The following is a 55701-nucleotide window of genomic DNA, read 5'->3' as shown; positions in this document are numbered from 1 at the left end:
ATCGACCTGGTGGTGGCGCAGGGCGAGCAGTTGGCCGTGATCGGCCCGTCGGGCGCCGGCAAGACCACCTTGCTACACACCCTGGCCTGCGCCCACGCGCCGGCCGGCGGCGTGTTCGAAGCCTTCGGCCGCCAGCCCTGGACCTTGAGCGGCGCGGCGCGCCACGCCTTGCGCGCCGACCTGTTTTTGGCGCCGCAAACGCCGCCGCTGCCGCCGCGCCAGCGCGTGGTCAGCGCGGTGCTGGCGGCACGCCTGCCGCACTGGAGCCTGTTCCAGGCCCTGTCCTCCTTATTCAAACCGGTCGATCCGGATGCCGCCTACGATGCGCTGGCCCGTTTCGGCCTGGGCGGCAAACTGTATGCGCGGGTCGACCGCCTGTCGGGCGGCGAGCGCCAGCGCTGCGGCCTGGCGCGCCTGCTGCTGTCGTCGGCCAGGGTGTTCCTGGTCGACGAGCCGCTCTCCGCGCTCGACCCGGCCCTGTCGCAACTGACCCTGTCGGCCCTTCAGCAAGAAGCGGCCAGCCGCAACGCCACCCTGATCTGCAGCCTGCACCAGGTGGAGATGGCGCGTGCCAATTTTGCCCGCATCGTCGGCCTGCGCGACGGCCGCATCGTTTTCGATTGCGCGCGCGAGGACGTGACCGACGCCATGATCGCCGCCCTGTACCAGAACGAATCGGTCGCGCCGCATCCGGGCGTACCGCACGAGACGCCGGAACGCCTGGCCATCGGCGCCTGTTTCTAATTCCATGCCCGCTTCCCTCCAACGGCATCCGGACCCGGCATGGCGCGCGCGCGTGGCCATGCTTGCCATCGGCGCGGCGCTGCTGTGGCCCGCCCTGGTGTTGAGCGAATTCAAGCCGTGGATCCTGTTCGACCTGCAAAGCCTGAAGGCGGCCGGCGAATTCCTGGTCGGCTTCCTGACGCCGGCGCATTCGCCCGAATTCTTGTCGATGGTGCTGCGCGAAACCTGGCAAACGGTGGCCATCGCCACCGCCGGCCTGACCCTGGCGCTGATCGGCGCCATCCCCGCCACCCTGATCGTCACCGAGCGCCTGTCGGTCTCGCGCCTGGGCACCGGGCGCATGCACTGGGCCGCCAGAGCGCTGCGCCAGGTGGTGCGCTGGGTACTGGTGCTGCTGCGCAGCGTGCCCGAACTGGTCTGGGCGATCCTGTTCGTGCGCGTGGTGGGCCTGGGCCCGACCGCCGGCGTGCTGGCCATCGCCCTGACCTACTGCGGCATGCTGGGCAAGGTATACGCCGAAATCCTCGAATCGTCCGACGCCCACGCCACCGAAACGCTGCTGGCCAACGGCAGCTCGCGCCTGGCCGCGCTGCTGTATGGCGCCCTGCCCGAATCGGGCGCCGAGCTGGTCTCGTATACCGTCTACCGCTGGGAATGCGCCATCCGCGGTTCGGCGGTGATTGGATTCGTCGGCGCCGGCGGGCTCGGTCAGCGCATGGATGAATCGACCCGCATGATGGCCGGCGGCGAAGTGTGCACCATGCTGATCATGTTCGTGCTGCTGGTCGCGCTGGCCGACTGGGTATCGAAGCTGCTGCGCCGGAGGCTGGGATGAACTACCGCCTGCCTGCTCCGCCGCGCCGCCAGCTCTCGACTTGGCTGCTGGTGGCGGCCCTGGTGGCGCTGGTGCTGGCCAGCTTCGCCTCGCTGCCGCTGCAATGGTCGGCCTTTTTCTCGCCCGACGCGGCCACGGTGACGATGGAGTTTTTGACCGGCTTCGCCCCGCCCGAGACGGCGCCGGCCTTTTTGCGCAAGACCGCGCTGGCCGCGCTGGAGACGCTGTCGATGTCGGCCATCGGCACCCTGCTGGCCGTCGCTGGCGGCCTGGCGCTATCGATGCCGGCCGCCGGCCGCTTCGGGCGCGTACAGCGCGTCGTCGCGCGCGCCCTGCTCAACGTACTGCGCTCGATCCCGGAACTGGTGTGGGCTTCGCTGCTGCTGGTGGCCGCCGGCCTGGGACCGTTCGCCGGCACCCTGGCGCTGGCCGCGCACACCAGCGGCGTGCTCGGACGCCTGTTCGCCGACGCGCTCGAAAACACCGACCCGCACCCGGAACGCTCGCTCGTCACCAACGGCGCCTCGCCAACCGCGGCGTTCTGCTACGCCACCCTGCCGCAAACGCTGCCCCAGATGCTGTCTTACACCCTGTACCGCTGGGAAAACAATATCCGCGCCGCCGCCGTGCTGGGCGTGGTCGGCGCCGGCGGCCTTGGCCAGATGCTCAAATTTCACCTGTCGCTGTTCCAGATGCAAAGCGCGGCCACCGTCATCATCGCCATGCTGCTGCTGGTGGCGCTGGTCGACGCGGCCAGCTTCGCACTGCGCCGCGCCCTGACCCGCTAATCGTCATTTATCGTTTTTACCAGGCTACCCACCCATGCTCGAACTGCGCGATCTCGCCAAGAACTACAACGGCCGCCCTGTCCTGAACCGCCTCTCGCATCAATTCAAGGCCGGCGAATTCGTCGCCATCATGGGCGAGTCGGGGGTCGGCAAGTCGACCCTGCTGAACCTCATCGCCGGGCTGGACGCGCCCGACAGCGGCGACATCGTCATCGACGGCCAATCCATGACGGCCCTCGACGACAATGCCGCAACCAGCTTGCGGCGCACGCGCATGGGATTCATCTTCCAGGCCTTCCACGTGCTGCCGCACCTGACCCTGGAACAGAATGTGGCCCTGCCGCTGCTGCTCAACGGCCAAAGCCAGGAACGCGCCGGCGCCATGCTGGCCGCGGTCGGGTTGAAAGGACGCGGCGCCGATTTTCCGCGCCAGCTCTCGGGCGGCGAAATGCAGCGGGTGGCGATCGCGCGCGCGCTGGTGCACCGCCCGGCCCTGGTGCTGGCCGACGAACCAACCGGAAACCTCGATCCGGAAACTGCCGATAACATTCTGGCGCTGCTGCGCAACGAGATAAAAGCCAGCGGCGCGGCCGCCATCATGGTCACACATTCTCACGCCGCCGCCGCGCAAGCCGACAAAACCCTCGTTTTGACCCGCTCAGGATTGCAAATTGTGCAAGATGTGCGTTAAAAGCCGCATTTCCATCGTTTAATTTATCAACTTTGCTGCGAGTATATTCTTTCGGTAGTATCATCGAACCAAACCCGCGATGCATGAAATATATCCGAATGTAACAAACGGGTTGAAGTTGACCAACAGTCGATCAGTCCCCCATCAATGAAAAAATAATCTTTGGAGGAGTACGATGAACGTACGGCAAAAGAAATTGGAAATGATCGAGGCGATGAACCGCGCTCGAGCGCTCGAACCATCGAGCTTTGTGCCGAACAAGCTGCTCGACACCTTGATCGAAAAGATGAACCTCAAGAACGATGCGGAGTTGTGCCGCGTGCTGGAAGTGCAGCCGCCAATCATCAGCAAGATCCGTCATCGAAAACTGGCCGTGGGTGCGACGATTCTGCTGCGCATGCACGAAAAGTCGGATATGAGTATCCGCGACTTGAAGGACTTGTCCAACGCGTCAATGCACTAGGCAGTCAAGCATGCTGCCTGGCGCCGGCAGCGCATTGTCCGGCGCCCGTTGTAGCGGCACGTAGTAAAAGTAAGGCTTCATCTCTTCGCAGTCCTGCTGCATCCACACCGAACCCCCGTGCGGACGCCAGCTACTCCACTCCGTAATGCCTCGCGTAGCGGCTGTCCAGGTTCGCCAGCGGCAGCAGCAAGAACACATCCGCACTCTCGAAATCAGGATCCCAGGCCGGCTCGCCGCACAGCCACGCGCCCGATCGCACATAGCCCTTGATCAGCGCCGGCACCTGCGCCCTGGCCGCCGCTTCCAATGCGCGGATCGGAAACGGCAGATGCGGGGTGACCCGGTATTCGGCCGGCGCGGCGTGCTTGTAGATCAGCGACTGGTACACCGCCACCGCATTGTGGCCGCCGTCGGCCACGCTCATGCTGGCGCAACCGGCCAGGAAGTCGCAGCGCTCGCGCCGCATGTAGTCGGCCAGGCCAGCCCACAGCAGCATGATCACGCTGCCGCCACGGTATTTGGGATGAATGCAGGCGCGCCCCGCTTCGATAATGCGGCTGCGCAGGTGGTTCAGGCGCCCCAGATCGAATTCGTTTTCGGCGTACAGGCGGCCGACCACGCGCGCCTTGGCGGGACTGAGCACGCGGTAGGTACCCACCACCTTCAGGGTGGAGGCGTCGCGCACGATCAGGTGGTCGCAGTGTTCGTCGAATTCATCGCGGTCGAGCCGTTCGGGGTTGACCAGCGCGGCCAGGCCCAGCTTCTCGATGAAGACCTTGTAGCGCAGGCGCTGCACTTCGCGCACTTCGGCCGGGGTCGACGCCAGGCTCAGGATCAGCCGTGCGGGGTGCGATGTGGTCTCTGGAGCGCAATGGAGGTTTTGCATGCTTCGTCCTTTCAGTGGCGACGAAGCACAGACTAACCGGGTAATTTGTCATGCCGGTGACAGGCGCGTGTCACCTTGATGACACGCGGCGCAGGCTTACTCGCTTTTCGGGCGGCCGGTCTTGAGCTGCGGAAGGCTGGACAGCACTTTTTGCAGGGTCGCGATATCGAGGTCGCTGATCAGGGCCACGCCGATGCGCAGCAGTTCGCTCTTTTTGATCTCGAAGCCGGCTTTCAGGCAGGCTTTCTTGACCTGGCCGAGCACCGCGTACTCCTGCTCCGGCATGGTGAAGCTGTCGCGTACCAGCTTGGCCTTGCGCGCCTTGTCGCGCGCACCCACGTCGCCCTCGGCGGCCGTTGCAGGTGGCTTTGGAGCCTGCTTGGGCGCCGCCTTGGCCGGCGTGGCCGCGCCGCGTTTCGGGGCCACCGTGGCCGCGCCAGGCTTGACTGTCGCCGGCTTGTTCGCCACTTTCACCGTTGCCGCCTTCACCGTTACCGGCTTGACTGGGGCCGCCTTGGCCGCAATCGGCTTGGCCGCTGCCGGCTTGGCCGCCGCCTTGACCGGGGCCGCTTTGGCGACTGGCGTCTTGACGGCCGCTTTAACAGGCGCCCTGGTGCTGGCCTTGGCCGGCGCTTTTAGCGCGGCTTGCGCGGCCGGCTTGGCCGTCACCGCTTTCGTGGCCGCAGGCTTGGCGCCGGCTTTTTTCGGCGCCGCCCTGGTGGCGCGCGCCGCCGGTGCGACCTCTTTCAGGTCGGGGATGGTGTGGCCGTTGGTTTTTGCGCTTGCTGTCTTGGTCATTGAGTGACTCCGTTCAATATTGATTTAAACAGTATATATGATTTACTCAATTGCCGACGCGCAGCACATTTTTTGAGTTCATGCAACATTACGGCAACTCGCCGCAGAATGCCGCACGGCATGCCCCTCCCTGCCCTGAATATTGACATGGATCACATTCCACAAAGAAATATTTGCAGGATTGCGTCACTCTGTCGGTGATTCCGCCAACTCCGGATAGCGGCGCAGCAAGTCGCTGGCCTTGGCGTGCGCACCCCAGGCGCGCCAGGCCTGCATGGCGCGCCGCCCGTACGCGAGGGCGCCGGCCGGGTCGCCGCATTCGCGCAAGCAGGCCGCCGCCAGTTCGCAGGCCAGCGCCGCGTTCTGCACGAAGCCGCCGGCCGTGGCCGATGCGATCGCCGCCTCGTAACCCGCCATCGCGGAGGCCGGATTGCCGTCGATGCGCGCCAGTTCGGCGCCCACCAGCAGGTAGCGGTTGGCGAAATTGACCGGGCACGAAGCCGCCCACCGGGCCAGCAGCGCGTGCTTGTCGCACACTGCTTCGAGCAGGCGGCGCCGGCGCGCCGGCGAAGCCGCCCGGTACAGCGCCGTCATCGCCAGCGCATGGTAAAAGTGATGAGTGGTTTCGTTGAGCGAGGCCAGGAAAAAATGCAGGTTGGCCGCCGCCGCTTCGGCCGCCGCCAGCGCTTCCTCGTAGCGGCCGAAGGAGAACGCCGTCACCTGCTGCATCAGCAGATAACGCGCGCGCGCCGCGCCGAAACTGCCCTGGCCGAAGTCGGCGATGGCGCCGCCGGCATCGGCGCCGCCATCCTCGCCGATAAAGGTCGCGGCCAGCTGTTCGTAGCCGCGCAACAGGCGCAGCAGCGCGTGGTTGCCGTGGCGCCGCGCAAAGCCCTGGTAATGCAGCGCCATCTGGCAAATGGTGGCCAGCGGCAGGCCGGCCTCGAACGCATTCCAGGTCGCCACCTGGGCCGCGTAGCCGGCGTGCGGCAGGTCGCCGGCGCGCTCGCAGCTGGCAAAGGCATCCTGCAGCGGCTCGACGCTGGTGGCGATCGGATCGCGCCAGGAGTGGATGTAGGCCGCATGCACGAAGCGCAGGCGCCCGCTGCGCTTGGACGGCGGCGCGTTGAACTGCACCTGCTCGATGGCCAGCGCCGAAAACGCGAAGGCCTCCTCGATCGCGCCCAGCGACACCAGCAGGATCGCGTAGCGCGAATAGATCATGCAGGACGATTCGGTGCGCCCGTGCGTGAGCGTGTAGTTGAGCGCCTTGGCCGCCAGCAGGAAGTACAGCTCCGGGCGCGCGGAAAACACGGACGAGCCGACGTCCGACAACAGCTCGGCCACGATCGCCACTTCCGCATCGGTACTGGGCGGCAGCGCGCCCAGGCTGGCGATGCTGCGCCCGTCGATCCGCTGCGCAATCGCGGCGCGCTCTTCGCGCAGGGCCCAGTCGATTTCGGCGCGCACCGATGGAAAGCCCACGCCGAACAGGGCCAGCGCGTCGAGCGCCACCGCGACCGCCTGGTCGAAGCGTCCGCGCAACTGGTACACGGCCAGGCGCAGCAGCGCCACCCGGGCCAGGTCGATGCGCGAGCGCGCCTGCTCCACCAGCAGGTCGAACAGGCGTCCGGCGCGCTCCAGGTGGCCGCACAGGTATTCGCATTCGGCCAGCGCGGCGTACATGGCGTAGGTGCCGTCCAGGTCATCTTTCCAGGCGCGCGCGGGCGTCAGCCCGGCCGCCAGACTGAAGTAATTGCGCGCCGAATCGTAGGCGATCGCGTTGCGCGCCTTGACGCCGGCCAGGGCGTTCAGGCGCGCCAGTTCGCGCAGCTCGCGCGGCGCGCTCATGGCCGCGCGCGCCCGGTTCAGGTGATGCACGATGTCGAACACGTGCTGGTCGAGTGCTTCCGGCGCCACGTTCTCGCGCAGCAGGCGCCCGATGTGCAGGTGCCGCTCGGGCAGCGAGGACGGCGCGATCATCGAGTACGCGCCTTCGCGCACGCGGTCGTGGGCGAAGCGGTAGTTGCCCGGCTCGCGCACGATCAGTCCCAGGCGCGCCGCCGGCCACAGGGTTTCGTCGGTCTCGAGCAGCGACATGCCCGACACCAGCGCGATGGTATCGAGGCCCGCGTCGGGCCCGAGGCAGGCCAGCAGCTTGACCAGGTCCAGGGTGCAGCCGGGCAGCTGGCCCAGGCGCGCCACCATCAGGTCGATCACGTTGTCGGAAAACGAGCGCGCGCCAATCGCCTGCGCATCCCACTCCCAGCGCGCGCTCTCGTCGTTGAAGCGCAGCAGGCGGTTTTCACCCAGGCGGGTCAGGAACTGCAGGGTGAAGAAGGGATTGCCGGCCGTCTTGGGAAACACCAGCGCCGCCAGCGGGGCTGCCTCGGCGCTGTCGCAATCGAGCGCTGCGGCCACCAGTTCGCAGGCCTGGGCGCGGTCCAGCGCTTCGAGCACGATCTCGTTGACGTCGGCGCGCACCCCGGCGCCGGCGGCCAGCATGGCGTCGTGCGCCAGCGCCATCGGGTGCCCGCCGCCGCCCTCGCGCGTGCGCCATGCGCAGATCACCAGCACATGGTCCATGCCGGGATGAGTGAGCAGGTGCGAGAGCAGTTTCAGGCTGGCCTGGTCGATCCACTGCACGTCGTCGAGGCACAGCAGCAGTGCCGTACCGGGACGCCGGCAGGCTTGCAGGAAGCGCCGGAACACGCTGTCGAAGCGGCTCTGCGCTTCGGGCGGGGCCAGCGGCGGCGGGCCCGGATGGCCGCCGATCACCAGCGCCAGCTCGGGAATCAGGTCGAGCATCAGGCGCGCATTGGGGCCGAGCGCCGCTTGCAGCGCGCTGCGCCACGGCGCCAGCGCGGCCTCGCCCTCGTCCAGGCGCGCGCGCACCAGCGCCTGGAAGGCCTGGGCCAGGGTGGCGTACGGGATGTCGCGCTGGCGCTGGTCGAATTTGCCGGCAATGACAGTGGCCCCGAGCGCCGCCTCGGAATGGCGCAGGGCCGCCATCAGCGCCGACTTGCCGGTGCCGGCGCGGCCCGAGACCAGCACCAGTTGCGGCGCGGCGCCGGCCGCCGCGCGCCGGTGCGCCTCGCCCAGCAGGGCCAGTTGTTGGGCGCGCCCGACCAGCAGCGCCGGAATGCGCACCCGCAGCGCGCCGTCGTGGCAGCCCAGCACGAACGGCTCGACCCGGCCCTGCGCTTCGAGCATCGAGCGGCAGTGCTGCAGGTCGGCGTACAGCCCGGCCGCGCTCTGGTAGCGCTGGCCGGGGTCGAGAGCGAGCAGGCGCGCCACGATCGAGAAACAGATGCGGTCCACGCCCGGACGGTGCCGGGGCAGCTCCTGCTCCGGCGCGAGCGCCCCGCGCCCGCCCGTAGCGGCGGGCACGGGCTCGCCGCACAGGAGGTGATACAGCACCTGGCCGAGCCGCACCAGGTCGGCCTGCGGATCGTCGGGGCCGTCGAGCCGCGTGGCCCGACCGAAGCCGGTCAGGCGCACGCTCGCCGTGGCCGGATCGAACAGGATGCTCGATCCTTCCAGGTCGTGGTGGACCAGGCGGCTGTGGTGCGCATGCGACACCGCCAGCGTGATGGCGGCCGCCAGCGCCAGGAAATCGGGCAGGTCGAGGGGACTGGAAGGCAGATCGAGCGGCGCGCCGCCGCCATCGGCCAGCACCAGGGTGACGGATGCGCCACCGGTCCGGTGCAGCAGCGCCAGCGGGGTGGCGGCCCAGGCGCTGTCGAGCACTTCGCGCAGGGCGTACTCGTGTTCCATGCAGGCTGCATCAGGGTGCGCTGCGGCCCGCACCGCCAGCAGTACCGGCAGGCGGTCGGCGTCGCGCAGCGCGCGCAGCAGGACCGATTGCGGGTCCGCGCGCAGGGTGTCGATCACGGTGTATCCGTCCGGGGCCTGGGTCAAGGTCACCTCTTGTTTTTGTATTGCAAACGCCGTTCTCCGATCAGGCGTTGGCAATTATGCCACCACCGATGGGCGTTTCATACAAAAATCCCGGATAGCTAGTAGCTGCGTGGGACCTACGCCACGCTGCGCACGCTGAAATCGATGCCGACTTCATCCCACCATTCCTGCTCTTTTTCGATCCAGTACGATACGGTCGGATGGCTGCCCACCCACTCGCGCCGGATCTCGAGGTCGATGCGGTTCTTCATGCGCAGCTTGAGTTCCCCGGCGTCGGCGTCGATGCGGGCATGCATCAGCAGGATCGCCACGCGCAGCGCCAGCACCGCCTTGGCGAAGTCGGTATCGGCCAGCGCCTCGGCCACCTTGCGCAGGTTACCCTTCTGCGCCAGGATCAACTTGCTCATGATGCGCTGCTCGCGCGTGGTAAAGCCAGGCATGTCGGCGTTCTCGATCATGTAGGCCGCATGTTTATGGTAGCCGGTCTGCGACACCACCATGCCCATCTCGTGCAGCAGCGCGCTCCAGCGCAGCAGCTTGGCGCAGCCGTCGCCGGCCGGTTTGAGCTGCACGTACATCCCGCTGGCCAGCTGCGCCACCCGGCCCGCGCGTTCGCCGTCGACGTGGAATTTGAGCGCCAGCGCGGCCACCGATTCTTCGCGCCGGTCGCGCTGCATCGAGCGCAGGTACAGGTCCCACATCACGCCCAGGCGCAGGCCCGCTTCGACCGGCTGCATGACCTCGATGTCGAGCTCGCGCACCAGTGCGATCAGGATCGCCAGCCCGCCGATGATGGTGCCGGCGCGGTCCGGGCGCAGGCCCGGCATGTCGATCAGCGCCACCTGGCCGAAGGCGATGAAGCGCAGCTTGAGCGCATCGAGGCCGGCGGGCGACAGTTTGCCATCGCCCAGGTTGTTCTTGGCGATGATGTCGGCGATCGCCCGGATCGTGCCCGAGGAACCGTAAGCCTGCTTCCAGAACTGTGGATGGTAGGGTGGCGCGGCGTCTTCGAAATGGCTGCGCGCCGACAGGATGGCCGCCTCGAACGAGGCCGCGTCGACCCGGCCACCGACGAAAAACGACAGGCTTTGCTTGACCGTGCCGATGCTGAACGACTCGACCCGCTCGATGTCGGCGCCGCGCCCGAGAATGATTTCGGTCGAGCCGCCGCCGATGTCGATCACCAGGCGCCGCTCGGACGGATCAAGCAGCGCGCTGGCCACGCCCATGTAGATCAGGCGCCCTTCTTCCTCGCCCGAGATGATCTCGATCGGGTAGCCGATGGCCTCTTCGGCGGCCGGCAGGAAGGCCGGGCCGTTGCGCGCCACGCGCAAGGTGGAAGTGGCCACCACGCGCACGGCGTCGAGCCGATAGCCGGAGAGCACCGCCTGGAAATTGCGCAGGCAGGCCAGCGCCGACTGCATGGCCGCCTCGGTCAGGTTGCCCCTGGCGTCAAGACCGGCGGCAAGGCGGATCGGCTCGCGCACGCTCTTCAATACCCGGAACGCATCGCCGTCGTGCTTGCCGATATGCAGGCGAAAACTGTTGGAACCTAAATCTACGGCAGCGTACATCGAAGCCTCTTTCTGTATTATTGTCATCAAGGCTCTCCTGCTGCAAAACCAATCACAGTAGCAAAGATATATGACGCCGTCATGACCGGCGCTCTGGCGGTGTTGCGGGTCAGTGTTGCACGTCAGTGCCGCACGTTACGGCGGCGGCGCGACCGGCGCCGCCACCACCTTGTTGCGCCCGCCCTCCTTGGCCGCGCGCAGGGCTTCGTCGGCGCGCTTGAACAGGCTCACGGTGCTGTCGTCCGGACGGATCACGGTCACGCCGAAACTGGCCGTCATCGAAATCATGGCGCGCTCGGTCTTGACCGGGCTGGTTTCGACCGCCGCCCGGATCCGCTCGGCCACCAGCATGGCTTCCTCGATGCCGGTGCGCGGCAGCAGCAGCGCGAACTCCACCCCCACCAGGCGCCCCAGCTGGTCGCTGTCGCGCAACTGGCGCTTGCACACCTCGGCCACGCTGCGCAAGACCGTGTCGCCGGCCGGATGGCCATAACTGTCGTTGACGCGCTTGAACTGGTCGAAGTCGAGCATCACCAGTGAACTGGGCTGGCCGGGCCGGCGCGCCAGCGCCATCCACGGCGCCAGTTGCGCGAAAAAGCTGCGCCGGTTGGGCAGGTCGGTGAGCGGATCGACCAGCGCCAGGCGATCCAGTTCCACGCGCTGGTGTTCGCGCGCCAGCAGCAGGTAGCCGAAGCCGTTGAGCAGCATCAGCAGGTACAGCGCCGCCGACGTCAGCACCTGCAGCAAGCCCTTGCTCAGCCATCCCCAGCCTTCGGGCATGGTCAGCACCAGGATGCCGCGCGCGGCCACCAGCATGGCCAGCAAGGTGATCGAGATCACCAGGAAGCGGTGCAGCATGCTGCCGCCGCGCCAGCCGCGCGCCAGCGCCGCCGCGCCGGCCAGGTACAGGCCGCCGAGAATGAGCGCGCCGGCCACCACCCGCATGCCGGCTTCGTCGATCGCATAGCAGGCCAGGAACAGCGCCACCGACACCCCCATCACCGGATAGGCGATGCGGCGCCAGGCCAGGCGCCCGACCGACTCCCACAGCGCGCCCGCTTCCAGGCCCACGCCGACGAACAGCACGCCGTAGCCGACCGGGATCGAGACCGCGTCGGGTACCACGCCGCTGCCGTTAAAATACAACAGCAGCCAGGCCACGGCCTGGCATTGCTTGGCGATGGCCCAGGTCGACCAGCTCAGCGACTTGCCGCGCTCATACTCATAAAAGAACAGCGCCGCGGCCAGGCTCAGGTTGCCCAGCGCGAGCGCGAACAACATCGTTGTGATGTCCATGGCCGCGCCGTGCGAGCTCAGACTTCGTGTTCGACGTTGCTGCTGCCGTCACCGATCTTGCTGGACCAGGCCTGTGTGAAGAACTGCCTTTCCTGCTCGCTGGGGGCGTCGTTCCAGAACACGATCAGGCTGCCCTTGTGGTCGTGGATCTGGGTGAACTTCTCGATGAAGCCTTCGACGCCGGCAAGGTCGGCCAGCGCCACCACATAACCGTAGACCCGGGTCAGGCGCTCGATCCGGTCGGGCTCGGTAAAACTGTTGGTGGCGGTGATGGTGGGGTGGTCTAAAAACATAATCTCTCCGGGTTGGCCGCGCCGCTGGCGCACCGCTTGAAGCCGGCCACACACAGCCGGGGCAGGATCAGCTTATCAGAAACGGCTGGGGCGCAACAGGGGCGCGTGGGGCGCCAGCCGTTATACTGGCCGTACTCAGCCCGCCACCGCCCGTCACCCGCCACCACCGCCATGCCGCCACCGACCGAGCCCTCGCGCCCGCCCACGCCCTGCCCCGCCGCGCCGCTGGTGCGGACCCGGGGCGACCGCCGCACGCTCGAATTTTTGCCCGGCGACGTGCAGTCCGAAATGCGCCTCTCGCGCCCGCAGGCGCTGGTGCTGTCCTACTGCCGCGCCATCATGTGCTTCGCCCTGTTCGTGCCGCGCCCGCGCGCGATCGTCATGGTGGGGCTGGGCGGCGGCTCGCTGGCCAAATTCTGCTACCGCCATTTTCCGCAGGCGCGCATCACCGTGATCGAACTGCGCGCCGACGTCATCGCCCTGCGCGAGCAGTTCTGCGTGCCGCCCGACGACGAGCGCTTCACGGTGGTCCACGCCGACGCGGTCGACTGGCTGGCCGGCGCCGCCGCCTGCGCCGACGTGCTCGTGATCGACGGCTTCGACACGGCCGGCCTGCCCCCGGCGCTGGGCACGGCGCGCTTCTACGGCGACTGCCGCGCCGCCCTGCGCGACGGCGGCGTGCTGGTGGCGAATATCTTCAGCTACGATCCGCGCCATGCCGGCATGCTGGCGCGCCTGCGCCTGATGTTCAACGAGCGCGTGTGCTGGTTCGAGCGCATGGCCGGCAACAACCACATCCTGTTCGCGGTCAAGGCCCCGGCCCGGCTCGATCCGGCGCGGCCGCTGGCGCGCGCCCTGCGCGTGCAGCGCTGGGTGGCGCGGCGGCGCGGCCTGGGCAGCATCGCCCTGAACCGGCTGCTGGCGCGCGCCGTCGTGGCTTGGCTGCAACACCGCTTCAAACGTTCCAAATGACAACGCCTGCATGGCTTTTTAGTTGCTGCACATCAATTATCTTACCAATATTCATCATTTTGTGACAAACTGACGACGCATCAGGCGTTGCGCGCAGGCGCGCCACCCTGTTTCGCCCGCTTTTCGCCCTCTTATTTCTCGCGCTCTACTCTAGGAATCAGGAAATGTTGCGTCGTCGCCTGCCGTTGTCGCTCACCGTTGCGGCGGCGCTCACTCTCGGAGGTGGCCTGGCCGCCACCGTCCTGCTCGCCGTAGCCGTGGCCCGGCTCGAAGACGACAAACTCGCGCTCGCCTTCCAGCAGCGCGCCACCGTGCGCGTGGCCGCCATCCGCCAGGGGCTTGAGGAAGCGGTCGAAGTACTGACCGTCACCAACCAGCTGTTCGCCACCGTGCACCCGGTCACGCGCCGCCAGTTCCACGATTTCACCCAGCCGCTGCTGCGGCGCTACCCCTTCATCCAGGCCTTCAACTACCACCGGGTGGTCGGCGGCGACGAGCGCGCGGCGCTGGAAGCGGAGCTGCAGCAAGTGGTGCCGGGCACCCGCATCACCGAAATGGGCGCGCAGGGACGCCACCTGGCGCCGGCGCGCGCGCAGTACAGCGTGGTCGACTACCTCGAACCGATGAAGGGCAACGAAGCGGCCTTCGGCCTGAGCGTGGGCATCAACACCCAGGTCATGAACGCGCTCGAACAGGCCACCGTGAGCGGGCGCGCCGCCGCTACCGGCTTACTCTCCCTGGCGCAGGACCAGCGTCCGCAAGGCGGCTTCGAAGTCATCATGCCGGTGTACCGACCCGGCGCCGCGCTGGGCAGCGCCGACCAGCGGCGCGCCGCCCTCACCGGCGACACCGCCGCCATCATCCGCGCGCGCGAACTGGTCGAAAAAATCCTGCGCGGCTCCGACCTGCACCTCGACCATGGCATCCTGCTGGCGGTGTACGCCAGCGCCAGCGCGGAGCCGGCGAGCCTGGTCTACGCCAGCGCCGGGCTGGAAGCGGCGGCGCGCCAGCGCGCGGCCTTCGGCGTGCTGCGCCGATGGACCACATCGGGCCACCGCGAACGCCTCAGCGCTGCGCTCGACGTGGCCGGGCAGCGCTGGCACGTGGTGGTCAGCGCCACCCCGCGCCCGTTCCTGCACAACCATCCCGGCTCGGTCTCGACCCTGGCCGGCGGTTTTCTGTTTACGCTCCTGATCACCGCCTTCGTGCAAACCCTGGTGCAGCGCTCGCGCCGGGTGCAATTGCTGGTCGACGAACGCACGGCCGACCTGAAACTGAGCAACCAGCGCCTGGTCGACGACGTGCTGGCGCGGCGCCGCACCGAAGCGGCCCTGCAGGAAAGCGAACAGCGTTTCCGCCAGCTGGTAACCATGTCGTCCGACTGGTACTGGGAACAGGACGCCGACCTGCGCTTTGTCGACATCACCGGCGGCGTGGGCGAAAAAGGCGGCGTGTCGGCCACGCGCCTGATCGGGCGCACGCGCTGGGACACCGTGGCCGGCATGCGCGAGAGCGACTGGGGCAAGGCCCACATGGCGCAACTGGCCGCGCGCGCACCGTTCGCCGACCTCGAATATGAAACCGTGGACGAACAGGGCGAGACGCGCTGGTTCAGCATCAACGGCGAACCGGTGTTCGACGCCGACGGCGTGTTCCGCGGCTACCGCGGCACCGGCACCGACATCAGCGCCCGCAAACACACCGAGCAGCGCATCCACCACATCGCCCAGCACGACGTGCTCACCGGCCTGCCCAACCGCAGCCTGCTGCAGGACCGCCTGGGCCAGGCCGTGGCCTATTCACAGCGCTGCGCGCGGCCGGTGTGGGTGCTGCTGATCGACCTTGACCGCTTCAAGTTCGTCAACGACAGCATGGGCCACAAGGCCGGCGACGTGGTCTTGATGACGGTGGCGGCGCGCCTGCGCGCGGCCCTGCGCGAAACCGACACGGTGGCGCGCCTGTCGGGCGACGAATTCGTCGTCATCCTCACCGAGCACGCCGAAGAACGGCTGCAAGCCGACGTGGTGCAGCGCCTGATGGACGCGGTGGCGCAGCCGGTGCCGCTCGGGACCAAGGAGTTTTTTGTCACCTGCAGCATCGGCGTGGCGGTCTACCCTACCGACAACACCCCGGCCGACAGCCTGATCGAGCATGCCGACATCGCCATGTACCGCGCCAAGAAACTGGGCCGCAACAACTTCCAGTTCTACACCCCGGCCATGAACGACGAAGCGCAGGAACGGGTGCGCATCGAAAGCGCCCTGCGCAGCGCGCTCGAACGCGATGAATTCGTACTGCACTACCAGCCGCAGGTCAATCTCGCGACCGGCCAGGTGGTCGGCATGGAAGCGCTGATCCGCTGGCAGCATCCGGAACTGGGCGTGGTCGCGCCCGACCGCTTTATCTCGGTGGCCGAAGAGACCGGCCTGATCGTCCCGATCGGCGCCTGGGTCATGCGCACCGCCTGCGCCCAGAACAAAGCCTGGCAGGACGCCGGACTGGGCATGCTGCGCATTGCCGTGAACCTGTCGGCGCGCCAGTTCGGCGCCGCCAACCTGCTGGCCGACATCAGCGACGTGCTGGACCAGACTGGCCTGGCGCCCTCGCTGCTCGAGATTGAACTGACCGAAAGCCTGTTCATGAGCGACGTCACCCTGGCGGTCGAACTGCTGCACAGCATGAAGTCGCTCGGCGTGAACCTGTCGATCGACGACTTCGGCACGGGCTATTCGAGCCTGTCCTACCTGTCGCGTTTTCCGATCGACGTGCTCAAGATCGACCGTTCCTTCGTCTCCGACATCACGCGCGACGCCAACGACGCCGCGATCGTGGCCTCGATCATCGCCCTGGCGCACAACCTGAAATTGTCGGTGATTGCCGAAGGGGTCGAGACGGCCGAGCAGCTCGACTACCTGCGCCGCCACGGCTGCGACGAGATGCAGGGCTACTACTTCAGCCGGCCGCTGGCCGCCTCCGCCTTCGAAGAATTGCTACGCCAGCGCAAAAGCCTGCCGCTGGCGCTGACGGCGGCATAGGGGGCGAGTGGCAGCGGCACGCCTGTTTTAGTAGCCAAATCGACATCTTTGTTCAAAAATAGACTATCATCTTCGACTGACAGCCATTTTTTAGCCAAGCGACAGACATGAGTGAAGACTTCCAGCGCCAGCGCAGCGAGCCGCAAGATAGCGAAGCGGCCAGAGCGCGCACCGATTTCCGCACGCGCGACGTGGTGAACCAGGCCATTGCCGCGATCCCGAGCGTGGGCGTGCAGCAGGCGGCGGAATTTTTGGCCGCCATGAACGTCCCCTCCGAAATCGCGATCCGCACCCTGATCTACAAAGGCACGCGCCGCGACGAACTGTAGCGCCTGTTTCCCCATCAAGCCCCCTTCCCGCCTACCTTCCCGTTAAAACTTCCCACAACCGGGGTCAGAGCTCTGACTCGAAACATTGTTAATTCGTCGCTCGATTTAATTGCGCCCTGAGCAATTGTTTTTTAACCGGGGACAGACCCCGGTTAAAAAACAATTGCAGTCGGGCGAGAAGGAGAACAGCGCCGTCACGGCTGCTTGCCCTGAGTGGGGCGAAAAAAACAGCAAATGAAGGGCTTGGACGGGCTGGCGTTGCAAAACCGGGGTCTGTCCCCGGTTTTGCAAGAATGTTAAATGTTGCGAGTTAAAGCTCTGACCCCGGTTGGCGGGGCGGGAAACATGCAGGGGCTTATTTGTCCTGGGCGTCGATGTCGGCCAGCGATTCGCGGCCTTTGTCGGTGACGTTGTGGCCACCCGCTTCGAGCGCGACGATGTGGGATTTCTTGCCGAGGAAGACCAGCACGTCGGCGTCAACCAGCGCCGCCGGATCGGCCAGCAGGGCACGCAAGCCTGCGATGCAGCGGCGCAGGAACAGCACTTGCTGCCCTTTGTCCGTCAGCGCAAGCTTGCCGTCCTTGCTGTACTGGATCATTTTCAGGCCCGCCAGACGCTTGGCGTTGCGCCCGACGCAGGCGTTGAAGCGGTCATGCCGCGCCCCGCCCAAAATATGCCCGAGCGCGTCGTATTCGTCTGTGGTTAATTTTTCGTTCTTCATTACTGATTTCCATGTGGCCAATTTTCGGCCCCCATGGTAACCGCGCAGGCTGCCCGGGGCAACCTGCATTCGCTGACAACACTTACTTTAGCGTGCGGAACAGGAACCAGACCGCGCCAATGCTGAGCATCGCACACAGCAGCAGCGCCACTTGCACACCACGCGAACGCAGCACCGAGCCACGGCCAAGGTAGATCTTGTTGTGTAAGGAATTGCCCATCATGTTCTCCCGGAACAAAAAAATACTTGATGGATTAATTATAGGAAGCCGCTGCCCTGCGCGGTGTGATGACGAGCACAAAATATAACAAATGTAGATGGATAGCAACACATCGACCATGGTGGCGGCGCCATGCCTACTGCGCGCCAGCAAATCCCTTGCACTGTTAGCATCATTGCGAGAGCGCCGCGCCAGTGCGGCCCTCCACATATCAAGGAGAACCCCATGCACGCCACCTCATCCTTCCCGGATCCTGCCCAGGCCAAGTCCCTCGTCGACGAGGCCGACATCGGCAGCGGCGAAAAACCGCCATCCCAGCTTGAGACCGAGGAAATGATCCGCCAGATCCCGCCCCTGCCGCCGTCGGACCAGAACGAGGCCGACAACGACAGCGACAGTGACAACGAGAATGACACCTCGGCCGCCGGACAATTCGACGGCGGCGAGAACCGCGACAAGCGCGAACACGATGCTTCGCTCGAACGCGACGAGCCGAGCGAACAGCTCGACCAGCTCGATCCGGTCCCGCCCAAGGGCCAGTAATCGCTCAGTAAGCGTTCAATCGGCGTTCAGTCATCCCTCAGCCGGCGCTACGCTCGCGCGCGCCGGCGGCGTCGTCAAGCCTTGATCGGCGGCACCGGCATCATCGGTTCTTCCACCGGCGCATTGACCGGCGGCGGCACGTCGTCCGGTACCGGGCTCGGCTTCGGATCGCTTGGCGGCGCGTCGTCCGGGTCGGGTGTGGAATGGGCGCGCTGCGGCGCTGTGCTCGAATAGTCGTTGTGGGACATGGATTGTCTTTCCTCAGGTGTTATCAAACTGGTGGGCCGTCCTGCGCACCGCTGCCGCGCGCGTGCGGCGTGCGGGCCTTTTACGGTATCGTTGATCCTTCCGGGCGCCTCGCCCGGCCTCATGACAACGCGTAAAAGGTGACCACGCATGTGCGGACGTCTCGATCAAAACCATACTGCCATTGAATACGTTGCGGCGATGCATTGGCGCGGCGCCGCGCCCCGCGTCGATACCCGGGCCGCGCCCAGCTACAACGCGCCTCCCGGCACCTGGCGCCCCCTGATGCGCGTGGTCGACGACCAGCTCGTCGTCGAGGATGCCTTCTGGGGCTACCGCGCCTCCTGGGCCGCCGCCAAGCTGCCGGTGTCGATCAATGCGCGTCTCGAAAAAATCACCAACAACTACTGGGCGCGCCTGCTCAAGAGCGGCCGCGCCATCGTCCCGGCCGACGGCTGGTACGAATGGACCGGCGAAAAGGGCAAGAAGCAGCCCTGGCACATCCACCTGAAAACCCGCGAACCCTTGTTCATCGCCGCCATCGGCGCCTGCGGCAAGGAACGCGAGCAGCCGGCCGAGTCGGGCTTCGTGATCGTCACCGCCGATGCCGAGGGCGGCATGGTCGATGTGCACGACCGCCGTCCGATCGTCTTCAGCGCCGAAGATGCCGCCCTGTGGCTCGATCCGGATCTGTCCGCGCAGCAAGCCGAACAACTGGCCCGCTCGGTCGCGCTGGGACCGGATGCCTTCGACTGGCACCCGGTCGCCAGGGATGTCGGCCGCGCCAGCAGCGAAGGCGCTCACCTGGCCGCCCAGCTCGATCTGCTGGGCTGAGCCGGGGCCGCGCCCCCCGCCAGGAAGTACGGGATCAGCCGACCGGCGTCTGCGCCAGCGCCAGCAGATTGTCGACTTCGGTGCGCGCGACCTGCACGCCGGCCAGGCAGGCTACTTCCTCTGTTGCATGACCACCCGCGGTCTGGCTGCGCGTGATGGCCGGCGCCGGATCGGTATCCTGCCCGCCCTGCCCGGTCTTGCTGATGCGGTATTCGAAGTCCCACAGGTCGCCGCAATCCTTCATCGGCGTGACCACGATGGTGAAACCCTTGTATTCTTCCGTTGTATTTTGCATATCATCCTCACTGTTGTTCGCAGCCTAGCATGGAAGCGCCGAATCCTGCCCGGGCCGCCCCAATCGTGCGCGCCAGCGCAATTTACCCGGTGCGCGCGGCCACTTCGGTATAGTGGCAATTCCCTTCGCTCCCACCTGCCCGCTATGAAGACTGCCCTGCCCGCTTTCCTGGTCCCCGCCCTGCTGGTGCCGGCCCTGCTCGCCGCCAATGGCGCCGTGGCCGCGCCGATGACCCTGGCCGATTACCTGGCCCTGTCGGGGCCCGCGCCGAGCGCAAAAATCGCCTACGGCAGCGCGCCCTCGCAGTATGCCGAACTGTTCCGCCCGGCCGGCCCCGGCCCATTCCCGGTGGTGGTGCTGGTGCACGGTGGCTGCTGGACGGTGGAGTACGGCGGCATCAGCCAGATGCGCAGCGTGGCCGGGGCCCTGGCCGCGCGCGGCATCGCGGTGTGGAACGTGGAGTACCGCCGCGTCGACGAGGAAGGCGGCGGCTATCCCGGCACCTACCTCGACATGAACGCCGCGCTCGATAAACTGGCCGCCGAAGCCCCGGCGCACCAGCTCGACACCAGCCGCCTGCTGGCGATGGGCCATTCGGCCGGCGGCCAGCTGGTGCAGTGGATCGCCGGGCGCAGCCGGATTCCCGCCAGCAGCCCGCTGTTCCAGCCCAAGCCGCTGGCGGTGCGCACCGTGATCAGCCTGGGCGGGCTGGCCGACCTGCGCCGCGAACAGGCGCTGATCAAGTCCAGTTGCGAGCGCGACATGGTGCAGCTGGCCGGCACGCCCAGCGCGGCCCGCCCCGACATCTACGCCGACACCAACGCCGCCGACCTGATGCCCAACGGCAGCCGCACGGTCCTGGTCACGGGCGAACTCGACACCATTTCGCCGCCGCGCGTGGCGCACGACTACGCGGCGCGGGCCATGGCCGCCGGCGACCACGCCGAAGTGCTGATCCTGCCCGGCGCCAGCCACTACGATGAAATCGCGGCCAGCTCGCCATCGTGGAAACTGATCCTGCCGGTGATCGAAAACGCCCTCGGCATGGCCCGATAAACAACAGACAAGAGAACGGACGTTGCTCACCAACAACGTCCCGAACGAAACAAACAGAAAAACCTCCACACCGCACAATACAGGCGGCCAATCACGCCAGCCTGGCGTAGCGTGTACACACGGTAGCCCCATCCGCTGTCCCACTGCATCACGCATGCCGCCCGCCGCGGCGCGGCTGCGTGCCACGCCCCTGCGCGTCAGTCCGCCCACCCCCTTTCGTCTTTCGGAGACTTGTATGCTTGATAACATGAAGGTAGGCACGCGCCTGCTTGGCGCTTTTATCATCGTTGCCCTACTGGGCAGCATCGTGGCCGCCATCGGCATCTGGAACATGGCAAACATGAACGACCAGGCCGAGCTGGCCTACGACAGGGAATTGCTGGGCCTGTCGTATACCAAGCAAGCCAATATCGATCTGATCGGCCTCGGGCGCGCCGCGCGCGGCGGGCTGTTGGCGACCTCGCCCGAGCAAGCGCGCCTGGCCGCCGCCCAGCTCGAACAATCGCGCCGCCAGTTGCATGACAATCTGGCCCTGGCGCGTCCGCGCTTCGTCACTGCGGCCGGCATACAAGCCGTTGCCACTGTCGAGAGCCACGTCGCCCGCTACGAAACCATGCTGGCGCGTTTGTCGACCCTGTCGCAAGACACTAGCCCGGAAGGAAAGCGCGCTGCAGCCGAGTTTGCCATCGGCCCGGTCGCGGCGCAGGCCAATGTCACTGACGGCCACCTTGCCACCCTGGCCAAGCGCAAGGAAACCACGTCGGCCGAGGCGGCCACGGTGTCACGCACGCGCTACCAGCGCGGCCGCGCCCTGATGCTGGGGCTGACCATCGGTAGCCTGGCGCTCGGACTCGCCCTGGGCTGGCTCATCACGCGGCGCCTGACACGCCAGCTGGGCGGGGAACCGGCCTACGCGGCGCGCATGGCCGGCGCCATCGCCGCCGGCGAACTGGCGGGCGCGATCGCCATCCGCCCGGGCGACACCAGCAGCCTGCTGCACGCCATGGAAACCATGCGCGCCGCGCTGGCCGGCATCGTGATCGAGGTGCGCAGCGGCACCGACACCATCGCCACCGCCTCGGCCCAGATCGCGGCCGGCAACCTGGACCTGTCGTCGCGCACCGAGGAACAGGCCAGTTCACTGGAAGAGACGGCCTCGTCAATGGAACAGCTCACCAGCACCGTCAAGCAAAACGCCGACAACGCACGCGATGCCAATCAGTTGGCGCTGTCCGCGTCGCATGTCGCCGGGCGCGGCGGCGTGGTGGTCGGCGAGGTGGTGCGGACGATGGCATCGATCAACGATTCCTCGCGCAAGATCGTCGATATTATCGGCGTCATCGACGGCATCGCTTTCCAGACCAATATCCTGGCGCTGAACGCGGCCGTGGAAGCGGCGCGCGCCGGCGAACAGGGGCGCGGCTTTGCCGTCGTTGCCAGCGAAGTGCGCAACTTGGCGCAGCGCTCGGCGGCGGCCGCCAAAGAAATCAAGACCCTCATCAACGACTCGGTCGACAAGGTCGATGCCGGTGCCAGGCTGGTCGATCAGGCCGGCGTCACCATGGCCGAGATCGTGGAATCGATCACGCGGGTGACCGGCATCATGTCCGGCATCGCCTCGGCCAGCATGGAACAGACCGCCGGCATCGAGCAGGTGAACATGGCGATCAGCCAGATGGACGAGGTGACCCAGCAAAACGCGGCGCTGGTGGAACAAGCGGCAGCGGCGGCCGCTGCGATGCAGGAGCAGGCCGCCACCCTGGCGCAGGTGGTCGGCGTCTTCAGGCTGGGCAACGAACATGCGACGCGCGCAGCGGCGCCGGGGCGGCGCGCAACGGCACGCACTCCGCCACGGATGGCGCTGGCCGCCGCCGCAGCGCAGGAGTAGGAAGCCTCCTGAGCCGCGCACGATCGCGGCCATGCGCCGGCGCCGCAAAAACGACGCTCAAGCGTCCGCCCGCCACGCTGACGGCGCCAGCAGCACCACATCCGAGCGCGCCAGCGCCACGCACGGCAGCGTATCGCCGGCGCGCTTTTCATCCAGGCTCAGGCCCGGCCAATCGATCAGGTAGCCCACCTCCCCTTGCACCACCCGGCACAGGCAGGTGCGGCAGGTCCCGTTGCGGCATGAACTGGGCAGGATCACGCCGGCCGCTTCGGCCGCCGCCAGCAAGCTTTGTCCCGCTCCCACCTCGCAGCGCCAGCCACCCGGCTGCACGATCATCAGAAAACTGTCCATGCGCGCATTTTACCCGGCGCCGGCTTCTCGCCATGAGTACGCTGCCGCACAGACGTTATATCCGACCGGAACTATTCTTCACTATCCATTACCAAGGGGCTTGAATTGAAACCAACTTCGCTTTGCCTGATCGCCGCCCTGTTCGCCGGCGCGGCCACCATTCCTGCCGCCATGGCCGCCAGCGCGCCGTCCGCCCTGACGGCCGAGGCGGTCAATAATGCGGGCAAGTCGCCCGAGCCGCTCGCTGCCGGCGCCAAACCAGGCAAGGGGGCCAAAGCCGCCAAGCTGTCGGCCGCCACCCTGCTGCGCGCCCAGGTCCTGCTCGACCGCGCGCACTTCTCGGCCGGCGAGATCGACGCCGCCTCCGGTTCGAACATGCGCCTGGCGCTGTCCGGCTTCCAGAAAAAAGCCGGCCTGGAACCGTCCGGTACGCTCGATGAAGCGACCTGGGCGGCCCTGAACGCCGATAGCGCCGACGCTCTGGTCCAATACACCCTGCTCGACGCCGATGTGGCCGGCCCGTTCGCGCCGATCCCCGAGGGCATGGCCGAGAAAGCAAAGCTGAGCACGCTCGGCTACAGCAGCGTGGCCGAAGCATTGGGCGAAAAATTCCACGTCAGCCCGGCCCTGCTGGCGCGCCTGAACCCCGGCAAGGACCTGAGCCGCGCCGGCGAAGCGATCCTGGTGCCGAACGTGCTCGATACCGAGCCGCTGCCCAAGGCCGCCAGGATCGTGGTGGACCGCTCCGACCGCTCGCTGACCCTGCTCGACGCCGCCGGCGCCATCCTGGCCCAGTTCCCCTCGTCCACCGGCAGCTCGCACGATCCGCTGCCGATCGGCAGCTGGAAAGTCAACGGCATCGCGCGCAACCCGGTCTACCACTACAACCCGAAACTGTTCTGGGATGCCAGCCCCGGCGACAAGAAAGCCAAGCTGCCGTCCGGCCCCAACAATCCGGTGGGCGTGGCCTGGGTCGACCTGTCGAAGGACCATTACGGCATCCACGGCACCCCGGTGCCGGCCTCGATCGGCAAGACCCAGTCGCACGGCTGCATCCGCCTGACCAACTGGGACGTGGCGACCCTCACCGGTTCGGTCGGCTACGGTACCGAAGTGCTGCTGCAGGAATAATCAAGAACCACCCTCACAAACGAAAAAGGATCATTTTATGAAATGGCTTATGACTTTCCTGGCCGGCCTGGTGCTCGGCGCAGGCTCCCTGTTCGTCTACCTGCGCACGGTACCCAAGCCGGCTGACGTGGTGGTGGTGGCGCCTGCGGCGACGGTCGTCGCCGGCAGCGCCGCACCGGCCGCGACCGGCGTGGCGCTGCCGAGCGCCGACCTGCCGGGCGCCCCGGTGGTGAGCACCGACCTGACCGAACTCGACCTGCCGCTGCGTCCGAGCATGAGCGAAGTGGCCCTGCCGGCCGTGAATGGCGCGGTCGCCAGCGCCAGCGCGGCGCCGTCCGGCAAGCTGCTGCTGCCGGTGGAAGGCATCAAGCTGGCCGACCTGCGCGACAATTTCGACCAGCCGCGCGGCGCCGACCGCCACCACGAAGCGCTCGACATCATGGCGCCCAAGGGCACCAAGGTGCTGGCGGTCGCCGATGGCAAGCTGGTCAAGCTGTTCAACAGCAAACCGGGCGGCCTGACGGTGTATCAGTTCGATCCGAGCGAAAAGTACGCGTATTACTACGCGCACCTGGACCGCTACGCCGATGGCGTGAAAGAAGGCATGGACCTCAAGCGCGGCGACCTGGTCGGCTACGTTGGCGTGACCGGCAATTCGGACCCGAACGCACCCCACCTGCACTTTGCCGTGGTTGAACTGACTGCCGAAAAGAAATGGTGGAAAGGCACGCCAATCAACCCATTCCCCTTGATCGGCGAATAATACTTTTTGATCAGGTGCGGACGATGGCGCCCCGGCGGCGTCCGCGCCGCGCGACCAGCACGATCAAGCCGCCGCCGAGCAGCATCATGGCCGGGGTTCCTGGCTCCGGCACCGCACTCGTGCTGTCCAGGGTCAGCAGGAAGCCGCTGCACGCACCCAGGCTGTTGCAGCCGTGCGCGGTGATCTGGCCCAGGTCGTTGATGTCGGCCGCGTAGTTCAGCGTCCAGCCGAAGCCGGGGCCGACCAGCGCATTGAGGTCGAACATCTGGCCATCCGCATACAAGAACGCGTGCAGCGAATTGCCGCCGGAAATTTCGGAGCTTCCCACCGCCTGCCCGGCATTATTGATGCCAAAGCCGTAGCTGTTGACGCCGCCCAAGGTGCTCAGGTCGTTCATCATCCCATTATCGAAGACAAACGCATGCACGCTGGCGTCGCCCGCCATGTAGGAAAACCCCGTCACCGCGCCGCTGTCGTTGATCCGGTTGGCCTCGCTGTAATTGCCGCCCAGGGTGCCCAGGTCGGTCATCCCCTTGCCATCATCGAGGAAGGCATGATAGCCGTTGACCAGGTCGGCCCGTCCCACCACCACGCCGCTGGCGTTGATGTCGGTGCCCATGCTGCCGTGGCCGCCCAGGCTGCCGAGATCCTGCATGCGCCCGTCCGGGGTGAAGCGGAAAGCGACCTGGGTCCCGTCGGCGCGCTCGGCACTGCCACTCACCTGGCCGGCATTGTTGATGCCGGTGGCCACGCTGTTGCGTCCGCCGAGTCCGCCAAGCGAGGTGATCTTGCCGCCGTCGAAGGTGACCGCGCGCGTATCGCCGCCGGCATTGACCACCTGCCCCGCCGCCACGCCGGCATCGTTGATACCGCTGGCATAGCTGCGCGTTACGCGGTCGGGACTGAGGTTTTGCATGGTTCCGCCGCGCGACAGGTAGGCGCTGCTGATATTGTCGCTGTTGAGCGAGTAACCCACCACCGAACCGCTGTTGTTGATGGCGCGCACGTCGCCGCTGGTGCCGCCGAGCGTGCCGAGCGTCTGGACAGAGTAAGAAGGCGCGGCCTGGGCGGCGCCCGGGATCAGGGAAGTGGACAGGAGAGCGGACAGCAAGCTGAGCTGAAACAAACGCGGTGTGGCAGGCATGGGAACTCCGGGAAACAGAACAAGAAAACGGGCACGCCGGGATCATCCGGCGCGCCAGTCGATTCTAAACCGGATTTCTGGACGCACATTATGCTGCCTGTAAAATAGTTCCGAACGTACACAGTTTTCGCCAAAAAGTCTTGGCGCAATGCCATCATTCGTTGCGGTCCACGCCCACATTCACGGCCGCGTAGGCGCGCTGCACGGCCACCGCCTCCTTGCTGTCCTTGCCATACAATTCTTCGGCCGCGGCCAGCAGCTTGGCGCGCGCATCCTTGTAGTCGGTGCTCGAGGTAAAGCGCGTGGTGGCGGCGTTGAACCAGATGCGGTATGCCTTGTCGAGGCCGATGCCGCTCATCGCCCGCGGCGTGCCGCTGAGAAAAGTGCTGTGGGCCTCGCTAGCCGGGTCGGCGTTCGATCCTTGCGCCAGGAAATAAAACATGCGGTTGTTCGGGCCGCTGCTGTAGTGCACGTCCAGCCGCCGCAGCCGGGCCGACCAGGCATCCGGACTGGTGCCGTCCTTGCTCGGACGAATCATGTAGCGCAGGGGCGTGCCGGTTTTACTGATGTCCTTGCCGATCATCCAGTCGTTGCCCTCGGCCGGAATCAGGGCGCCGCCCTTGCCGGCGCGCGCATACGCTTCCACCACTTCGCCGGTGATGTCGGACGACGATTCGTTCAGCGCGCCCGACTCGCCCGAGTACACCAGGCGCGAGGTGGCGTCGGTGACGCCGTGCCCCATTTCGTGGCCGACCACGTCGAGCGCGCCCAGGCTGTTGAAGGTCGCGCCGTCGCCGATGAACATGCACTTGCAGGTATCGCTGTAGTAGGCATTGTCGTAGGCGGTGTTGACGTGGGCCGCGATGTAGGTGGCGCTGTCCTGCCCGTCCAGCGCATGCCAGCCCAGCACGTTTTTCAGCATGTCGTAGGTGTTGGCCAGGCCCCACATGGCGTTCACCGCCGCGGTCTGGCCGTTGGCATCAACGGTGCTGCCGCCGGCCAGGTATTGCTTGCCGTCGCCCCAGTTGTTGCTGCTGTTCGTAAACAATTCCCCGGCCCGGGTGCCGTGATCGGCGTTGGTGACCGCCAGCCCGCCGAACCTGCCGCCCTTGGCGCGCAGCGGATCGACCATGCGAAAGCCGGCCCCGCCTTCGCTGGTACTGAGCGGCACCTCGCCGTTGTACTGGCTCTTGCCTTTGCCGGCGGCGCTTTGCAGCATGCTCCACTGCGCCAGGATGCGGCCGCTGCCGGCGCTGACCACAGTGTCGTGGTAGACCGGCTGCGGCCCGGCGCGCAGGCGCGTGGCGACCAGCCAGGCCAGCTCGTAGCCGACCACCACGTCGGTCATGTCGAGCGCGTTGAGGGCGTCGTCGGGTTTGCCCAGCGCGGCCGGCAGGCGCTCGCTCCACACCAGCGGATAAATGATCAATTCGGCCGTGGGCGGGATCTCGGCCACGGCGCCGGCGCGCACCGAGCGCAGCGCCAGGGTAGTGGCGTGCGCCGCCGACAGCGCCGGCAGCACATTGAACCCGGCCTTGACTCCCGCCTTGCCCCCGGCCGCGCCCGCCTGGCCGGTGCTGTCGCGGTCCAGTTGCAGGCGCCGCTCCGCGACCGATTCGCGCACCATCCTGCCGGCGGCATCGAGCAGCAGCACCGATTCCGAACCGAACACGCGCACGCCTTTGTAGGTATGGTGGGCGCGCACCACCGTGCTACCCTGTACACCCGGATGCTGGCTGGCGAGCAGGAAATGATGGTCGCCGTCAAGCCCCTGGCGCGCCCGCTGGGCGCTTAACTGGGGCAGCAGCAGCGCCGCCAGCGCTTGCGCGTTCGGGGCCGGCGCCAGCGGGCCGTTCATCAGCGGCGGCGCGCAGGCGCCCGCCAGGTGAAAGGCGCCGAGCGCGACAGCCAGCAAGGTCGGGCGAATTGTCATCAGGCATCTCCAGGTTCAGGGCCTGCACCAGAAACGGCGCGGGCGACGTCGATTGTCACAGCAGAATGTCATGAAGAATTTGCTCAAACGCAAAGACAGGCGTGAATTAGCTGCAGTGCCAGTCATCGTACGGTCATGCAAGCTTGTTAATCTCTGCGTTTTGGCAGTGCTAACGTTTTTACCAAACCAATCGGAGTCTGTTGCGATGTACCACGCGTCCCGTACCACCCTGTCCCTGATGTGCGCCGCCAGCGTTGCGGTCCTGATGACCGCTTGCGGCGGCGATGATGCCCCCGACCTGCAAAATCCGGGCACCAGCTGGCCGCCGCAGCCGACCGTCACCGCGCACCGCGGCGCTTCGGCCCTGCGTCCGGAACACACGCTGGCCGCGTACCAGAAAGCGATCGAAGACGGCGCCGACATCGTCGAGCCGGACCTGGTAGCCACCAGGGATGGCGTGCTGGTGGCGCGCCACGAGAATGAAATCTCGGGCACCACCAACGTCTCGGCCATGCCGCAGTTCGCCGAGCGCAAGGCCACCAAGACCATCGACGGCATTCCCGTCAGCGGCTGGTTCACGGAAGACTTCACCCTGGCCGAACTGAAGACCCTGCGCGCCAAGGAACGCATTCCCGCCAACCGCCCGCTCAACGCCGCCTACGACGGCCAGTTCGAGGTGCCGACCCTGCAGGAAGTGATCGACCTGGTGAAGAAGGAAAGCCGCGCGCGCAACAAGACCATCGGCATCTACCCCGAGACCAAGCACCCGACCTACTTCCAGAAAATCGGCCTGCCGCTCGAAAAGCGCCTGGTCGAGCTGCTGGTGGCCAATGGATACCACGGCAAGGAAGCGGCGGTATTCCTGCAATCGTTCGAAGTGGCCAACCTGAAGGAACTGCGCAAGCTGACCGACATGCGCATCGTGCAGCTGATCGACAATCCGGCCAATCCGCCGGCGCCGAACGGTGCGCCGCGCAATACGCCTTACGATTTTGTCGCCGCCGGCAGCAAGAGCACCTACAAGGACATGGTCACCCCGGCCGGCCTGAAAGAAATCGCCACCTACGCCGACGTGGTCTCGCCGTACAAGGACGTGATCATGCCGCGCACCCCCGCCAATGAACTGGCCGCGCCGACCAGTTTTATCGCCGACGCGCGCGCCGCCGGCCTCAAAGTGCACACCTGGACCTTGCGTCCGGAAAACCCGTTCCTGCCGACCAGCATGCGCCGCGGCGACGTGAACTCGCCAAGCCAGCGCGGTGACGGCGCTGCCGAGATCACGGCCTTCCTCAAGGCCGGCATCGATGGCTTCTTCACCGACGATCCGGCTGTCGGCCGTGCTGCTGTCGATCAGTTCAAGAAGTAAAACCGGAAGCCGCGCCGCTAGCGGCGGCGCGGCGCTCTACCAGCTGCGGTTCCAGCTCAGCGCCAGGGTGCGGCCCCGGCCCGCGTAGGTTCCGGCCGCGTCCAGCGCCGCCGTCGACTGCGAGTAGTAGCCTACGTACTGTTTGTCGAACACATTCTCCAGGCTCACCCCGAAACGCCCGTAGGCGTTCTCGAACGTGAGGGCCATGTCGGCCAGCGTATATCCCTTGAAATGCTCTTCCAGGTTGCTGGTGCCGGCCTTGCGCCCGATATTGATGTCGCGGTCGCGCAAGTGCGCCGCCTGCACCCGCAACTGCGCCTTGGGCGCCCACTGCCAGTTGGCGCCGATGACGCCCTTGTCCGGGCCTTGCGCGCGCGCCGGCAGCGACAGGTCGAGCGGCGCACCCTGGGTGGCCGCCGTCTTGCCGTCGGTGACGGCGTAGCTGCCGAACACCGACAACGCTTTGAGCGGGCGCCAGTCGCCCGACACTTCCCAGCCCTTGACCACCGTCGGTACCCGCTCGACCGAGCCGATGCCGGCCGCGCTCACGCGCAGCACGCTGCCCAGCTTCGAGCGCGAGTCGTAGCGCGACACGCCCAGCTGCCCGTTGGCGCCGCGCCAGTTGACGCCCACTTCGTTATTGCGGGTGACGATGGGTTGCAGGTCGATCAGGGTCGCCACCGACTTGCCGGCCGTGTTCACGCCGCGCAGCACCAGGCCGACATCGGGCAGGCCGAAGCCTTCGGCGCTGCCGACAAAGGCCGACCACTGCGGCGCAAAGCGCCACACCGCGCCGAGGTTCTTGACCGATTTGGAAAACTCGGTCTCGCCGCCCTGTACGACCCGGTTGCCATAGGCCGCCAGGGTGCTGTAGGTGTCGACCGTCAGTCTGGCCTGCTCATGGCGCACGCCGCCGCGCACGGTGAGCGGGCCGATGTCGTATTCGAGCTGCGCGAACGGCGCGGTCGAGGCGAACTGCAACTGCGGCACCCAGGTGCGGTCGGTGGTGGCCAGGCGCTGCAGGGTGTTGTCGCGCAAAATATCCAGGCCCACCGTCATTTCCAGGCCCTTGAGCAGCAAGTCGGGGCGCACCCAGGTCATGCGCGCGCCGCGCTTGTCGGCCACGATCTGCGACTGGTCGTACAGCGCGCCGATGGGCGCCAGGCGCGCGTCCTGGAAGGTCGATGCGGGCGTGGCGCCGTACAGGGCTTCGAAGTCGTGGCTGAACAGTTGCGCGCTGAAGGTGCCGCCGAACAGCTCATCGTGACGGTAATCGAGGCTGGCGCTGCGCACCTTGTTCTTGGGCGGCGCGCCCGGCGCGCGACCCGGCAGCGATGTCGTCGGCACGCCGGCCGCCACCACGCCCGGCTCGTTCTTGTAGTCGCCCTCGCCGCGCAGCTTGAAGCGGTTCAGGCTCAATTGGATGCGCTGGGCGCCGAAGCGCTGGCCGATCTTGAAGAACAGGTCGTCGCCACGGCTGTCGAGCGTATCGCCCTGCACGTTGTCGATGCCGAGGCGGCGGCCATTGCCGTCGTAGCCCATGCCGCGCCGCTGCATGCCGACGTAGGCCAGCAGGTCGAAGCCGCCGTCCTTGTGGGTGACGTGGTAGCCGGTTTTCCAGTCCAGGTTATCGGAGCGCAGCTGGCCGGACGCGCGCACGGAGAGGCCATGCGTGGTGCCGTCGGCGCGCGCGCTCTTGGTGATGTAGTTGATGATGCCGCCGGTCGCGCCCATGCCCTGCATGGCGGAGGCGCCGTTGATCACTTCGATGCGCTCGATGATGGCGCTGTCGGCAAAGTAGCCTTCGCGCGAACCGGCGCGCAGCGGGTTCGATTGCGGTATGCCGTCGAGCAGGATCAAGGGCTGGCGTCCGCGCAGCGATTCGCCGGCCGAGGTCATTTTCTGGCGGCTCGGCGAGTAGCCCGGCACGTAGGTGGCCAGCGCCTGCGAGGGGTCGTCGGCGATCAGGTATTGCGAGGCCAGCTCCTGGGCGCTGATGACGGAAATCGCGCCCGGGATCTTGTCCACCGACTTGGCGCCGCGCGTGGCGGTCACCACCACCGTGCTGGAAGGCTGGGCCGCTTCATCCAGGGTCTGTGCGTGCACCGTGGACACGGACAGGCAAGCGAGCGCAACCGCGCGGGACAGGGGCGAAAGGTGGAACATAGGGGGAATCCTTGGTGGTGGGACAGGCATGTTGACGTTCGCGTACAATGTAAATGATAACTATTCCCATTCAATTATTCAAGAAACATTAAAAATGATCCGCCCCGCCCTCGCTTGTTCCCATTCATGAAAAAAGTCATCCGCTTTATCCACCTGTGGGCCGGACTGATTTTTGGGACCATCCTGGTGCTGCTGGGGCTGACCGGCAGCGCGCTGGCGTGGATGCACGAACTCGATGTGCTGCTCAATCCCACCCTGCTGCAGGTGGCGCCGCCGCCCGGCCTGGCGCAGGGGGGCCCGATGCGCGTGGCGCCCGCCACGGTGCAGGCGGCCATCGAACGCCTGCTGGCCGATCCGCTGTACGGCCGCCCCAGCCAGCTGATGCTGCCCGAGCGCGCCGGCGACGTGATCGTGGCCTGGTACCGCGATCCGAAACAGCAGGCTTCAAACTGGAACGTGGCGGTGTCGCGCCAGGTGATGCTCGATCCGGCGACCCTGCTGGTCACCGGCGAGCGCACCTGGGGCGGCGTCGCGCTCTCGCGCCCGCAGCTGATGTCGACCCTGTTCCACATCCACCGCTACCTGGTGGCCGGCGAGACCGGCAAGACCGTGATCGGCGTGACCGGCGTGGCGCTGCTGCTGCTGTCCCTGACCGGCATCGTGCTGTGGTGGCCGCGCATGACGGCGGCCGCCATCAAGGGCGCCTTGAGCGTGCGCCATGGCGGCAACTGGCCGCGCTTTAACTTCCAGCTGCACCGGGCGGGCGGTTTTTTTGCAGCACCCGTGCTGCTGGTGCTGGCCGTATCCGGCGTGTATTTCAATATGCCGCAGTGGGTATTGCCGGTGGTCGGCGCGGTGGCCACCCTGGCCCCGAACGGCAAGGCGGCCAACCGCAGCGCGCCGGCGATGGCGTTGACTGCGCCGGTCGCGCCTTCCGAGGCAATGGCGGCGGCCCAGGCGCGCTTTCCGCAGGCGCGTGTTTCGCGCGTGGCGCTGCCGGCCAAGCCCGGCCAACCCTACGAAATCCGCCTGCGCCAGCCGGATGAACTGCGTGCCGGCGATGGCGCCACCCGCGTCTCGGTCGACTCCGGCGACGCCAGCGTGCTGCGCACGGTCGACCCGCTGCGCGCCCCGGCCGGCGACACCTTCCTGAGCTGGATGTTCCCGCTGCATACCGGCGAAGCCTTCGGCGTGGCCGGGCGCACCTTCATCAGCCTGTTCGGCATCGTGCCGCTGATGTTCTTCGTGACCGGGCTGGTGATCTGGATCAAACTGCACCGTCCCAAGAAGCGCAAGGCCAGGGCCGCCGCCGCCTGATCCGGCGGCGATTGATCATTATTTTTCAGGCAAACTGTTTATACGGTTTAAGCTGCGCGTCGCCGAATTTCCTGAATGCACGTCGTTGTATTCCGTTCACTCCTCCTGAGCAATTTGTCAATCTCATAGACATTTTCATATTCTGCCTATAAATTAGGTTGGCACTCGTCGCTCAGCAATACACCGCACGACGGCTGTGAAGGTCGTATTTTTCATCTGCTTTCCCATGTCGGGGTCAGGCGCCAGCCTGGGCTTATCTCGTTCGAACTGCATTCGCAAAGAGAGATTTTAATGAAGAAGACTTTTCCCATTGCAGTCATGCTGCTGTCCACCGGTGCCGCCGTGGCGCAAGAACCTGCGCCGCAACCAGCAGCCCCGGACTCTTCCGCCCCCGCCACAAGCAAACCGGAAGAAATCCAGAAAGTCGTGATTGTGTCCACCGGCAGCCGCGGTTCGCAGCGCACGGTGGTCGATGCACCGGTCCCGGTCGACATCATCAACACCAAGGACCTGAACAAGACCGGCCAGATCTCGCTCGACAAGGCGCTCGGCATGCGCGTGCCGTCGTTTAACACGGTGCAGACCCCGGTCAACGACGCCACTTCCCTGCTCGACCCGTACGAGATCCGCAACATGGGGCCGAGCCGTTCGCTGATCCTGATCAACGGCAAACGCAAGAATTCGAGCGCGCTGATCTACACCCAGACCTCGCCCGGGCGTGGCGAGAGCGGGTCCGACATTTCGGCCATTCCGCAAGACGCGATCAAGCGCATCGAAGTGCTGCGCGACGGCGCCTCGGCCCAATACGGCTCGGATGCGATTTCGGGCGTGGTCAACATCATCCTGAAAGACAATCCCGAAGGCGGCTCGCTGACCGCGCGCGCCGGCGTGACCGGCGAAGGCGACGGCAAGATGGGCGCCCTCAGCCTGAACCACGGCATCCGCCTGTCGGACAAGGGTTTTGTGAACTACACCATCGACGTCTCGAAGGTCGGACTGGCCGAACGCTCGGGTATCGTGGACGGGCGCGGCGATGCCGCCGACTTCGGCGCCGACCTGCAAAAGGACGTGCTGCCGTTCCTGGCCCAGTACCCGACCGCCGGCAACATCAACGGCTCGCCCAAGACGCGCGCCAACAAGTTCCTGGTCAACAGCCGGCTCGACATCACCGACGACTTCAACATCTACGCCAACGCCGCCTACGTCAAGAAACAGGTCGACAGCTTCGCCAACTACCGCACCCCGTACTGGCGCCCGACCGACTTCGGCCTGCTGCACGCGCCCGGCACGCCCTACGTTGGCTACGGTCCCCAGTTCATCGGCAAGCTGGACGACTACAACGCAACGCTGGGCGCCAAGTTCATGCTGGGCGACTGGAACGGCGACGTCAGCGTAACCATCGGCGGCAACAAGCAAGCCTATGAAGTGCACAACTCGCTCAACCGCGGCATCGAAAACGCCCGTGTCGACGCTATCGCCGCCGGCAAAACACCCGGCCCGCGCTCGCCCACCAGTTTCGAGGCTGGCGGCACGCGCTTTCGCCACACGGTGGTCAATGCCGATGTCTCGAAACAGGTCACGGACGCCATCAACGTGTACGCCGGCACCGAACTGCGCCGCGAAAAGTATGACGTCATCGCCGGCGAATTCGCGTCCTGGACTGCGGGCGGCGCCGATTCGTACGCCGGCAACCTGCCGGAAAACGCCCTGTCGGCCGACCGCAAGAACTATGGCGTGTATGGCGGCAGCATGTTCGACATCACCAAGCAGTGGCTGGTCGACCTGACCGGGCGCTACGAAAAATACAGCGACTTCGGCAACGCCACCGTCGGCAAGCTGAGTACACGCTACAAGGTCAGCGACCTGGTGACCTTGCGCGGTTCGCTCTCGAGCGGCTTCCGGGCGCCGTCGCTGCACCAGATCTACACCCAGAAGAAGCAGTACTCCTTCGTGGCCGGTTCGGGCATCCAGGTATCGGGCCTGACCAACAACCAGTCGGACGAAGCGCGCGCGCTCAAGGTACCGCAGCTGAAAGCGGAAAAGTCGAAAAACATCACGCTGGGACTGGGCCTGACGCCCGACGCCAATACCAGCATCACGCTCGACTACTATCACATCGCGCTGAAAGACCGCATCATCCTGGGCAAGGAAATCGCGCCGACGGGCGACGCGACCCAGGAACTGGACAAGATCCTCGCCGCCGGCGGCGTGGTCTCGCTCAGCTTCTTCGCCAATGCGCTCGACAGCCAGACCTCGGGCATCGACTATGTGGTCAGCCGCAGGAATATTCCGGCCTTCGACGGCAAGCTGGCGGTGAACTTGTCGGGCAACTACACGCTGAAAAACGAGCGTGACGGCAACATCAACAATCCACCGGCGATCGCCGCCGCGCGCCAGTCGGTGCTCGACGCGACCCAGGAAGCGCTGATGTTCACCTCGCGTCCGAAGCACAAGACCGTGCTCGGCCTCGATCTGGATTACAGCAAGTTCAACTTTTCGCTCAACAACACCGTGTACGGCCCGACCAAGTTTCGCAACGCCGGCCTGGACCAGAACCTGGAGCTCAAGTTCAAGACCCGCAACCTGACCGACTTCGCGCTCAACTACCAGCTGAGCGACAGCATGACCTTGTCGTTCAACGTCAACAATCTGTTCGATGTGCTGCCGAAGTGGGAGTTGAAGCCGGTGAACGATACGGCCAAAGGGAACACGATATTGAACAGCACGACCAGGGATCCGAAAACCGGGATGACCCCGCGCGAAACCCAGGTCAACCTGATCACGTTTAACGGACGCTATCCGATCGTGACCTACGATGGCTCGCATTTCAGCCAGCTGGGGCGGATGTACAACATGTCCTTGAACGTGCGCTTCTGATGCAGTGTTGAAGTCGCGCGTCTGCTTGGTCCTGACAGACCTGCATGCGGCGCGCGGCTCAACTCAGCCATGGAAGAGCCAATGACCATTCCCGCTTTTGGCGCCTGTACGGGTTAGTGCCTGCCCTATTAATAGGGGGAGCCGCTACGCTGGAACACTTACAAAAAGTCAAGGCAGTTGAGCATTTAGTGCGGCTTGCACAGCTCGCGCCATTGGACGTCATTACCTCCCCGCCGCCTTGACGGGTACCTAAGCCGCGGCTACGCACCAGTACACGGCATCGTTGGCACAAGCCCCCGCGTGGATGCGCAGGCGCGGCGCTTCGTGCACCGACACCGGCTGCTCATCACCGAGCAAACTCACCATCGCCGGCACGTCGATACCATTGATCGCAGCCTGGAAACGGCGGATCAGCTCGCGGCAGAGTTTTTCGCTGGCCGGCGTTTCCCCCTCAGCCTCACGCAAGCGCCGCCGCGCACGGGCCAGGTACTGGCGGGCATTCACGGCATTGGTGCCGAGCGCCGCGGCGATGTCGGCATGCCCGCACTCGAACACCTCATGCAGGACCAGGGCCAAACGCTCGGACGGCGACAGGCGCGACAGCAGGCGGGCCAGCGCCTCGCCCAGTTCGGCGCGCCGCAGCAAGCTATCCTCCGGCGTTGCGGGTGGCACAGCGGGCGCCAGTTCCATGGCGGTGAGCGCCGCCGTCGAGTCGCGCGCACGCTTGCGCAGGCGGTCGATCGACTGATGCTGCACGACCGTGGTCAGCCATGCCGCCGGCGTTGCCACCGCTTCCTGTTCGGCGTCCCGCCACTTGAGAAAACAGTCCTGCACGATGTCTTCGGCGTCCGCCTCGCTGCCAACGATGCGGCAACTGATCGCTTTCAGGCGCGGCCGCAGCTGTTCGAACAGGGCGCCATCGGTATCGCTCGTGTGCGTCATCGGGAATCTCCTTTGTTGATGCTGTTGCCACATGACGCTCGGCACGGCCCGGATGTGACACGCCTGCGGTATATATTTTTTCTGTCACATAGCGTAGGGCCGCAGGCGTCAAGCAGGCGCAATCGACTCCGTGATTGAACTCTACAGCAAAAGGACCATAATGACTTCCACTTTTCCGCAGGCCCTCGGCCTGGTGCCCACCGTCATAGAACAAACGGGACGGGGCGAGCGCGCCTTCGACATTTACTCGCGCCTGCTCAAGGAGCGCGTGATTTTTTTGGTGGGCGAAGTCACCGAGCAATCGGCCAACCTGATCGTCGCCCAGTTGCTGTTCCTCGAATCGGACAATCCGGACAAGGATATTTCGCTGTATATCAATTCGCCGGGCGGCTCGGTGTACGCCGGCATGGCGGTCTACGACACGATGCAGTTCATCAAACCGGATGTGTCGACCCTGTGCACCGGTTTTGCGGCCAGCATGGGCTCGTTTTTGCTGGCAGCCGGTGCGACCGGCAAACGCTACGCGCTGCCCAACGCCCGCCTCATGATGCACCAGCCCAGTGGCGGATCGCAAGGCGTGGCCGCCGACATCGAGATCCAGGCGCGCGAAGTGCTGTACCTGCGCCACCGGCTCAACGCGATCTATGCCGAACGCACCGGGCAAACGCTGGCGCAAATCGAAAAGGATTCGGACCGCGACAATTTCATGTCGGCCGACCAGGGGGCGCAATACGGCCTGATCGACCGCGTGCTTGCCACCCGCGACGCTCAAGGCGGCCTGTGAGTGCGGTCAATGCCTGATCGGGGAGGCCCGGGCTCCCAGCCGGCGCAATCTTGCGAACCATAAGCCCGGCGATCACTTACCCAATGGACGCGTGTCATGAAACTGCGTGCACGTTCGGTTGAGTTCGGCGCGCAGCGCTTCCTCGGTGGGCAAAACGCATTGATACTTGCTGGCGAACAGGTGCTCATTGCCGTTCAAGACCGAGTAGCGCACTATCGAAGCATCTTTATCCGTACACAGGATGATGCCCACAGTAGGGTTGTCGTCCGGGCCGCGCTTGAGTTCGTCGTACATGCGGACATACATGTCGGTTTGGCCGATGTCCTGATGACTGAGCTCCCCCCGCTTGAGATCGAAGATGACAAAGCACTTGAGCAAATAGTTATAAAACACCAGATCGACATAGAAATCGCGACTCTCGGTGCTAATGCGCTGCTGCCGTGCGACAAAAGCAAAGCCCTTGCCCAGTTCGAGCAGGAAGCTCTGAAGCTGGTCCATCAACGCGTGTTCAAGCTCGCTCTCGAGCACGATTCCACTTGCGGGTAGCCCGAGAAACTCCAGTAAAACGGGATCGCGCACGAATTCGCGCGGTCCGCCTTTGACGGCGGCCACCTTTTCGCAGGCCTCCTGCTTGACGGCTGCGCGGTCCTGGCTGGCCAGCAGGCGTTCGTAATACAGCGTGCCGATCTGCCGCTCAAGCGCACGCGAACTGCAGTTTTGCTCCGCCGCCTCATGCATGTACCACGTGCGCGCCGCTTCGGTGTCTACCCGCAACAGCGTGCGATAGTGGGTCCAACTCAATTCGGTACGCAGTGCGTCCCGAATTGGGAATGCGAAATAAAAACTGCGCATATGGCGTAGATTCCGATCATCGAATCCCTTGCCAAACTCCGCTGTCAGCGCCTTGGCCAATTCCGGCAACAGGCGCTGCCCATAAATGGCGCGCGCCACGCCGCCCTGCTCGAACTCGACAATATGCCGGCCCACCTCCCAACAGGTTTGTACGTGAATCATGTCGACGGCTCGCAGCGCGCGCTGGCGCGACTGACGGATCAGTTCGCCAAGTGCGGATAACAATTCCGGGAGGTCACGCTCTGCGCCGGAAGGCAGGTTTGGTTTGCTCATGTCGTGGATGCTCCAAAAGATATGCCGCTCAATGGGCAATGGTCTGATGTTGGACACCGTGGCGCAACGTTTGTTCCGTTACTGCGCTCTTCTGATGACGCGAGGTAGCCCATGCCCGGCGCGACTGTTTAAGAAACAGAGGGACGCGAACGACCGCACAGCACGCCAGGCGCCACGTCCCCCTCAGCGCGGCGCCGCGATCCGCACGACAAAGCGGCAACCGCGACCGCCCGGTCCCGGCTCGAGTGCGACCGTGCCGTTCATGCGCAAGGCGGCCTGCCTGACGATCGCCAGGCCGAGGCCCGAGCCGGTCGTATTGTGAGACCTGGCGCGGTAAAAGCGCTCGAACACATGAGCCAGATCGGCCTGCGCGATCCCCGGCCCGTCATCGGCCACGGCCAGCGTCAGGCAGCCGTCTTCCCGACCCAGTCCGACGACCACATTCGCGCCCGCTCCCGCATAGCGCAGCGCGTTATCGAGCAGGTTGGCCAGGATCGATTGAAACGCATGCACCTCCAGTGTGAACGGCAAGCGCTCGGGCGCCTCCAACGCCAGTTCGATATCATTGTCCATTGCTGCCTGCGCCGCCCGCGCCAGTTCGTGGCGCACCAGATGGGCCACGTCGATGACGCTGGTGTCGCCGATGCGCGTACCATCGACCCGAGCCAACTGCAACAACTGCGAAATCAGGTGCGAAGCGCGCGCAATCGCATGATCGAGATGCCGCTGCGCCTCGCGCCGCCCCTGCGCTTCAGGCTCGACGGCCAGTACGTGAGCGTTCACCGAAATGACCGCCATCGGCGTGCGCAGTTCATGCGCGGCGTCGTGGACGAAGCCATGTTCGCGCGCGATCTTTTCACGCAGCTGCCCAAGCAGGCGGTCCAGCGCGCCCGCCAGCGGCCTGAGCTCGGCATACTTCGGATCGACGCCGGTGGGCGACATGTCGTCGGTGCCGCGCGCGGCGATCCGTTTGCTCATTTGCTGCAACGGGCGCATGCCGCGCGAGACGGCAATCCAGACCGGCAGCAGAATGCAGGGAAAGGCGATCAGCAGGTAATAGACCAGGTCGCGCGCGATCGAAAGCAGCAAAAAGCTGTCCGCCACCCTCGACCCGGCCACCGTGACCGACCAGCGCCCGGCCGTGCTCTTGAAAACCCGGAACGACCTGCCACCCATGCGCACCGTGGTCATCGCGCCCGCGTCGCCGCCCAGCAGTGCAGGGCCGCCCGCGGGGGATGAATACAAGCGTGTTCCATCCTGAGCGTTCAGCTGGATCAGCATGATTGCCGGAATGTCATAGGCGCGGTACAACTGTTCGATCTGCTCCGACGTGGCAGCGGCGACGGCGCGTGCTTCTTGCGCGTTGTCGAGCCGCGCCAGCGATGCGGCCAGTCCGCGTCCGACGTCCTGGATGCTCTTGTCGCCGATGGCCGGATCTGTCGCGTCGATGTACATCACCGCCGACAACAACATCCAGGCGATGAAGAACGCCATCATCAGCGCCAGAACCACGCGCCCGACCAGCGTGGGGCGCAGGATCTTCAGCATCGGACCAGCATGTAGCCGACCCCGCGCACGGTGCGAATCCGATGGCAGCCTATTTTGCTGCGCAAGTTAAAGATATGCACATCGATCGCGCCGAAGTTAACCGGCTCGCCGAGCGGTTCGAGACGCTCGGACAGTGCGCTTTTCGACACCACCACGCCCGGTTCGCGCGCCAGTTCGAGTATCAGCTGGAATTCGCGGCGCGACAGGTTGACGGGACTGCCCGCCAGCCGCGCCATACAGGATTTCGGCTCCAGCTCCAGGTCGCCGATGGTCCACACTTGCCAGGACTGCTGCGCGTAACGCCGCAGCACGGCGCGCATGCGCGATGCCAGTTCCACCGTGGCGAACGGCTTGACGATAAAATCATCGGCACCGCCGTCGAGCCCCGCCAGGCGCTCCTCCAACGCGGCGCGCGCCGTCATGATAATGATGGGGATTGCCACCCCGGCGCCGCGCCAGCGGGCCAGCAGTGCTTGCCCATCGCCGTCCGGCAGCGACAGGTCGAGCAGGATGCAGGCGTAATGCAGGCCCTCGAACGAGCGCGGCGCGTCGACAGCCTGGCGCAGCCATTCGCTGCTGAAGCCTTCCAGCTTGAGTGCTTTTTGCAGTGCTCGACCGAGGTCGAGATCGTCTTCAATGATCAGTATGTGCATCGCGCATGCCAGGTGTGCCTGTCTTAAGATTTGCAGAAGATTGGGATTGCGATAATGGCTTTTCACTCTGAACTGACCAAGGAATTGCATGACATTTTTTTCGTACCTATCCTGCCCAACGCGGTTCGCATCCGGCGTCGCCGTCACCGCCCTGTTGGCCGGATGCGGCGGGGGCGGTGGCGGCCAGGCGGCGTCGAACGCCGGCAAATCGCTCAGTTGCGTGGCGCAAAAGCCCGGTGCGCCGGTGGCCGAATTGATCGCCTGCAGCGGGGAGCTCAATCGCAGGATCGACGCCGCCATGCTGCCCTTCATGGCAGCGAACGGGATCACCGCAGCCACGGTGGCAGTGGCCAGGGACGGCGTCATGATCGCCGAACGTGGCTACGGCCATCGCGACAGCGCGCGCCAGGTTCCCCTGCCGGCCGATGCCATGTTCATCACCGCCAGTATCGTCAAGCCGGTCACCGCCGCCGCGATCCGGACCTTGGCGCGCGAGGGCAAACTCGCTCTCACCGACCACGTGTTTTGTACCGGCTCGAACGCCCCGTGCTGGCTGGAGCGCGAGCTGCTGCCTGCCTCGCCGGATGTGCGCATCGGCGCGATCACCATCGCCCAAGTGCTGGAGCATCAAGGCGGCTGGGATGCCGACATCAGCGGCGATCCGATCATGTCGGAACCCGAGATCCGGCAAACGCTCGGCTTGCCGGCGCCACCGTACAAGGACGACATCATTCGCTTTGTCATGCGGCGCCAGCTCGATTTCGCCCCCGGCACAAAGACGGCCTACGCGAATTTTGGCTATCTGCTGCTTGGCCAGATCATCGAAAAGGCATCCGGATCGGGCTACATACAGTACCTTCAAGACAAGATCATGGGGCCGATCGGCATTCCGAAGAGCGACTTCGAGGGCATGCGCTCGCTGATGCGGGATCGTCACCCGCGCGAGCCGGACTACATCACGACAGTGACCGCCCCCAGTGTCTTCGTACCCGGCACCACCGTCCTGGCGCTCGACGGCGCCATCCGCGCCGAAAACTGGGCTGCGGCCGGCCAGGTGATCGCAACGGCGAAGGCGTTGACGATATTCGCGGCGCACTACCGCGTGCCGGACGGCGCGCCGCTGGCCGGCACCAGGAACAATGGCGGGTTCAGCGGCGCCGATCCCGGCGTGGCAACCGTACTGCGCCAACTCCCGTCCGGCGTCAGCTACACGGTAATGATGAACAAGCTCGACGAGAACCATTCATCCGGCGACGCCTCGTACCAGGGTCAGGCTTTGCTCCGCATCGAGGCGGCGCTCACGGAGGCGGGCCTGTAGGCTAAGCCGCGCCACGCTGGTAAAACCCTTCCAGCTCGCTGCTGACCAGCGCCTGGCCGTGCTCGATCACGTAATCCTGGAAGGCCGCCGCGACCTTCGGAATCGGCTGGCCGGCCAGGTGCATCACCTGCCAGTCGGCGTCCACCGGATTGCCCTTGAGCGGCAACATGCGCAGCAGCCCCGATTTGAATTCGAGCGCGCACGCGTGCACCGACAAAAATCCCACCCCCAGCCCGGCCGAGACCATGCGCTTGATCGCCTCATTGGACGAGACTTCGGAACCGAAATTGAGCGCGTGCCCGCCCTCCTTGAACAGGCGCTCGACGGCGGTGCGCGTGCCCGAACCGCGTTCGCGCACCAGCAGGTTGGCGCCCACCACATCGGCCAGGGTCAGCTTCCGTTTCTTCATCAGCGGATGATCGGCGCCGGCCACGAACCCCATCGGATGGCGCGCAAAGCGCGCCGCGTTGGTGCGCAGCTCGCGCGGCGGCGTGCCCATGATGGCGATGTCGATCTCCTGGCGCGCCAGCATGTTGACGATTTCGACCCGGTTGCCCACCTGGAGCTTGAGGCGCACGTCGGGCCGCTCGAGCGTGAACGGCACCAGCAGCGGCGGCAGCAAATGTTCGGCCGTGGTGACCGCGCCGATGCGCAGCGTGCCGCTGGTGACGCCGTGCAGCGCCGCCAGCTCGTCGCCCGCGTGCTCCCACAGGCGCAGGATGCGCTCGGCGAAGTCCACCATCACCTCCCCCGCCGCCGTCAACTGGATGCCGCGCCCGTCCTTGCGCGTGAGTGCGACGCCGGTGATATTTTCCAGGGTGCGCAGTTGCAGCGACACCGCCGGCTGCGTCACATGCATGGCCTCCGCCGCCTTCGACACGCTCTCGTGGCGGGCCACGAGAACCAGGGACTGGAGCTGGCGAAAGCTGGCGTGATACATAAGCTATTCCCTATCGGTTAACCAATTACGCGACAAAACCTATACCACCACGCCATGATAGACCAGTTGGCGCGGCCGGGTTCAAAACGCGTAGTTCAACGTTACGGCCAGCAGCGGCGCCGTCTTGCGCTTGGCCAGCGGGCTGTCGGCGGCGTCGCCGAGCAGGCTGACCACGCCGACCATCGAGTTCACCGACCAGTTCTTGTTCAACTTGCGCTGCGCGTTCAGTCCCACGTTCACATGCGAGAAGCCGGCCTTGGTATCGTAGCGCTTGTAGCCGGACGTGAGACTCTGGGCGGCGGTCACGCCGTAGAATGCCTGCATGTTCTTCTTGTCGCTGTAGGTGGCCGACGCGAACACGCCCAGCTGGTAGACGTCATTCTTGAACAACGGTGCCTGCGCGCCGAGTTCATAGCTGTTGCCGCGCTCGCGGTGACTCAACGCCACCATGGCGCGCAAGCCGACCCCGATGCCGCCGTCGAATTCATAGCCCACCCCGAACGCGCCGATCGCCGACGCCTTGATTTCGCCCATGCCCCTGAGCGCGTCCGACCCTCTGGAGAGCCCATGATCGCGGTCGCTGCGGCTGCCGGCCACGCCCAGGGCGCCGCTCAGGGCCACCTGTCCGACCTTGGTCTTGTAGCCGATACCGCTCGACGTGCTGGCGAAAAAGCCGCTGGCGTGCTGGTAGTCGGCCACGATGACCGGCACCGCCCGGCCCTTGTCGCCGCCCAGGTATTCGGGCACCACGGCCACGCCCAAACCCACGGTCATGATCGACTGGCCGGCCGGGGTCTCGGCCACCAGCTTTTGGGCGTGAACGGCCGGTGCAAGAGCGCTGAGCAGGAGGATGGCGGCGGCGGATAAACGTGGCATGTGATGGTCCTTGAGAGTGAAAAATGGGTGCCGTTTGCTCGGAATGTTGAAACGACGGGCCGGAGTGTCGCAACGATTCCAACCCAGCACCATCGAATCCTCCCGCGTACCGCAAACCGGACTGAAACGTAGCGTCTGAGGATACTTTCGGCCACGGCAGGCGATACCGGCGACGCGCACCGCCATGCATATGTATTAGCTGGAGCTTATGGATATGGGTAAATCTCTGATTTTTCTTTTGTGTCGCATCACTCTATATTGACACCTGCTTAATTGACAGCTGCTCAGCGCCCATTCAGATCGCGACACCTACAGGAGGAGACACCATGGAAACCATCGTCATCGTCGGCGGCGGCGCCGGAGGACTGGAACTGGCGACCCGGCTCGGCAACAGCGCAGCCAAAAGCGGGCGCGCGCGCGTCGTGCTGGTCGACCGCTGGCCGGCCCATTTCTGGAAGCCCCTGCTGCACACGGTCGCCTCGGGCAAGCACGATCCGCAGGTCATGGCGATCGACTACGCGGCCCAGGCGGCCGAACATGGTTTCGAATTCGCACGCGGCGAAGTGCTGGGCGTGGACCGCGACGCGCGCCGGGTGTCGCTGGCGCCGTGGATCGCCGACGACGGCGCCGAAGTGCTGCCGGCGCGCTCGATCGCCTACGACAAACTGGTGCTGGCCCTGGGATCGGTGACCAACCTGTTCGGCGTGCCCGGCGCCGAACAGCACGTGCTGACCCTGGACGACGTGGCGCAGGCAGAAACGTTCCGCCAGCGCTTCGTGGACGGCTGCATCCAGGCCAGCGCGCGCCAGGCGGCCGGCGCGCAAAACCCCGGCATCGACATCGTGATCGTCGGCGGCGGCGCCACCGGAGTGGAACTGGCGGCCGAATTGAGCCACAGCGCCCGCACGCTGGCGAGATACAACGTGCATGCGATGGACCCGGTGCGCCATGTGCGCATCCGCATCCTGGAACGCGGCGCGCTGCTGCTGCCGCATCTGCACCAGCGCCAGTCCAAGCGCGCCGCGCGCCACTTGCGCGCGCTCGGCATCAAGGTCCTTCTCGATACCGCCGTGGCGCGGGTCGACGCCGGCGCGGTGGTCGATACCGAAGGCTGCATCTATCCGTCCGCGATCACCTTGTGGGCCGCCGGGGTGAAAGCGCCGCCGCTGTGCGCCACCCTCGGCCTGGCCTCGAACGCCCTGCGCCAGATCGCGGTAGCGCCCTCGCTGCAGGCGCTGGACGATCCGAACGTGTATGCGATCGGCGACTGCGCCAACTTTGTCTGTCCGATCCTCGGCAAGGTGCCGCCGCGCGCGCAGGCCGCGCACCAGCAAGCGGTGTACCTGGCGCAGGTGCTGGGCCAGGCCTCGCCATCAAGCGCGCCGTTTGCCTACCGCGACTACGGTTCGCTGGTGTCGCTCGGATCACTGGCGGCGGTAGGCGTTCTCACACGCGGATCGGGACGAAAATATGCGGTCGGCGGCGCGCTGGCGCGGGTGCTGTATGCCCTCATGTACCGCAAGCACCAGGTGGCGCTGCACGGGGTGGTGCGCATGTCGGCGCAGACGGTGGCCGACTGGATTCGCGAGAAGATCTCGCCATCGGTCAGGCTGCACTGAGCGCGTGCGTTTCCGGCCACACGCGGCGCGCTTTTTGCGACTGGCTCCACTTGTAGCCGCGCTGTCATGGTAGCATCGGTCGAAATGACAATTGCGGAGACAATGATGGCCAACAGGCTGACTGGAACGGCGGCGGCGCTGCTGGTGGCGACACTATTATCAGGCTGCGACACGATGACGCCCGACGAATGCAAGTCGGCCAACTGGCACGACGTCGGCATGCGCGACGGCCTGGCCGGCAGGACCATGTCGGTGCTCGATGGCCATGCCAAATCCTGCGCCAAGGCCGGAACGTCAGTCGATTCGGCCAGCTACGTCGTCGGCCGCCAGCGCGGCTTGCAGGACTTTTGCCGGATCGAGAACGCCGCCCCGCTTGGCCTGAACGGTGGTGCGTACGCCGGGGTCTGCCCGGCGTCGCTCGACGTCGAATTCCGCCGCCGCCACCAGGCCGGCTACGCCGTGTACACCTTGCGCAGCCAGATCAGCGGTTTGGATAGCCGCGGCGAGCGCCTGCAGCGCCGCCTGCGCGATGCCGACAAGGACGAATCGAAGCAGCTGGCCGCGACCGACAAGGATGACGAGCGCAAACGCATTCGCAGGGAGTTCGACGAGCGCCGGCGCGACGTGCGCAATGAACTGCGCGATATCGACCGCAACCTGCAAGGCACGCGCGACGCCCTGCGCTCGGCGGAATACGCGCTCGACACCTTCCGCTGAAAAGACCACTGGCGGCGCCGCGCAGCGCGCCGCGCCGCATCTGGCGCCGTCCCGCTGCATTTCGCGCCGTTTTCCAGCATTTCGTCGCATGCCTCCCTGCCCCGCCTGCGTTGCCGATAAAGTCACCTCATCGCAACCACACACCCACCGGAGAACACCATGCGCCACCTGCCCGCCACCATCTTCTGCGCCTGCGCCCTGCTGACCGCCTCCCTGGCCAGCGCCGCCAGTCTCACCATCCGCATCGACGACGTACGCAGCGCCGACGGCACCCTGGAAGTAGCCGTGTACAACTCGGCCGGCGCCTTCCTTAAAAAATCCGTCGCCGCGACCGGCGCCAAAGCCGTCCAGGGCAGCACGACCGTCATTGTCAACGACCTGCCACCGGGCGAGTACGCCTACGCCATCTTCCACGATGCCAACGGCAATGGCAAAATGGATACCAACATGATAGGCATCCCGACCGAGGACTATGCATTCAGTAACAACGCCTTCGGTAAAATGGGCCCGCCCAAGTTCGACGCTGCCAAATTCACCGTGCCAGCGGCCGGCCTGAACGCCACCGTCAGTCTCAAACCCTAAGCCGGAGAACAGCATGCAACGCCGCACCTTCCTCACTTCCGGCGCCAGCCTGGCCGCGCTCGGCGTGGTTCCCGGCAGCGCCCTGGCCGATGCCGCCACCTACCAGCGCTTCCACGCGGCGTGGAAGCGCGATCCCAGCCTGGCGGTGTACGCCGACACCGTCGGCCAGCAGTCCGGCGCGGCGCAGGTGAAAGGGCGCATCCCGCAAGACCTGAACGGCGTCTTCTTCCGCAACGGCCCCGGGCGTTTTGAACTGGGCGGCGAGCGCCATCACCACTGGTTCGACGGCGACGGCTTCGCCCAGCGCTGGCAGATCGCCGACGGCAAGGTCAGTCACATCGGCAAATTCGTCGAGACCGAACGCTTCGGCGAAGAAAACGCCGCCGGCCAGTTTCTCTACCCGTCCTTCGGCACGTATGTGGACCGGCGCGGCGTGAAGACCAACGACACCATGAACGCGGCGAACACCAACCTGCTGCCGTTCAACGGCCGCGTGTACGCCCTGTGGGAAGGCGGCTCGGCCACCGAGGTCGACGCGGCTACCCTGGCCACGGTCGGCATCAAGACCTGGAACGAGGACATGAAGTCGATGCCGTTTTCGGCCCACCCGAAGATCGACCCGGCCGGCGGCATGTGGAATTTCGGCGCCCTCCCCGGCGGCAACCGCATGGCCCTGTACCACATCGACGCCAACGGCCAGGTGCTCAGGACCGCCATGATCGAGATACCGCAACTGGCGATGGTGCACGACTTCGTGGTCAGCGCCAGGCACCTGATTTTCCTGATCCCGCCGTACGACGTGGTCCCTGCCGAAGATCAGAGCTTCGCCGAGCAGCATCACTGGGTCGGCAGCGGCCCCAAGGCGCGCCCGATGCGCGTGGTGGTGGTCTCGAAAGCGAGCATGGAAGTACGCAAGGTATTCGAACTGCCGCCGCACATGGTTTTCCACTTCGGGAATGCCTTCGATGACGGCGCCACCACCCGCTTCGACGTGGTGCTGCACGAGGGCGATGTCCTGCACGACGTGGGCCGGATCATGAGCGGCGAACGGCAGAAAAACACCGCCACGCGCAGCTTTGCGGCGCAGGTCACGCTCGACTACGCGAGCGGGCGCGCCAGCACCGCGCGCCTGTTCGGGGCCAGCGAGTTCCCGCGCGTGATGCCGCAGGTCGTCTCCAGCCGCCACCGCCAGCTGGCGCTCACCAGCAGTTCGCCGCGCAACGGCGAGATCGTGCCCGACACTGTCAACCTGGTCGGCACCGACACCGGCAAGGCGGACAGCTACCGTTTCGACGCCGGCTGGCAAGTGGAAGAACACATCCTGGTGCCGCGTGCCAACGCCCGTTCCGAGACCGACGGCTACCTGGTCGGCGTAGCGCAGGACACCCGGCGCGCACAGACCGTATTGAGTGTGTTCGACGCAGCCAGCATCAAGGCCGGTCCGCTGGCCCTGGCGCGCCTGCCCTACCGCGCCCCGCACTGCTTTCACGGTAATTTTCTGGCCTCTTGATGAACACGATCCAACGTCCCGCGCACACCTCGTCGCATCCACTCGATGCAATCCCGCTGTTCCGGCGCTGGCCCTGTTCGCCGTGGCGCGACGTGCTCTATACAGGCATCTGGAACTTCCTGATCGCCGTCTTCCTGACGGCGGCGAACACGCTGTTCAAAGGCCAGCGGCACGGCTTCCTCGACTTTTTCGGGCCGACGCTGGTGACCTCGAACGTGGTCGGCTACCTGATTCACGCGGTGCTGAGCGGCGGCGATCATGTGCTGCGCGGCTGGCCGTCGCGCCTGACCGGGCTGCCGCGCGTGCTGTACTTCGTGGCCACGGTGGGCCTGTGCGTGGTCGCCGGCATCGCCATCGGCAACGGCCTGCTCAACGGCGTCAACCCGCTGCGCTATCTCACCGGCGGCGTGGACCTGGCGCCGCTGCTGCCATTCGCCCTGTTCGCGGCGCTGATCATGGTCGCCGTGCTGGTCAGCGGCGAGCGCCGCATCGCCACCGAAACGCTGGCCGCGCGCCAGGGCCAGCAGATTGCCAGCGCCGCCCAGCTGCTGGCCGAAGCGCGCCTGCGCGCCCTGCAAGCGCAGATCGAGCCGCATTTTTTGTACAACACCCTGGCCAACGTGGTCGGCATGATCGAGACGCATCCGGCCCAGGCGCGCCACATGCTCGAACGCTTCATCGACTACCTGCGCGCCAGCCTGGCCGCCAGCCGCGCCGACCAGGCCACCCTGGGTGCGGAACTCGACCTGGCGGCCGCCTATCTCGACGTGCTGGCGGTGCGCATGGGGCCGCGTCTGTCGTACAGCATCGAGGCGGACGGCTGCCGCGACATCGCCATGCCGCCCATGCTGCTGCAACCGGTGATCGAAAACGCCGTCGCGCACGGCCTCGAACCGAAGGTCGAGGGTGGCCGGATCATCATTCGCGCCACCTGCCGCGACGACCAGCTATGCATCGAAGTGAGCGACACCGGCGCGGGACTGGGCAACGCCCCGCCCAAGCCGGGCGGCGGGGTCGGGCTATCCAACCTGCGCGCGCGCCTGCGCAGTGTGTATGGCGCGTCGGCTCGGGTACAATTGCTCGAAAACGAACCCTGCGGGATTACCGTGCGCCTGCTGCTGCCACTGAAAGAAACACTGCCATCGACCATCCACGCGCCCTGATTGCGGACGACGAACCGCACCTGCTCGACTACCTGCAAACGCAACTGGCCACGGCCTGGCCGCAGCTGCGCATCGTCGGCAAGGCCGGCAACGGCATTGAGGCGCTGCGCCTGATCGACGAGCTCTCTCCCGACGTGGTCTTCCTCGACATCCAGATGCCGGGCCTGAACGGCCTCGATCTGGCACAGCGCCTGGGCAGCGACGGCAAGGCGCCGCACATCGTGTTCGTGACCGCGCATCACGAATACGCGGTGGACGCCTTCGAGCACGCGGCGCTAGACTACCTGCTCAAACCGACCACGGTGGAGCGTCTGGCCAAGACCGTCGCCAAGCTCAAACTGGCACTGCGCGCGCCGGCGCCGGCGGTGGTGCCCGACGCGCTGCGCGCGCTGCTGCAGCAACTGGCCGCACCCGTTGCGGCCGCGCCGGCGCCGGCGCCCCTGCAATGGATCCGCGCCGCGCACGGTGACGAAACGCGGCTGATCGCCATCGACGAAGTGATTTACTTCCAGAGCAACGACAAATACACCAGCGTGTTTTTGCAAGAAGGCGAATGCCTGATCCGCACGCCGCTGAGCAAACTGCGCGAGCAGCTCGACGAAGCGCGCTTCTGGCAGATTCACCGCAGCGTGATCGTCGCCGCCAAATCGGTGGCCGGCACCCACACCGACTTCCGTGGCCGCCTCGTGGTCAAGCTCAAGGAGCGCGGCGAACAGCTCACCGTCAGCCGCAATTACGCCGAGCAGTTCAAGCAGATGTAGGCCACCGAGGGGGCCACGGCCACCGCCACTGCGGTGTCAGGTCTGACACCAGCCGGTGACTACAAGGCGCGCTCGGAGAAGACTTCCTTTGCCGCGAACAGGCCGTTGAGCGCGGCGGGAAAGCCGGCGTACAATGCCATCTGCATCATCACTTCCACTACCTCGTCGCGCGTGCAGCCGACATTGAGCGCGCCGTGGATGTGCACCCGCAGTTGCGGTGCCGCCGTGCCGAGCGCGCACAGGGCGGCGATCGTCGCAATCTCGCGCGAGCGCAGGTCCAGCCGCGGACGGGAATAGATGTCGCCAAAGCCAAACTCAATCAGCAGCCGCCCGAAATCGGGCGCGATGCCGGCCAGGCTTGCAATCACTCTCTCTCCCTGTTCGCCATCGATTTCCCGCAGTTTGTCCCAGCCGCGCGCGTATCGGTCGTTGTCCATCGTGCCCTCCTTGTTGTGGTTGATGGAGCGACTGTAAAGCCGGACGCGGCGCCGGTCCAATACCGGTTTGGTGATACTTTTTCGGTATCGGCGCATGCGGGCCAGCCGATGGGGGCTGCGCAATCGACAATCACATTACCGACTATGCGTACATGGGCGTGCGTCTGCGCCGCTGTTTCGCCCGCCCGCACGGCCAGCGCATCGTCAACCGCGGCGACGCAGTGCTGCTCGCCGGCGCCGGCGCGGACCTGCTGGCGGCGCGCCGCGCCTGAGGCAAGCGCCCGCAAGCGCAGGTCCGCCTTTAGTCGGTTCCAACCACCGGTATGCCGAGGTATTTTTGCAGGTCGGGCACGCGCGGGCCAACCTGTTCGATGGCGTCGGCCAGGCGCGCACGCGGCACCCCGAACTGCGCGCTCCAGTAAGCGAGTTCGGCCTCGACGTTGACGTTGATGCGGTCGTAATCCTGCGGATTCGGTTCGAGCGGATTGTCTGACATGGTGTTGTTCTCCAGAGTGGCGCGGTGTGCGCCCGTGTTCCACAGCGTGCCACCGCGCCGCGCCGGGCTCCGTTCGATGACGCACGCATCGCGCCGTCCGGCGCTTTGCACGATGTTCTATAACTCGGAGTAAGATGTTGCCCACCTCACCCCGCGACGACCTCATGCACCGCCTCCTCCTGCTTCTGTTGACTTCCCTTGCGCTGCTGACGCTGCGGATGGACAGCGGCGCCGGCGCGCTGCGCGCCACGCATCCGGCGCTGGCCGCCCTCCCCGCCGAACTGGTGTGGGCGTGGGAGCGCCCGGAAGACTTGCGCTGGCTGCCGCTTGACGTCGGCGTAGCCTACGTGGCGTCCTCGGTGCTGCTGCAGGGCGAGGACGCCCGGGTCTACCGGCGCGCCAGCGCGCTGCTCTTGGCGGCGGGCGCGGCGCGCGTGCCGGTGCTGCATGTGGACATGTCGTGGCGCCGCCCGCCCGCCTTGAGCGAGGCCCAGAGCCGGCGCGTGGCCGACGAATTGCTGCGCCTGGCCGCCCAGGCCAACCGCAAGGTGGTGCAGCTCGACTTCGAGGTGCGGCGCTCGCAGCGGCCTTTTCTCGCGCGCACCATCGGCGCCATCCGCGCGCGCCTCGATCCGTCCATCGCGCTGTCTGTCACCGCGCTGGCCTCGTGGTGCCTGGACGACTACTGGCTGCATGACATCGCCGCCGACGAAGTGGTGCCGATGGCCTTTCGCATGGGCCCGGCGCAGCACGCCTTGCGCGCGCGCCTGCTGCACCAGGGCGGCTTTACCCGCGCGCGCTGCGGCGCAGCCATCGGGTTCTCAAGCGACGAGCCGATGATGGCGGTGCGCGAAGGCCGCCGCTATTATTTTTCACCGCAGGCCTGGAGCGCCGCGCGCTGGCAGGCGCTGCGCAGCACTCCCCGTTCAACCATTCCATCGAGATAGTCATCATGCGTCTTTCCCGCACTTGTTCCCTGCTCGCTTCCGCCCTGTTGTGGACCTGCGCCACGCCGGCCTCGGCCAGCGGTGGCGATATGTACCAGACCAGCCGCTTCGCTTCCGAATTCCAGCCCGCCAATGCCGCACTGTTCGCCGCCGGTAACCTGGGCGTGGTGCCGGGCAGCTACTGGCGCCTCTACCACTACCTGGCCTACCAGGCGGCGCGCGCACGGCCGCTCACCAAACAACAGGTGGCGGCGCTCAACATCGATACCTGGCATGTGGGCCCGACCAGCGAGTGGAGCCAGGCCGGCATGGACAGTCCCGGCCCGGCCAGCTGGCTGGCTGCGCGCGCGCCGCTGGCGGCGCAAGTGGCGCTGCCGGCCGCGATGGAGATCGACGTGAGCGGCGTCGCCGCGCGCGGCGACCCGTATCTGAACTGCCATCCGGATGCGTTCAAGCAAGCCGGCCTGACCATGGCCGCGCGCGCCGGGCTGGCAGCGGGCGGCAAGCCGGACGCCTGGTTCAAGCTGTGGCTGCAAGGCCAGGATGCGGTGTTCGCCAACTGCGCCGAACCGCAGCACGACTGGGACAAACCGGTGCCGAAACGGGTGGTCAAGCTGCCGCCGCCGCCGCCGGCCGGCGCGCCCGACTGGCTGCGCCACGACCATGCCTACCAGAACGCCGCCGCCCATTTTTACGCGCGCAACTTCGACCAGGCGCGCAGCGGGTTCCAGCAAATCGCGCGCGAACCGGCGTCGCCGTGGCACGCGCTGGCGCCCTACCTTGCCGCGCGCACCCTGATCCGCAAGGCCACGCTCGACTTCCCGCTGGACGAGAGGCCGGCGGCGCGCGAGCGGGTCGAGGCCCTGGCGCAAGCGAAGAAGGAACTCGATGCGCTGGCCCACACGTCGGCGCCGGCCCGGCAGATGACCACCCTGGTGGAAGCGCGGCTCGATCCGGCCGCGCGCCTGGCGGCACTGGCGCGCGCGCTCGACAAGGAACCGTTCGGCCCCGATACCGCACGCATGCTGAGCGACTACCTGGTGCTGATGGACAAGCTGCCGCGCAGCATTACCATGACCGCGAAGGAACCGATGACGGCGTGGATCGCCAGCATGCAGGCCGACACGGTGCTGGAAGAATGGGCTTCCGAACGCAGCCCGCTGCTGGAAGCGCAACGGGTGGCCGCGCTCGATACCCTGCGCAAGAGCTGGCTCAAGCAGGCCGATCCGGTCTGGCTGGCGCCGCTGCTGACCCTCGCCCGCCGCAACGACCTGAGCGCGGCCGAGCGCAAGGCGGCGTCCGCCGTCCCGGCCACGCATCCTTTGTACCAGAGCCTGCAATACCACCTGGCGCGCCTGGCGCTGGCCGAGCGCGACGGCGAGCGCGCCGACCAGGATATCGACCGTCTGCTGGCCACCCAGGGCAAGCAGATGTCGGTCGCCACCAGCAACCGTTTCCTGGCGCTCAAGATGCTCTCGGCCGGCACGCTCGACGGCTTCCTGAAAGCGGCGCCGCGCCGCATCGATCCGATCGAGCATGGCGAACCGATCGACGCCGCGCCGGGCCAGGCCAGCCTGACCGCGACCGACGACGATTTCGACGTGGCCGTCTGGCGCCACCTGTCGCTGGCCGAACTGAACGTGCTGCGCAAGCATCCGCTGTTGCCGCCAGCCTCGAAAACGCAGCTGGAAGAAAGCATGCTGGCGCGGGCCCTGATCGCGGGCGATGAAGAGACCGCATTGAGCCTGCTCGACGCGCTCGCCAAACCGCGCAAGAGCACCGCGCATCTGTACCAGCGCTACCGCAAGGCGGCCAGCGGCGAACAGCGCAAGCTGGCCGGCGCGCTAATCCTGGTCAACACGCCGGAGTTGCAGCCGGCCGTGTTCGACAAGGACGAGAAAAAGCGCTACTGGGGTTGCAGGCAAGAATGGGGCGATGGGCCGGTGGTGGTGCGCACCGGCGCGCCGGCCCCACGCTTTTTAAGCGCGCAGCAAACGCTGGCGGCCGCCAAGGAGCAGGAAGCGCTGCTGCGCCTGCCCCTGCGCACGGAATTTCTCGCGCCTACCCTGCTGGCATGGGCGCGCACCAAACCAGCCGATGAAGAAGCGCCCAAAGCGCTGCACTTCCTGGTGGCGTCCACGCGCATGGAATGCCCGTACGGCACGGATGTGCCCGAAGCGAAGCAGTTGCGCGCGCGCTATTCTCGCGAGGCGTACGAGGTGGCGCACAAGTACTATCCGGCGAGTAAATGGACCAAGGCGACCAAATATTTCTATTGAGCCTTGGTCCGGCCAGGGCGCTTACGAGGTAAAGTCGCCGCCGGCGGTGGTGAAATGGATGTTGGCCTCGCTGGTGAAGCGCACCAGGATCGAGACGCCAATGCCCCAGAATACCGGTCCGCCGCCACCGGCCCAGGTGTTGGCGGCATCGATGCCGGCGCCATGGTTGCCGGTCAGGTTCAAGCCATCATAATTGCGGATCCGGTTGGGACCGTCCCAGATATGGGCAGCTTCCACCCGGGCGCCGGGGCTGGCGTTGTACAGGACGAACACGCGGTCCAGGGTCACCCGCTTGCCGTCGGTGATCACCGGGGTGGGAATGGCGAAGTGAAACCAGTTGGTCTGGTTGGCCGCGCCGCGGAAGGTGGTGCCCCAGCCGACCCGCAGGCCGGTCACATCGGTCCAGGGTATGCCATTGACCAGGCGCAGACGCGTGTTGCCGGGAATTTCGACCTGGGCCACGTAGCCAGGGACCCACATTGCTTGCAGTGCCATTTTGGTTCTCCTCATACACGTTCAAGGGACAGGCAGGCACGCGCGCTGGCGTCCTGGACCTGAACCCAGCGTACGGGAGGCGAGGCAGTCCTTGTTTGGCCAGTGTCAGCGCGCCGCCTGTGCCAGCACAGAGACGGCGCCGCATGCCGGGAGGCATTCTCAGGCGCTGGTGGACAGTTCCTGGCGCAGCCGCATCAGCAATTCGCCCAGCCGGTTCTTGCCTTTGCCGTTCGGGCCGATGCCCCAGTAACTGTCGTAGGGCGAGTCTTCGATGAGGCGCTTCTTGCCGGTGCCGAGCAGCAGCGCGCGCAGCGCAGGGTCCTGGAATTTCTGGCGCAGGCCGCGCAGCATGATGTCTTCTTTCACGTCGTCCCAGTCGCGCCGGATCGGGGTGGCGCGGCTCTGGCCGAGGTCCTTGGCCTGCTTGGGCGAACCGCACCCGAGAATGCGCTCGAACTGCGGGCTGCCTTCGAATTTCATCGCCTGGAAATAGTGCTCCATCGTGCGCCACGCATGACCGTCAAGGGAAAATGCGCTGCCGGCGAAGTTGGACAAGGCGGCGTAGCGGCCGTCCTTGCCGAAAAAATAAATGTCCTTCGCCATCGCCCTGCCACAGAAATGTTATAGATTCGATATTATAATGCGTGCAGACAGGAAAGCACGTCAACATCCCTTTTTGGCATTTTCGCTGACCATGCCCAAGGGGCATGGAATCACCTTCAATGGAGCCGCTGTTGCCTTTATTCGATTTGGCCGGCCTTGCCGGCGCACTGCCGGCTGCCTGGCAATCCCAGGTGCTGGGCCAGGTCGGCCCAGCCCGCGTAAAACTGCTCAGGATGGACGAGCTGGCCTACGGCGAGGAAACCCACGACTATAACGAGGCGCTGCTGGTCGTCTCGGGGCGCATGCTGCTGGAAGTGGCGGGGGCGGCTGTAACGGTCGAGGCCGGAAGCATGTACCTGGTCGAGGCCGGCACCGGCCATGCCGTGCTGGCGGGCAGCCATGGCAGCCTGGTGATTGTCGATCTCTGAGC

53 protein-coding genes (1 of these 53 cut by a window edge) are annotated in these 55701 nt (G+C 66.1%); 29 read left to right on the top strand and 24 right to left on the bottom strand.

Annotated elements, in window-relative coordinates:
* From F1609_RS25340 to F1609_RS25320, 5 genes are all read left to right on the top strand, one after another.
* Positions 1-744, top strand: partial view of a phosphonate ABC transporter ATP-binding protein gene (locus F1609_RS25340; RefSeq protein WP_167079423.1) — the 3' portion only. The gene continues 72 nt to the left of window position 1, outside the view; the window shows 744 of its 816 coding nt (coding positions 73-816); its start codon lies beyond the left edge, outside the window; its stop codon occupies positions 742-744.
* 4 nt (positions 745-748) lie between these two features.
* The gene (locus F1609_RS25335; RefSeq protein WP_167079422.1) at positions 749-1579 is read left to right on the top strand and encodes a PhnE/PtxC family ABC transporter permease; all 831 of its coding nucleotides are present in this window, start codon (positions 749-751) and stop codon (positions 1577-1579) included.
* Entirely contained in the window at positions 1576-2367 is a 792-nt protein-coding gene (gene phnE, locus F1609_RS25330; protein WP_167079421.1) for a phosphonate ABC transporter, permease protein PhnE, read from the top strand. The genes F1609_RS25335 and phnE overlap by 4 nt, the downstream gene beginning before the upstream one ends.
* Before the next feature lie 34 nt (positions 2368-2401).
* Complete coding sequence (locus F1609_RS25325; protein WP_167079420.1) at positions 2402-3058, top strand: ABC transporter ATP-binding protein; 657 nt, start codon at positions 2402-2404, stop codon at positions 3056-3058.
* A 175-nt stretch (positions 3059-3233) separates the two neighbouring features.
* Complete coding sequence (locus F1609_RS25320; RefSeq protein ID WP_054263205.1) at positions 3234-3521, top strand: hypothetical protein; 288 nt, start codon at positions 3234-3236, stop codon at positions 3519-3521.
* Between the two features lie 130 nt (positions 3522-3651).
* On the opposite strand, the gene F1609_RS25315 is transcribed toward F1609_RS25320, so the two are convergent.
* The 6 genes from F1609_RS25315 to F1609_RS25290 form a co-directional block, all read right to left on the bottom strand.
* The gene (locus F1609_RS25315; RefSeq protein WP_167079419.1) at positions 3652-4407 is read right to left on the bottom strand and encodes a GNAT family N-acetyltransferase; all 756 of its coding nucleotides are present in this window, start codon (positions 4405-4407) and stop codon (positions 3652-3654) included.
* A 96-nt stretch (positions 4408-4503) separates the two neighbouring features.
* Positions 4504-5205, bottom strand: coding sequence for a hypothetical protein (locus tag F1609_RS34800; RefSeq protein ID WP_229422050.1), 702 nt, complete (start codon positions 5203-5205; stop codon positions 4504-4506).
* Positions 5206-5391: 186 nt separating this feature from the next.
* Positions 5392-9126: an ATP-binding protein gene (locus F1609_RS25305; protein WP_167079418.1), complete on the bottom strand. Its 3735-nt coding sequence runs from the start codon at positions 9124-9126 to the stop codon at positions 5392-5394.
* 116 nt (positions 9127-9242) lie between these two features.
* Positions 9243-10700, bottom strand: coding sequence for a Ppx/GppA phosphatase family protein (locus F1609_RS25300; protein WP_167079417.1), 1458 nt, complete (start codon positions 10698-10700; stop codon positions 9243-9245).
* Positions 10701-10835: 135 nt separating this feature from the next.
* Positions 10836-11996, bottom strand: a complete 1161-nt coding sequence (locus F1609_RS25295; protein ID WP_167079416.1) for a GGDEF domain-containing protein — start codon at positions 11994-11996, stop codon at positions 10836-10838.
* A 17-nt stretch (positions 11997-12013) separates the two neighbouring features.
* A complete protein-coding gene (locus F1609_RS25290) occupies positions 12014-12289 on the bottom strand; it encodes a hypothetical protein (RefSeq protein ID WP_167079415.1) in 276 nt (91 codons plus the stop codon).
* 171 nt (positions 12290-12460) lie between these two features.
* Between F1609_RS25290 and F1609_RS25285 the strand changes: the two genes are divergently transcribed.
* The 3 genes from F1609_RS25285 (at position 12461) to F1609_RS25275 (ending at position 16625) form a co-directional block, all read left to right on the top strand.
* The gene (locus F1609_RS25285; protein WP_167079414.1) at positions 12461-13261 is read left to right on the top strand and encodes a fused MFS/spermidine synthase; all 801 of its coding nucleotides are present in this window, start codon (positions 12461-12463) and stop codon (positions 13259-13261) included.
* Between the two features lie 164 nt (positions 13262-13425).
* Positions 13426-16296 carry a bifunctional diguanylate cyclase/phosphodiesterase gene (locus F1609_RS25280; protein ID WP_167079413.1) on the top strand — a complete coding sequence of 957 codons (2871 nt, stop codon included), beginning with the start codon at positions 13426-13428 and terminating at the stop codon, positions 16294-16296.
* 107 nt (positions 16297-16403) lie between these two features.
* Entirely contained in the window at positions 16404-16625 is a 222-nt protein-coding gene (locus tag F1609_RS25275) for a hypothetical protein (RefSeq protein WP_167079412.1), read from the top strand.
* A 355-nt stretch (positions 16626-16980) separates the two neighbouring features.
* Here F1609_RS25275 and F1609_RS25270 read toward each other — a convergent pair whose 3' ends face one another.
* Positions 16981-17346: a hypothetical protein gene (locus tag F1609_RS25270; RefSeq protein ID WP_166881542.1), complete on the bottom strand. Its 366-nt coding sequence runs from the start codon at positions 17344-17346 to the stop codon at positions 16981-16983.
* Positions 17347-17428: 82 nt separating this feature from the next.
* Complete coding sequence (locus F1609_RS25265; protein WP_167079411.1) at positions 17429-17566, bottom strand: hypothetical protein; 138 nt, start codon at positions 17564-17566, stop codon at positions 17429-17431.
* Between the two features lie 225 nt (positions 17567-17791).
* On the opposite strand from F1609_RS25265, the gene F1609_RS25260 reads away from it, so the two are divergent.
* Complete coding sequence (locus F1609_RS25260; protein ID WP_167079410.1) at positions 17792-18109, top strand: hypothetical protein; 318 nt, start codon at positions 17792-17794, stop codon at positions 18107-18109.
* A gap of 74 nt (positions 18110-18183) precedes the next feature.
* On the opposite strand, the gene F1609_RS25255 is transcribed toward F1609_RS25260, so the two are convergent.
* Positions 18184-18357: a hypothetical protein gene (locus F1609_RS25255; protein WP_167079409.1), complete on the bottom strand. Its 174-nt coding sequence runs from the start codon at positions 18355-18357 to the stop codon at positions 18184-18186.
* 148 nt (positions 18358-18505) lie between these two features.
* Here F1609_RS25255 and F1609_RS25250 point away from each other — a divergent pair, with 148 nt between their 5' ends.
* Positions 18506-19189 (top strand): SOS response-associated peptidase, encoded by a 684-nt coding sequence (locus F1609_RS25250; RefSeq protein WP_167079408.1) that lies wholly within the window; start codon positions 18506-18508, stop codon positions 19187-19189.
* A gap of 34 nt (positions 19190-19223) precedes the next feature.
* Here F1609_RS25250 and F1609_RS25245 read toward each other — a convergent pair whose 3' ends face one another.
* Positions 19224-19484, bottom strand: coding sequence for a hypothetical protein (locus F1609_RS25245; RefSeq protein WP_167079407.1), 261 nt, complete (start codon positions 19482-19484; stop codon positions 19224-19226).
* Between the two features lie 144 nt (positions 19485-19628).
* Between F1609_RS25245 and F1609_RS25240 the strand changes: the two genes are divergently transcribed.
* Together F1609_RS25240 and F1609_RS25235 are read left to right on the top strand one after the other, a co-directional pair.
* Positions 19629-20540: an alpha/beta hydrolase family protein gene (locus F1609_RS25240; RefSeq protein WP_229422049.1), complete on the top strand. Its 912-nt coding sequence runs from the start codon at positions 19629-19631 to the stop codon at positions 20538-20540.
* 235 nt (positions 20541-20775) lie between these two features.
* Entirely contained in the window at positions 20776-22428 is a 1653-nt protein-coding gene (locus tag F1609_RS25235) for a methyl-accepting chemotaxis protein (RefSeq protein ID WP_308609558.1), read from the top strand.
* 57 nt (positions 22429-22485) lie between these two features.
* On the opposite strand, the gene F1609_RS25230 is transcribed toward F1609_RS25235, so the two are convergent.
* Positions 22486-22779, bottom strand: coding sequence for a 2Fe-2S iron-sulfur cluster-binding protein (locus F1609_RS25230; RefSeq protein WP_167079406.1), 294 nt, complete (start codon positions 22777-22779; stop codon positions 22486-22488).
* A gap of 105 nt (positions 22780-22884) precedes the next feature.
* Here F1609_RS25230 and F1609_RS25225 point away from each other — a divergent pair, with 105 nt between their 5' ends.
* A complete protein-coding gene (locus F1609_RS25225) occupies positions 22885-23910 on the top strand; it encodes a L,D-transpeptidase family protein (RefSeq protein WP_229422048.1) in 1026 nt (341 codons plus the stop codon).
* Positions 23911-23947: 37 nt separating this feature from the next.
* Positions 23948-24673, top strand: coding sequence for a M23 family metallopeptidase (locus F1609_RS25220; protein WP_167079405.1), 726 nt, complete (start codon positions 23948-23950; stop codon positions 24671-24673).
* A gap of 10 nt (positions 24674-24683) precedes the next feature.
* Here the strand turns inward: F1609_RS25220 and F1609_RS25215 are convergent, their stop codons facing one another.
* Together F1609_RS25215 and F1609_RS25210 are read right to left on the bottom strand one after the other, a co-directional pair.
* The gene (locus tag F1609_RS25215) at positions 24684-25817 is read right to left on the bottom strand and encodes an HAF repeat-containing PEP-CTERM protein (protein WP_167079404.1); all 1134 of its coding nucleotides are present in this window, start codon (positions 25815-25817) and stop codon (positions 24684-24686) included.
* Between the two features lie 154 nt (positions 25818-25971).
* Entirely contained in the window at positions 25972-27750 is a 1779-nt protein-coding gene (locus F1609_RS25210) for a M4 family metallopeptidase (protein ID WP_167079403.1), read from the bottom strand.
* Between the two features lie 205 nt (positions 27751-27955).
* Here F1609_RS25210 and F1609_RS25205 point away from each other — a divergent pair, with 205 nt between their 5' ends.
* Positions 27956-29116 (top strand): glycerophosphodiester phosphodiesterase, encoded by a 1161-nt coding sequence (locus tag F1609_RS25205; RefSeq protein ID WP_167079402.1) that lies wholly within the window; start codon positions 27956-27958, stop codon positions 29114-29116.
* Positions 29117-29152: 36 nt separating this feature from the next.
* Here F1609_RS25205 and F1609_RS25200 read toward each other — a convergent pair whose 3' ends face one another.
* Positions 29153-31282, bottom strand: coding sequence for a TonB-dependent receptor (locus F1609_RS25200; protein WP_167079401.1), 2130 nt, complete (start codon positions 31280-31282; stop codon positions 29153-29155).
* A 126-nt stretch (positions 31283-31408) separates the two neighbouring features.
* Here F1609_RS25200 and F1609_RS25195 point away from each other — a divergent pair, with 126 nt between their 5' ends.
* The 3 genes from F1609_RS25195 (at position 31409) to F1609_RS35425 (ending at position 35718) form a co-directional block, all read left to right on the top strand.
* Positions 31409-32599, top strand: coding sequence for a PepSY-associated TM helix domain-containing protein (locus F1609_RS25195; RefSeq protein ID WP_167079400.1), 1191 nt, complete (start codon positions 31409-31411; stop codon positions 32597-32599).
* A 291-nt stretch (positions 32600-32890) separates the two neighbouring features.
* On the top strand, positions 32891-35476 hold the full coding sequence (locus F1609_RS25190; protein ID WP_167079399.1) for a TonB-dependent receptor plug domain-containing protein: 2586 nt from the start codon (positions 32891-32893) through the stop codon (positions 35474-35476).
* A 44-nt stretch (positions 35477-35520) separates the two neighbouring features.
* Positions 35521-35718, top strand: coding sequence for a T6SS immunity protein Tdi1 domain-containing protein (locus F1609_RS35425; RefSeq protein ID WP_167079398.1), 198 nt, complete (start codon positions 35521-35523; stop codon positions 35716-35718).
* A gap of 7 nt (positions 35719-35725) precedes the next feature.
* Here F1609_RS35425 and F1609_RS25180 read toward each other — a convergent pair whose 3' ends face one another.
* Positions 35726-36418, bottom strand: coding sequence for a sigma-70 family RNA polymerase sigma factor (locus F1609_RS25180; protein ID WP_167079397.1), 693 nt, complete (start codon positions 36416-36418; stop codon positions 35726-35728).
* A gap of 160 nt (positions 36419-36578) precedes the next feature.
* On the opposite strand from F1609_RS25180, the gene clpP reads away from it, so the two are divergent.
* Positions 36579-37202, top strand: coding sequence for an ATP-dependent Clp endopeptidase proteolytic subunit ClpP (gene clpP / locus F1609_RS25175; protein ID WP_167079396.1), 624 nt, complete (start codon positions 36579-36581; stop codon positions 37200-37202).
* A 72-nt stretch (positions 37203-37274) separates the two neighbouring features.
* On the opposite strand, the gene F1609_RS25170 is transcribed toward clpP, so the two are convergent.
* The 3 genes from F1609_RS25170 to F1609_RS25160 form a co-directional block, all read right to left on the bottom strand.
* Positions 37275-38327: a PDDEXK nuclease domain-containing protein gene (locus tag F1609_RS25170; RefSeq protein WP_167079395.1), complete on the bottom strand. Its 1053-nt coding sequence runs from the start codon at positions 38325-38327 to the stop codon at positions 37275-37277.
* 183 nt (positions 38328-38510) lie between these two features.
* Entirely contained in the window at positions 38511-39875 is a 1365-nt protein-coding gene (locus F1609_RS25165; RefSeq protein WP_167079394.1) for a sensor histidine kinase, read from the bottom strand.
* Positions 39869-40528 (bottom strand): response regulator, encoded by a 660-nt coding sequence (locus F1609_RS25160; protein WP_167079393.1) that lies wholly within the window; start codon positions 40526-40528, stop codon positions 39869-39871. Before F1609_RS25160 ends, F1609_RS25165 begins: the two co-directional genes overlap by 7 nt.
* 88 nt (positions 40529-40616) lie before the next feature.
* Between F1609_RS25160 and F1609_RS25155 the strand changes: the two genes are divergently transcribed.
* Complete coding sequence (locus F1609_RS25155; RefSeq protein WP_167079392.1) at positions 40617-41846, top strand: serine hydrolase domain-containing protein; 1230 nt, start codon at positions 40617-40619, stop codon at positions 41844-41846.
* Position 41847: 1 nt separating this feature from the next.
* Here the strand turns inward: F1609_RS25155 and F1609_RS25150 are convergent, their stop codons facing one another.
* Entirely contained in the window at positions 41848-42786 is a 939-nt protein-coding gene (locus F1609_RS25150) for a LysR family transcriptional regulator (protein ID WP_167079391.1), read from the bottom strand.
* A gap of 81 nt (positions 42787-42867) precedes the next feature.
* Complete coding sequence (locus F1609_RS25145; protein ID WP_167079390.1) at positions 42868-43662, bottom strand: MipA/OmpV family protein; 795 nt, start codon at positions 43660-43662, stop codon at positions 42868-42870.
* A 326-nt stretch (positions 43663-43988) separates the two neighbouring features.
* Here F1609_RS25145 and F1609_RS25140 point away from each other — a divergent pair, with 326 nt between their 5' ends.
* The 6 genes from F1609_RS25140 (at position 43989) to F1609_RS25120 (ending at position 50014) form a co-directional block, all read left to right on the top strand.
* Positions 43989-45281: an NAD(P)/FAD-dependent oxidoreductase gene (locus tag F1609_RS25140; protein WP_167079389.1), complete on the top strand. Its 1293-nt coding sequence runs from the start codon at positions 43989-43991 to the stop codon at positions 45279-45281.
* A gap of 102 nt (positions 45282-45383) precedes the next feature.
* Positions 45384-45998, top strand: coding sequence for a DUF2799 domain-containing protein (locus tag F1609_RS25135; protein ID WP_167079388.1), 615 nt, complete (start codon positions 45384-45386; stop codon positions 45996-45998).
* A gap of 159 nt (positions 45999-46157) precedes the next feature.
* On the top strand, positions 46158-46580 hold the full coding sequence (locus F1609_RS25130; RefSeq protein ID WP_167079387.1) for a DUF2141 domain-containing protein: 423 nt from the start codon (positions 46158-46160) through the stop codon (positions 46578-46580).
* A gap of 13 nt (positions 46581-46593) precedes the next feature.
* Positions 46594-48090: a carotenoid oxygenase family protein gene (locus F1609_RS25125; protein ID WP_167079386.1), complete on the top strand. Its 1497-nt coding sequence runs from the start codon at positions 46594-46596 to the stop codon at positions 48088-48090.
* Positions 48090-49253 (top strand): sensor histidine kinase, encoded by a 1164-nt coding sequence (locus F1609_RS34795; RefSeq protein WP_229422047.1) that lies wholly within the window; start codon positions 48090-48092, stop codon positions 49251-49253. Before F1609_RS25125 ends, F1609_RS34795 begins: the two co-directional genes overlap by 1 nt.
* Positions 49184-50014: a LytR/AlgR family response regulator transcription factor gene (locus F1609_RS25120; RefSeq protein WP_308609564.1), complete on the top strand. Its 831-nt coding sequence runs from the start codon at positions 49184-49186 to the stop codon at positions 50012-50014. The genes F1609_RS34795 and F1609_RS25120 overlap by 70 nt, the downstream gene beginning before the upstream one ends.
* 59 nt (positions 50015-50073) lie before the next feature.
* Here the strand turns inward: F1609_RS25120 and F1609_RS25115 are convergent, their stop codons facing one another.
* Together F1609_RS25115 and F1609_RS25110 are read right to left on the bottom strand one after the other, a co-directional pair.
* Entirely contained in the window at positions 50074-50451 is a 378-nt protein-coding gene (locus F1609_RS25115) for a carboxymuconolactone decarboxylase family protein (RefSeq protein ID WP_167079384.1), read from the bottom strand.
* 301 nt (positions 50452-50752) lie between these two features.
* Complete coding sequence (locus tag F1609_RS25110; RefSeq protein WP_167079383.1) at positions 50753-50947, bottom strand: DUF3606 domain-containing protein; 195 nt, start codon at positions 50945-50947, stop codon at positions 50753-50755.
* 164 nt (positions 50948-51111) lie between these two features.
* Between F1609_RS25110 and F1609_RS25105 the strand changes: the two genes are divergently transcribed.
* Both F1609_RS25105 and F1609_RS25100 read left to right on the top strand, forming a co-directional pair.
* Positions 51112-51894 carry a hypothetical protein gene (locus tag F1609_RS25105; protein WP_167079382.1) on the top strand — a complete coding sequence of 261 codons (783 nt, stop codon included), beginning with the start codon at positions 51112-51114 and terminating at the stop codon, positions 51892-51894.
* Positions 51895-51899: 5 nt separating this feature from the next.
* A complete protein-coding gene (locus F1609_RS25100; protein WP_167079381.1) occupies positions 51900-54173 on the top strand; it encodes a hypothetical protein in 2274 nt (757 codons plus the stop codon).
* 21 nt (positions 54174-54194) lie between these two features.
* Here F1609_RS25100 and F1609_RS25095 read toward each other — a convergent pair whose 3' ends face one another.
* Complete coding sequence (locus F1609_RS25095) at positions 54195-54668, bottom strand: DUF6623 family protein (protein ID WP_167079380.1); 474 nt, start codon at positions 54666-54668, stop codon at positions 54195-54197.
* A gap of 159 nt (positions 54669-54827) precedes the next feature.
* Entirely contained in the window at positions 54828-55271 is a 444-nt protein-coding gene (ybiA, locus tag F1609_RS25090) for a riboflavin biosynthesis intermediates N-glycosidase (protein WP_167079379.1), read from the bottom strand.
* A gap of 131 nt (positions 55272-55402) precedes the next feature.
* Between ybiA and F1609_RS25085 the strand changes: the two genes are divergently transcribed.
* Positions 55403-55699: a cupin domain-containing protein gene (locus F1609_RS25085; protein WP_167079378.1), complete on the top strand. Its 297-nt coding sequence runs from the start codon at positions 55403-55405 to the stop codon at positions 55697-55699.
* Positions 55700-55701 lie beyond the last annotated feature (2 nt).

The organism is Massilia aquatica (genome assembly GCF_011682045.1).
Classification (GTDB): Bacteria; Pseudomonadota; Gammaproteobacteria; order Burkholderiales; family Burkholderiaceae_D; genus Telluria_A; species Telluria_A aquatica.
Note: the sequence above shows the minus strand (reverse complement) of the source record. Positions and strands in the feature narration are given on the sequence as shown.

Coding starts and splice junctions, on each gene's coding strand:
- F1609_RS25140 (WP_167079389.1), top strand. CDS start 43,989: ATGGAAACCATCGTCATCGTCGGCGGCGGCGCCGGAGGACTGGAACTG.
- F1609_RS25220 (WP_167079405.1), top strand. CDS start 23,948: ATGAAATGGCTTATGACTTTCCTGGCCGGCCTGGTGCTCGGCGCAGGC.
- phnE (WP_167079421.1), top strand. CDS start 1,576: ATGAACTACCGCCTGCCTGCTCCGCCGCGCCGCCAGCTCTCGACTTGG.
- F1609_RS25170 (WP_167079395.1), bottom strand. CDS start 38,327: ATGAGCAAACCAAACCTGCCTTCCGGCGCAGAGCGTGACCTCCCGGAA.
- F1609_RS25210 (WP_167079403.1), bottom strand. CDS start 27,750: ATGACAATTCGCCCGACCTTGCTGGCTGTCGCGCTCGGCGCCTTTCAC.
- F1609_RS25205 (WP_167079402.1), top strand. CDS start 27,956: ATGTACCACGCGTCCCGTACCACCCTGTCCCTGATGTGCGCCGCCAGC.
- F1609_RS25115 (WP_167079384.1), bottom strand. CDS start 50,451: ATGGACAACGACCGATACGCGCGCGGCTGGGACAAACTGCGGGAAATC.
- F1609_RS34800 (WP_229422050.1), bottom strand. CDS start 5,205: ATGACCAAGACAGCAAGCGCAAAAACCAACGGCCACACCATCCCCGAC.
- F1609_RS25320 (WP_054263205.1), top strand. CDS start 3,234: ATGAACGTACGGCAAAAGAAATTGGAAATGATCGAGGCGATGAACCGC.
- F1609_RS25180 (WP_167079397.1), bottom strand. CDS start 36,418: ATGACGCACACGAGCGATACCGATGGCGCCCTGTTCGAACAGCTGCGG.
- F1609_RS25150 (WP_167079391.1), bottom strand. CDS start 42,786: ATGTATCACGCCAGCTTTCGCCAGCTCCAGTCCCTGGTTCTCGTGGCC.
- F1609_RS25105 (WP_167079382.1), top strand. CDS start 51,112: ATGCACCGCCTCCTCCTGCTTCTGTTGACTTCCCTTGCGCTGCTGACG.
- F1609_RS25255 (WP_167079409.1), bottom strand. CDS start 18,357: ATGTCCCACAACGACTATTCGAGCACAGCGCCGCAGCGCGCCCATTCC.
- F1609_RS25295 (WP_167079416.1), bottom strand. CDS start 11,996: ATGGACATCACAACGATGTTGTTCGCGCTCGCGCTGGGCAACCTGAGC.
- F1609_RS25110 (WP_167079383.1), bottom strand. CDS start 50,947: ATGTCAGACAATCCGCTCGAACCGAATCCGCAGGATTACGACCGCATC.
- F1609_RS25275 (WP_167079412.1), top strand. CDS start 16,404: ATGAGTGAAGACTTCCAGCGCCAGCGCAGCGAGCCGCAAGATAGCGAA.
- ybiA (WP_167079379.1), bottom strand. CDS start 55,271: ATGGCGAAGGACATTTATTTTTTCGGCAAGGACGGCCGCTACGCCGCC.
- F1609_RS25130 (WP_167079387.1), top strand. CDS start 46,158: ATGCGCCACCTGCCCGCCACCATCTTCTGCGCCTGCGCCCTGCTGACC.
- F1609_RS25270 (WP_166881542.1), bottom strand. CDS start 17,346: ATGAAGAACGAAAAATTAACCACAGACGAATACGACGCGCTCGGGCAT.
- F1609_RS25160 (WP_167079393.1), bottom strand. CDS start 40,528: ATGCACATACTGATCATTGAAGACGATCTCGACCTCGGTCGAGCACTG.
- F1609_RS35425 (WP_167079398.1), top strand. CDS start 35,521: ATGCGGCGCGCGGCTCAACTCAGCCATGGAAGAGCCAATGACCATTCC.
- F1609_RS25155 (WP_167079392.1), top strand. CDS start 40,617: ATGACATTTTTTTCGTACCTATCCTGCCCAACGCGGTTCGCATCCGGC.
- F1609_RS25145 (WP_167079390.1), bottom strand. CDS start 43,662: ATGCCACGTTTATCCGCCGCCGCCATCCTCCTGCTCAGCGCTCTTGCA.
- F1609_RS25315 (WP_167079419.1), bottom strand. CDS start 4,407: ATGCAAAACCTCCATTGCGCTCCAGAGACCACATCGCACCCCGCACGG.
- F1609_RS25195 (WP_167079400.1), top strand. CDS start 31,409: ATGAAAAAAGTCATCCGCTTTATCCACCTGTGGGCCGGACTGATTTTT.
- F1609_RS25235 (WP_308609558.1), top strand. CDS start 20,776: ATGCTTGATAACATGAAGGTAGGCACGCGCCTGCTTGGCGCTTTTATC.
- F1609_RS25290 (WP_167079415.1), bottom strand. CDS start 12,289: ATGTTTTTAGACCACCCCACCATCACCGCCACCAACAGTTTTACCGAG.
- F1609_RS25125 (WP_167079386.1), top strand. CDS start 46,594: ATGCAACGCCGCACCTTCCTCACTTCCGGCGCCAGCCTGGCCGCGCTC.
- clpP (WP_167079396.1), top strand. CDS start 36,579: ATGACTTCCACTTTTCCGCAGGCCCTCGGCCTGGTGCCCACCGTCATA.
- F1609_RS25300 (WP_167079417.1), bottom strand. CDS start 10,700: ATGTACGCTGCCGTAGATTTAGGTTCCAACAGTTTTCGCCTGCATATC.
- F1609_RS25260 (WP_167079410.1), top strand. CDS start 17,792: ATGCACGCCACCTCATCCTTCCCGGATCCTGCCCAGGCCAAGTCCCTC.
- F1609_RS25240 (WP_229422049.1), top strand. CDS start 19,629: ATGAAGACTGCCCTGCCCGCTTTCCTGGTCCCCGCCCTGCTGGTGCCG.
- F1609_RS25215 (WP_167079404.1), bottom strand. CDS start 25,817: ATGCCTGCCACACCGCGTTTGTTTCAGCTCAGCTTGCTGTCCGCTCTC.
- F1609_RS25250 (WP_167079408.1), top strand. CDS start 18,506: ATGTGCGGACGTCTCGATCAAAACCATACTGCCATTGAATACGTTGCG.
- F1609_RS25190 (WP_167079399.1), top strand. CDS start 32,891: ATGAAGAAGACTTTTCCCATTGCAGTCATGCTGCTGTCCACCGGTGCC.
- F1609_RS25230 (WP_167079406.1), bottom strand. CDS start 22,779: ATGGACAGTTTTCTGATGATCGTGCAGCCGGGTGGCTGGCGCTGCGAG.
- F1609_RS25200 (WP_167079401.1), bottom strand. CDS start 31,282: ATGTTCCACCTTTCGCCCCTGTCCCGCGCGGTTGCGCTCGCTTGCCTG.
- F1609_RS25280 (WP_167079413.1), top strand. CDS start 13,426: ATGTTGCGTCGTCGCCTGCCGTTGTCGCTCACCGTTGCGGCGGCGCTC.
- F1609_RS25095 (WP_167079380.1), bottom strand. CDS start 54,668: ATGGCACTGCAAGCAATGTGGGTCCCTGGCTACGTGGCCCAGGTCGAA.
- F1609_RS25245 (WP_167079407.1), bottom strand. CDS start 19,484: ATGCAAAATACAACGGAAGAATACAAGGGTTTCACCATCGTGGTCACG.
- F1609_RS34795 (WP_229422047.1), top strand. CDS start 48,090: ATGAACACGATCCAACGTCCCGCGCACACCTCGTCGCATCCACTCGAT.
- F1609_RS25265 (WP_167079411.1), bottom strand. CDS start 17,566: ATGGGCAATTCCTTACACAACAAGATCTACCTTGGCCGTGGCTCGGTG.
- F1609_RS25325 (WP_167079420.1), top strand. CDS start 2,402: ATGCTCGAACTGCGCGATCTCGCCAAGAACTACAACGGCCGCCCTGTC.
- F1609_RS25335 (WP_167079422.1), top strand. CDS start 749: ATGCCCGCTTCCCTCCAACGGCATCCGGACCCGGCATGGCGCGCGCGC.
- F1609_RS25100 (WP_167079381.1), top strand. CDS start 51,900: ATGCGTCTTTCCCGCACTTGTTCCCTGCTCGCTTCCGCCCTGTTGTGG.
- F1609_RS25135 (WP_167079388.1), top strand. CDS start 45,384: ATGATGGCCAACAGGCTGACTGGAACGGCGGCGGCGCTGCTGGTGGCG.
- F1609_RS25165 (WP_167079394.1), bottom strand. CDS start 39,875: ATGCTGAAGATCCTGCGCCCCACGCTGGTCGGGCGCGTGGTTCTGGCG.
- F1609_RS25285 (WP_167079414.1), top strand. CDS start 12,461: ATGCCGCCACCGACCGAGCCCTCGCGCCCGCCCACGCCCTGCCCCGCC.